Annotated in this window: 50 protein-coding genes and 3 pseudogenes (2 of these 53 running past the window's edge); 29 read left to right on the top strand and 24 right to left on the bottom strand. The window is 45.5% G+C overall.

What is annotated here, in order from left to right:
- The 3 genes from BTW01_RS05705 to hmoB all read right to left on the bottom strand — a co-directional run.
- Positions 1-194: the 5' end (the start) of a M20 family metallopeptidase gene (locus BTW01_RS05705; protein WP_162102061.1), read on the bottom strand. Its footprint begins 997 nt before the window's first position; the window shows 194 of its 1191 coding nt (coding positions 1-194); the start codon lies at positions 192-194; its stop codon lies off the left edge, out of view.
- A 73-nt stretch (positions 195-267) separates the two neighbouring features.
- Positions 268-1659 carry a hypothetical protein gene (locus BTW01_RS05700; RefSeq protein WP_162102060.1) on the bottom strand — a complete coding sequence of 464 codons (1392 nt, stop codon included), beginning with the start codon at positions 1657-1659 and terminating at the stop codon, positions 268-270.
- Between the two features lie 355 nt (positions 1660-2014).
- On the bottom strand, positions 2015-2515 hold the full coding sequence (gene hmoB / locus BTW01_RS05695) for a heme-degrading oxygenase HmoB (RefSeq protein ID WP_162102059.1): 501 nt from the start codon (positions 2513-2515) through the stop codon (positions 2015-2017).
- A 121-nt stretch (positions 2516-2636) separates the two neighbouring features.
- Here hmoB and BTW01_RS05690 point away from each other — a divergent pair, with 121 nt between their 5' ends.
- The 6 genes from BTW01_RS05690 to BTW01_RS05665 all read left to right on the top strand — a co-directional run bounded on the left by BTW01_RS05690 (position 2637) and on the right by BTW01_RS05665 (position 11511).
- Positions 2637-4781: a transglycosylase domain-containing protein gene (locus BTW01_RS05690; RefSeq protein ID WP_162102058.1), complete on the top strand. Its 2145-nt coding sequence runs from the start codon at positions 2637-2639 to the stop codon at positions 4779-4781.
- A 121-nt stretch (positions 4782-4902) separates the two neighbouring features.
- Complete coding sequence (gene hemE / locus BTW01_RS05685; protein ID WP_162102057.1) at positions 4903-5964, top strand: uroporphyrinogen decarboxylase; 1062 nt, start codon at positions 4903-4905, stop codon at positions 5962-5964.
- Positions 5965-6036: 72 nt separating this feature from the next.
- Positions 6037-6969 carry a ferrochelatase gene (gene hemH / locus BTW01_RS05680; protein WP_162102056.1) on the top strand — a complete coding sequence of 311 codons (933 nt, stop codon included), beginning with the start codon at positions 6037-6039 and terminating at the stop codon, positions 6967-6969.
- Positions 6970-6983: 14 nt separating this feature from the next.
- Positions 6984-8396, top strand: coding sequence for a protoporphyrinogen oxidase (gene hemY, locus BTW01_RS05675; protein WP_162102055.1), 1413 nt, complete (start codon positions 6984-6986; stop codon positions 8394-8396).
- Between the two features lie 141 nt (positions 8397-8537).
- Complete coding sequence (locus BTW01_RS05670; protein WP_162102054.1) at positions 8538-9113, top strand: TetR/AcrR family transcriptional regulator; 576 nt, start codon at positions 8538-8540, stop codon at positions 9111-9113.
- A gap of 70 nt (positions 9114-9183) precedes the next feature.
- A complete protein-coding gene (locus BTW01_RS05665) occupies positions 9184-11511 on the top strand; it encodes a YhgE/Pip domain-containing protein (protein WP_162102053.1) in 2328 nt (775 codons plus the stop codon).
- Positions 11512-11552: 41 nt separating this feature from the next.
- On the opposite strand, the gene fabHB is transcribed toward BTW01_RS05665, so the two are convergent.
- The gene (gene fabHB, locus BTW01_RS05660) at positions 11553-12530 is read right to left on the bottom strand and encodes a beta-ketoacyl-ACP synthase III FabHB (protein WP_162102052.1); all 978 of its coding nucleotides are present in this window, start codon (positions 12528-12530) and stop codon (positions 11553-11555) included.
- Between the two features lie 107 nt (positions 12531-12637).
- Here fabHB and BTW01_RS18685 point away from each other — a divergent pair.
- From BTW01_RS18685 to BTW01_RS05640, 4 genes and pseudogenes are all read left to right on the top strand, one after another.
- Positions 12638-13375 (top strand): annotated as a pseudogene (locus tag BTW01_RS18685) (YhfC family intramembrane metalloprotease).
- A 108-nt stretch (positions 13376-13483) separates the two neighbouring features.
- Complete coding sequence (locus BTW01_RS05650; RefSeq protein WP_162102051.1) at positions 13484-13651, top strand: hypothetical protein; 168 nt, start codon at positions 13484-13486, stop codon at positions 13649-13651.
- A 134-nt stretch (positions 13652-13785) separates the two neighbouring features.
- Positions 13786-14826, top strand: coding sequence for a M42 family metallopeptidase (locus BTW01_RS05645; RefSeq protein WP_162102050.1), 1041 nt, complete (start codon positions 13786-13788; stop codon positions 14824-14826).
- Between the two features lie 14 nt (positions 14827-14840).
- Positions 14841-15248 (top strand): ASCH domain-containing protein, encoded by a 408-nt coding sequence (locus BTW01_RS05640; protein ID WP_162102049.1) that lies wholly within the window; start codon positions 14841-14843, stop codon positions 15246-15248.
- Positions 15249-15285: 37 nt separating this feature from the next.
- Here BTW01_RS05640 and gltT read toward each other — a convergent pair whose 3' ends face one another.
- Positions 15286-16575: a glutamate/proton symporter GltT gene (gene gltT, locus BTW01_RS05635; RefSeq protein WP_162102048.1), complete on the bottom strand. Its 1290-nt coding sequence runs from the start codon at positions 16573-16575 to the stop codon at positions 15286-15288.
- 268 nt (positions 16576-16843) lie between these two features.
- Positions 16844-16978 (bottom strand): protein YhfH, encoded by a 135-nt coding sequence (gene yhfH / locus BTW01_RS05630; RefSeq protein WP_274379691.1) that lies wholly within the window; start codon positions 16976-16978, stop codon positions 16844-16846.
- A gap of 158 nt (positions 16979-17136) precedes the next feature.
- On the opposite strand from yhfH, the gene BTW01_RS05625 reads away from it, so the two are divergent.
- The 4 genes from BTW01_RS05625 (at position 17137) to BTW01_RS05610 (ending at position 21246) form a co-directional block, all read left to right on the top strand.
- A complete protein-coding gene (locus tag BTW01_RS05625) occupies positions 17137-17871 on the top strand; it encodes an MBL fold metallo-hydrolase (RefSeq protein ID WP_162102046.1) in 735 nt (244 codons plus the stop codon).
- A gap of 12 nt (positions 17872-17883) precedes the next feature.
- Entirely contained in the window at positions 17884-18879 is a 996-nt protein-coding gene (lplJ, locus tag BTW01_RS05620; RefSeq protein WP_162102045.1) for a lipoate--protein ligase LplJ, read from the top strand.
- A 63-nt stretch (positions 18880-18942) separates the two neighbouring features.
- Positions 18943-19587, top strand: coding sequence for an SDR family oxidoreductase (locus tag BTW01_RS05615; RefSeq protein ID WP_162102044.1), 645 nt, complete (start codon positions 18943-18945; stop codon positions 19585-19587).
- A gap of 117 nt (positions 19588-19704) precedes the next feature.
- A complete protein-coding gene (locus BTW01_RS05610; protein ID WP_162102043.1) occupies positions 19705-21246 on the top strand; it encodes a fatty acid--CoA ligase family protein in 1542 nt (513 codons plus the stop codon).
- A 40-nt stretch (positions 21247-21286) separates the two neighbouring features.
- On the opposite strand, the gene BTW01_RS05605 is transcribed toward BTW01_RS05610, so the two are convergent.
- Entirely contained in the window at positions 21287-21682 is a 396-nt protein-coding gene (locus BTW01_RS05605) for a hypothetical protein (RefSeq protein ID WP_162102042.1), read from the bottom strand.
- 149 nt (positions 21683-21831) lie between these two features.
- Here BTW01_RS05605 and BTW01_RS05600 point away from each other — a divergent pair, with 149 nt between their 5' ends.
- Positions 21832-23097 (top strand): M48 family metallopeptidase, encoded by a 1266-nt coding sequence (locus BTW01_RS05600; protein ID WP_162102041.1) that lies wholly within the window; start codon positions 21832-21834, stop codon positions 23095-23097.
- A gap of 53 nt (positions 23098-23150) precedes the next feature.
- Here BTW01_RS05600 and BTW01_RS05595 read toward each other — a convergent pair whose 3' ends face one another.
- Positions 23151-24287, bottom strand: coding sequence for a S8 family peptidase (locus tag BTW01_RS05595; RefSeq protein ID WP_162102040.1), 1137 nt, complete (start codon positions 24285-24287; stop codon positions 23151-23153).
- A 440-nt stretch (positions 24288-24727) separates the two neighbouring features.
- On the opposite strand from BTW01_RS05595, the pseudogene BTW01_RS05590 reads away from it, so the two are divergent.
- The 4 genes and pseudogenes from BTW01_RS05590 to BTW01_RS05575 all read left to right on the top strand — a co-directional run bounded on the left by BTW01_RS05590 (position 24728) and on the right by BTW01_RS05575 (position 27976).
- Positions 24728-25174, top strand: a pseudogene (locus tag BTW01_RS05590) (N-acetyltransferase family protein).
- Positions 25175-25246: 72 nt separating this feature from the next.
- Positions 25247-26239, top strand: coding sequence for an acryloyl-CoA reductase (locus BTW01_RS05585; protein WP_162102039.1), 993 nt, complete (start codon positions 25247-25249; stop codon positions 26237-26239).
- Between the two features lie 127 nt (positions 26240-26366).
- Positions 26367-26714 carry a hypothetical protein gene (locus BTW01_RS05580; protein ID WP_162102038.1) on the top strand — a complete coding sequence of 116 codons (348 nt, stop codon included), beginning with the start codon at positions 26367-26369 and terminating at the stop codon, positions 26712-26714.
- 290 nt (positions 26715-27004) lie between these two features.
- On the top strand, positions 27005-27976 hold the full coding sequence (locus tag BTW01_RS05575) for an ABC transporter substrate-binding protein (protein ID WP_162102037.1): 972 nt from the start codon (positions 27005-27007) through the stop codon (positions 27974-27976).
- A gap of 28 nt (positions 27977-28004) precedes the next feature.
- Here the strand turns inward: BTW01_RS05575 and phoE are convergent, their stop codons facing one another.
- From phoE to BTW01_RS05545, 7 genes and pseudogenes are all read right to left on the bottom strand, one after another.
- On the bottom strand, positions 28005-28586 hold the full coding sequence (phoE, locus tag BTW01_RS05570) for a phosphatase PhoE (protein ID WP_162102036.1): 582 nt from the start codon (positions 28584-28586) through the stop codon (positions 28005-28007).
- A 70-nt stretch (positions 28587-28656) separates the two neighbouring features.
- Positions 28657-29751 carry an acetyl-CoA C-acyltransferase gene (locus BTW01_RS05565; protein ID WP_162102035.1) on the bottom strand — a complete coding sequence of 365 codons (1095 nt, stop codon included), beginning with the start codon at positions 29749-29751 and terminating at the stop codon, positions 28657-28659.
- Positions 29748-31190: an acyl-CoA synthetase gene (locus tag BTW01_RS05560; RefSeq protein WP_162102034.1), complete on the bottom strand. Its 1443-nt coding sequence runs from the start codon at positions 31188-31190 to the stop codon at positions 29748-29750. The genes BTW01_RS05565 and BTW01_RS05560 overlap by 4 nt, the downstream gene beginning before the upstream one ends.
- 6 nt (positions 31191-31196) lie before the next feature.
- The gene (locus BTW01_RS05555; protein ID WP_162102033.1) at positions 31197-31757 is read right to left on the bottom strand and encodes a biotin transporter BioY; all 561 of its coding nucleotides are present in this window, start codon (positions 31755-31757) and stop codon (positions 31197-31199) included.
- Positions 31758-31890: 133 nt separating this feature from the next.
- Entirely contained in the window at positions 31891-32688 is a 798-nt protein-coding gene (locus BTW01_RS18680; protein ID WP_419724062.1) for a methyl-accepting chemotaxis protein, read from the bottom strand.
- Between the two features lie 9 nt (positions 32689-32697).
- Positions 32698-33072 (bottom strand): annotated as a pseudogene (hemAT, locus tag BTW01_RS18675) (heme-based aerotactic transducer HemAT); the annotation flags it as partial.
- Between the two features lie 253 nt (positions 33073-33325).
- The gene (locus tag BTW01_RS05545; RefSeq protein ID WP_162102031.1) at positions 33326-34855 is read right to left on the bottom strand and encodes an FAD-dependent oxidoreductase; all 1530 of its coding nucleotides are present in this window, start codon (positions 34853-34855) and stop codon (positions 33326-33328) included.
- 111 nt (positions 34856-34966) lie between these two features.
- On the opposite strand from BTW01_RS05545, the gene BTW01_RS05540 reads away from it, so the two are divergent.
- Entirely contained in the window at positions 34967-35824 is an 858-nt protein-coding gene (locus BTW01_RS05540; protein ID WP_162102030.1) for an SDR family oxidoreductase, read from the top strand.
- Between the two features lie 30 nt (positions 35825-35854).
- Here BTW01_RS05540 and BTW01_RS05535 read toward each other — a convergent pair whose 3' ends face one another.
- A complete protein-coding gene (locus tag BTW01_RS05535; RefSeq protein ID WP_162102029.1) occupies positions 35855-36088 on the bottom strand; it encodes an IDEAL domain-containing protein in 234 nt (77 codons plus the stop codon).
- A gap of 290 nt (positions 36089-36378) precedes the next feature.
- Between BTW01_RS05535 and comK the strand changes: the two genes are divergently transcribed.
- Positions 36379-36957 carry a competence transcription factor ComK gene (gene comK, locus BTW01_RS05530; RefSeq protein ID WP_162102028.1) on the top strand — a complete coding sequence of 193 codons (579 nt, stop codon included), beginning with the start codon at positions 36379-36381 and terminating at the stop codon, positions 36955-36957.
- A 45-nt stretch (positions 36958-37002) separates the two neighbouring features.
- On the opposite strand, the gene BTW01_RS05525 is transcribed toward comK, so the two are convergent.
- On the bottom strand, positions 37003-37902 hold the full coding sequence (locus BTW01_RS05525; RefSeq protein ID WP_162102027.1) for an SDR family oxidoreductase: 900 nt from the start codon (positions 37900-37902) through the stop codon (positions 37003-37005).
- A 206-nt stretch (positions 37903-38108) separates the two neighbouring features.
- Between BTW01_RS05525 and BTW01_RS05520 the strand changes: the two genes are divergently transcribed.
- Positions 38109-38378 carry an excalibur calcium-binding domain-containing protein gene (locus tag BTW01_RS05520; RefSeq protein ID WP_162102026.1) on the top strand — a complete coding sequence of 90 codons (270 nt, stop codon included), beginning with the start codon at positions 38109-38111 and terminating at the stop codon, positions 38376-38378.
- A gap of 45 nt (positions 38379-38423) precedes the next feature.
- Here the strand turns inward: BTW01_RS05520 and BTW01_RS05515 are convergent, their stop codons facing one another.
- From BTW01_RS05515 to BTW01_RS05505, 3 genes are all read right to left on the bottom strand, one after another.
- Positions 38424-39893 (bottom strand): sodium:solute symporter family protein, encoded by a 1470-nt coding sequence (locus BTW01_RS05515; protein ID WP_162102025.1) that lies wholly within the window; start codon positions 39891-39893, stop codon positions 38424-38426.
- A complete protein-coding gene (locus BTW01_RS05510; RefSeq protein ID WP_162102024.1) occupies positions 39890-40090 on the bottom strand; it encodes a DUF3311 domain-containing protein in 201 nt (66 codons plus the stop codon). The genes BTW01_RS05515 and BTW01_RS05510 overlap by 4 nt, the downstream gene beginning before the upstream one ends.
- A 210-nt stretch (positions 40091-40300) precedes the next feature.
- The gene (locus tag BTW01_RS05505) at positions 40301-40663 is read right to left on the bottom strand and encodes a hypothetical protein (protein ID WP_162102023.1); all 363 of its coding nucleotides are present in this window, start codon (positions 40661-40663) and stop codon (positions 40301-40303) included.
- 151 nt (positions 40664-40814) lie between these two features.
- Here BTW01_RS05505 and BTW01_RS05500 point away from each other — a divergent pair, with 151 nt between their 5' ends.
- Entirely contained in the window at positions 40815-41438 is a 624-nt protein-coding gene (locus tag BTW01_RS05500) for a TVP38/TMEM64 family protein (protein ID WP_162102022.1), read from the top strand.
- Position 41439: 1 nt separating this feature from the next.
- Positions 41440-41946 (top strand): signal peptidase I, encoded by a 507-nt coding sequence (gene lepB / locus BTW01_RS05495; RefSeq protein WP_162102021.1) that lies wholly within the window; start codon positions 41440-41442, stop codon positions 41944-41946.
- 371 nt (positions 41947-42317) lie between these two features.
- On the opposite strand, the gene BTW01_RS05490 is transcribed toward lepB, so the two are convergent.
- Both BTW01_RS05490 and BTW01_RS05485 read right to left on the bottom strand, forming a co-directional pair.
- On the bottom strand, positions 42318-43469 hold the full coding sequence (locus BTW01_RS05490) for an AbrB family transcriptional regulator (RefSeq protein ID WP_162102020.1): 1152 nt from the start codon (positions 43467-43469) through the stop codon (positions 42318-42320).
- 107 nt (positions 43470-43576) lie between these two features.
- Entirely contained in the window at positions 43577-44779 is a 1203-nt protein-coding gene (locus BTW01_RS05485) for an MDR family MFS transporter (protein WP_162102019.1), read from the bottom strand.
- Positions 44780-44892: 113 nt separating this feature from the next.
- Here BTW01_RS05485 and BTW01_RS05480 point away from each other — a divergent pair, with 113 nt between their 5' ends.
- A complete protein-coding gene (locus BTW01_RS05480; protein WP_162102018.1) occupies positions 44893-46623 on the top strand; it encodes an SgrR family transcriptional regulator in 1731 nt (576 codons plus the stop codon).
- 33 nt (positions 46624-46656) lie between these two features.
- On the opposite strand, the gene BTW01_RS05475 is transcribed toward BTW01_RS05480, so the two are convergent.
- Positions 46657-46986: a four-helix bundle copper-binding protein gene (locus tag BTW01_RS05475; protein WP_162102017.1), complete on the bottom strand. Its 330-nt coding sequence runs from the start codon at positions 46984-46986 to the stop codon at positions 46657-46659.
- A gap of 116 nt (positions 46987-47102) precedes the next feature.
- A complete protein-coding gene (locus tag BTW01_RS05470; protein ID WP_162102016.1) occupies positions 47103-47540 on the bottom strand; it encodes a ferritin family protein in 438 nt (145 codons plus the stop codon).
- A gap of 184 nt (positions 47541-47724) precedes the next feature.
- On the opposite strand from BTW01_RS05470, the gene addB reads away from it, so the two are divergent.
- From addB to sbcC, 4 genes are all read left to right on the top strand, one after another.
- A complete protein-coding gene (addB, locus tag BTW01_RS05465; RefSeq protein WP_162102015.1) occupies positions 47725-51225 on the top strand; it encodes a helicase-exonuclease AddAB subunit AddB in 3501 nt (1166 codons plus the stop codon).
- Positions 51212-54916, top strand: coding sequence for a helicase-exonuclease AddAB subunit AddA (gene addA, locus BTW01_RS05460; RefSeq protein WP_162102014.1), 3705 nt, complete (start codon positions 51212-51214; stop codon positions 54914-54916). Before addB ends, addA begins: the two co-directional genes overlap by 14 nt.
- Before the next feature lie 71 nt (positions 54917-54987).
- Positions 54988-56163 carry an exonuclease subunit SbcD gene (gene sbcD / locus BTW01_RS05455; protein ID WP_162102013.1) on the top strand — a complete coding sequence of 392 codons (1176 nt, stop codon included), beginning with the start codon at positions 54988-54990 and terminating at the stop codon, positions 56161-56163.
- Positions 56160-57671 carry the 5' portion of an exonuclease subunit SbcC gene (gene sbcC / locus BTW01_RS05450; protein WP_162102012.1) on the top strand. It continues 1881 nt past the right edge of the window, so the window shows 1512 of its 3393 coding nt (coding positions 1-1512); it begins with the start codon at positions 56160-56162; the stop codon falls past the right edge of the window. Before sbcD ends, sbcC begins: the two co-directional genes overlap by 4 nt.

Genomic DNA, 57671 nt, shown 5'->3' with positions numbered 1-57671 from the left:
ACTCCTTTGCCGCCGACGTTCGTGCGGATTGGGACTCCTAATGATTCATAATAGGAAGCAATAAATGCGGCAGTTTTTTCCTCTTGAAACGAGAGCTCAGGATACATGTGAAAATGGCGTCTGATCTCGACCATTTCTTCAAAACAGCCGTCGAGCTGTTTGTTTATCTCTTTCTGCAGTGTGGATATGGACAAATTCGCTTCCCCCTTTTTCTATACTATTCCATGATTGTATATAAAAATTCTGAATATTTCAACTTGTGTGTTATCAAAGCATCATCATGGCTGCGAGGGTTGTGACTGAAAGGCCAATCATGACGGGAATGAAGTTTTTTCTGGCAAGCTCAAAAGGATCGACTTTGCACATGGCCGCAGCGGGGATTAGTGCCCAAGGAACCAGTGTGCCGCCGCCCACCCAGATGGCAGATATTTGGCCGAGCGCAGTCAGAATGGCGGGATTAGTATGAAGAGCAGCTGAAAAGAGTTTGGCGATAGAGCCAGCGAGAGAAATGCCTGAGAATCCTGATCCATCGAGACCGGTGATGGCTCCTGCTGCAGTTAAAGCAGCAGCGGCAAGCTCCTTCGACATAGGCATCATGTGGGATAACGCGATGCCGAGATCGTTGACAATTCCGTGGGAATCTTTAGGGAGTGAAGTGCCCAGGATGTTTTCATAGCCTGAGTCGCCCAGATAAAAGAAAGCCGCAATCGGGATGACGGGACCGAAAACCTTAAAACCGAATTGGAATCCGTCAATAAAATAACCGGTGATTTTTTCAAGGCTTTTTTGCTTATATACGAGAAAATGAACGATTAAAAGGATACAGATTGCAGACCCGCCAATTAATGCGGTCGCATCATTTCCTTGAAGGGTAAACAAGATCATGCAGGCGATATCAGCAAGAAAGACAAACGGAATGACAAAAGCCAGTACGAACCGCAGACGTTTTGGCAAGTATAGCGAGGTGTCTAGTTCGCCAGGATGTGCGGGAGTCAAAGAAGCTGGCTGCTCCTGTTTGCTGCGTTCGCGCTGAATCATTAGAAATGCTGCGGTTGTTGTGGCCAATCCCATAATCAGCCCAAGGGGGATGCTGGCCGAAATGACGTCACCAACTGGAATGCCTGCTGCATCAGCTGTCAGCTTTGGCGCTGCCTGAATGACAAAGTCTCCTGAGAGGGCAAAACCGTGTCCAAATAAGTTCATAGCCATGGCAGCGGCAATAGGCGGCAACCCGGCGCGGGCGGCTGTCGGAAGCAAGACGGCGCCGATCAAAGCGACACCCGGTGAAGGCCAAAAGAAGAGAGAAATGGCAAACATCAGTCCGCCAATCAGCCAGTAAGCAGTCACAGGGCCTTTCACAAGGCTTGCAAAGGGAGAAATCATGGCTTCATTTATCCCTGTTTTGGTTAACAAATCACTCATCGAAACGATAAAACAAATAATGAAAATCGTGGGCAACAGTTCGCCGGCCGCGTAGATAAAGCTGTGGAATAAACTGCTGACAGCAGCTGAAAGTGAATGACTCGCCCATAGCGAGATGATGAAAATACCGAATAAGGAAATAAAGGTCGTATCTTTCCGCAGCAGCATAAATAGGATAATCGCCCCGATAAAAAACACATACAGAATATGGACAGACAAAATCCCGGCTTCCATCATTGATCACTCCTCCGCTTCCTACAGATTATTCATAGGCGGGCGGAAGGTGCCGGAACAGAAGAAAGAGTTATAATGAAAGCTGGATATTGAATTGTTTTAACTGCTGCTTTAAGACTTTATTCGCTTTTTATTGTGCTGGAAGAAACCACACCCGCGTCAGCAAGCCAATTTGTTCCGCAGGCGGTGATGTTTTCCGGTGGCTCTAAATATAAATCATGCCGTGAGCGTCAAATTCGAAAAGGGCAGGTTCAATAAGGTTGCTTTCCTTTCTTATTAAATCATCAGCCTTTAAACTCGCAGAAAGGGCATTCATGTTGCTTTCCCCCATTAAAAAAGCTGACGGGCAAGCCGGCAGCTACTCAACAGCGAAATATGTAGTGACATACGAAGGACGGGAGAAGATCGACGTTGTATCCATTCCGGCAGACGTACCGCGTTTTTTGTGGGCCTCTTTGTATGAATCGGACTGCTGCCAATCTTGAAAGGCTCGTTCGGCTTCCCACAAGGTAAGAATAACGTAGGTGTCACTGTCAAGCGGACGGAGCACACGAATCGCTTCAAAACCGGGTTCGTTTTCGACTTTTCCCGCTCTGTTTTTAAATCTGTTTTCAAACAGCGGGCGTCCTTCTTGAGTGACGGCAATATTATTCAAGACTGCAAAGCCGGGATTCTTCATCTCTCCGGTTTGGTCAATTACTTCATAGGTGTGCGGTGCCTGGAAAACCGTATCTCCGCTTGTTTCGTGGATCAAAATCGCATTTTCCTGCCCCTGCATCAAAAGGATCTGTTCCGAGGGGTGTTTCTTTACGATCGTTTTTAAAAAATCGGCTGTTCCATATGTTATATAAACCTTCATATCAGCCACCTCCTGCTTGCTAGTATATCAAAACAATGGTATAAGTTTCTATTGGCGAGTGCTTCAAACATAATTCCAAACAATTTTTCCCATACTACATTTAGAAAGGCGAGGTGAGTTCATGTTTCAGATAAAGAAAAAGAAACTATTGATCCCCATTATGCTTTTAGTGTTAACTGCTTTTCTCGCTTTAATAGGATATATTTCAATTATTTTTCTCGGGCATTATGTCATAGATGAAAAGAAGCTGATTCTTCATGCATCATCTAAAATTGTGGATCAAAACGGAGATGAGATTGCCAGCCTCTATACGGAAAATCGTGAGCCAGTCTCGATTAATGAGGTTCCGAAGCAGGTCAGAGAAGCTTTCATCGCTGTTGAAGATAAAAGGTTCTATGAGCATCATGGCATTGATGCAAAATCGGTCGGCAGGGCAGTGTACCGTGATATTTTGGCAGGCGGAAAGGTGGAAGGCGGGAGCACGATTACCCAGCAGCTTGCTAAAAATATTTTTCTGACACATGACAAAACGTTTTTAAGAAAAACAAAAGAAGTGATTATTGCGATCAATCTTGAACGGGATTACAGCAAGGACAAGCTGCTGGAGATGTATTTGAACCAGCTTTACTTCGGACATGGCGTTTACGGCATACAAGCAGCATCCCACTATTATTTTAGTAAAGAGGTAAAAGATTTAACTGTATCCGAGGGTGCGGTTTTGGCCGCTATGCCGAAGGCGCCTTCTACGTATTCGCCTGTTTTGCATCCTGATAAAAGTAAGGAGCGGCGTGATGCGATTCTCGGCATGATGAATGATCAAGGCTTTATCAGTGCGAAAGAGGCTGTCAGCGCACAGGGGCGGACACTCGGGCTGAACGTAAAGAAACAATCAGAAACACCTTGGTTTGACAGCTACGTTGACCTTGTCATTAAAGAAGCGGAAGACAAGTACTCTGTTTCCGGAGAGCAGCTGCTTCAAGGCGGATATACGATCAAGGTGCCGCTTGATTCAAAGCTGCAAAAGACGGCTTATCAAGTGATGAAGCAGGGAAGCTATTATCCCGGAACAGACCAGAATGCTGAAGGAAGCGCGGTCTTTATCAATAACAAGACAGGCGGCGTGGAAGCGGCGATCGGCGGAAGAGATTACACGGCCAAAGGGTATAATCGTGTCACTGCTGCCCGTCAGCCGGGTTCCACATTTAAGCCGCTGGCAGTATACGGGCCGGCGATGCAAGAAAAAAAATTCAAGCCCTATTCTCTATTAAAGGATGAACAGCAATCCTACGGAGATTATACGCCGAAAAACTATGACAGCCAGTATCAGGGTGAAGTCACCATGTCTGACGCCATTGCGTTCAGCAAAAATGCGCCGGCTGTGTGGACGTTAAATGAGATCGGTGTTGAAACTGGAAAATCTTATTTGAAAGCAAACGGAATTGATATTCCTGATGAAGGGCTTGCGCTTGCTCTAGGCGGCTTGGAAAAAGGCGTTTCGCCGCTCCAGCTTGCCGGCGCATTTCATACGTTCGCCGCGAATGGAACGTATACTGAGCCGTACTTTATTTCAAGCATAAAAGATGAAGACGGAGAAATAATAGCCGATCATAAAGAAGAGGAAAAACGGGTATTCAGCAAGCAAACGTCCTGGAATATGACAAGAATGCTCCAGCAGGTGGTCAAAAAGGGAACGGCGACGTCCGGAACCTATCATGGCGACCTGGCCGGAAAAACCGGTTCTACAACTTATACGGGTGTCTCCGGGGCGACAAAAGACGCTTGGTTTGCAGGCTATACGCCAAAAATAACCGGGGCTGTCTGGATGGGTTATGACAAAACAGATCAAAGCCATTATTTAAAAGGCGGCAGCTCGTATTCGACGAGACTGTTTAAGGATATTTTGACACAGGCTGGCGAAACCGGTTCTGTGTTTGCGAAACCGAAAAATGTCAAAGAACTAGAAAGCCCGATTGAGCTGGAGCCTGTCAAAACGCTGAAAGCAGATTACACATTCAAAGCTGCGGGGCTGTTTACCATCGAATTAAAATGGGACGCTCAAAAGGATGATCGGGCCGTATACAGAATTTATGTAAACAAGGACGGCAAGGAAACGCTTCTTGAGTCAGTTGAAGGAAAGGGAAGTTATGAAATTCCTTATGCCAACTTGTTTTCGGGCGCTTCTTATAAAATTGTGCCTTATAATACACAGACAAAGAAAGAAGGGGAAGGAACCGATTACGTTCAGCCTAAATTGTTTTCCTCTTAATGGAATTCGGCGATTTCTTGAACTTTGAGCCTCACTTCTATACCATTTGCCTAAAACAAGGTATAGTGTAATGAGTCAAGAAACACGAACGTATGGTTGCAGTATGAAAGGTGGAAATCAGATGAGTAAACGAGAAACGTTTAATGAGACGTTTTTAAAAGCGGCACGGGGAGAAAAAGCGGATCACACGCCTGTATGGTATATGAGACAAGCAGGGCGCTCGCAGCCGGAATACCGGAAGCTGAAGGAAAAGTACGGATTGTTTGATATTACACATCAGCCGGAACTTTGTGCGTATGTCACAAGACTGCCGGTTGAGCAATACGGAGTCGATGCTGCAATCCTTTATAAAGATATCATGACTCCGCTCCCGTCAATTGGTGTGGATGTTGAGATCAAAAATGGGATCGGTCCCGTGATTGATCAGCCGATACGGTCTCTGGCGGACATTGAAAAACTTGGCCAGATTGATCCGGAACAGGATGTGCCGTATGTGCTTGAGACAATTAAACTGCTTGTCAATGAGCAGCTCAACGTGCCGCTCATCGGTTTCTCAGGTGCGCCTTTCACACTGGCCAGCTATATGATTGAAGGCGGCCCATCGAAAAACTACAATAAAACAAAAGCCTTTATGTACAGCATGCCGGATGCGTGGAATCTGCTGATGTCCAAGCTTGCCGACATGATCATCGTGTACGTGAAAGCGCAGATTAAAGCGGGCGCAAAAGCGATACAAATCTTTGATTCATGGGTCGGCGCGCTGAATCAGGCAGATTACAGAACATACATCAAACCAGTAATGAACCGAATCTTTTCAGAGCTTGCACAGGAGAATGTGCCGCTGATCATGTTTGGCGTCGGCGCAAGCCACCTTGCAGGCGATTGGCATGACCTCCCGTTAGATGTTGTCGGGCTTGATTGGAGACTTGGAATTGATGAAGCCAGATCAAAAGGCATTGCGAAAACAGTGCAGGGCAACTTGGACCCGTCTATTTTGCTTGCGCCGTGGGAAGTCATTGAGAAAAAAACGACGGAAATACTGGATCAGGGGTTAAAATCGGACAGCTTCATTTTCAATCTTGGGCATGGAGTATTTCCTGACGTCAATCCTGAGGTTTTGAAAAAGCTGACAGCATTTGTCCATAAATATTCACAAAACAAGAAAATGGGTCAATATTCATAAGCATATCTTTTGGTATCTTAAATGATATCCTGTCAAAATGTTTGTATCAGATCATTAAAGAGGGTGTAGACAGTGAGTAGAAAGAAAATGGGGCTTCTCGTTATGGCGTATGGCACGCCTTATAAAGAAGAAGATATCGAACGGTATTATACACATATCAGAAGAGGCAGAAAGCCTGAACCTGAAATGCTTCAAGATTTGAAAGACAGATACGAAGCAATTGGCGGGATTTCACCGCTTGCCAAAATCACAGAGGAGCAAGCGCATAAGCTTGAACAGCACTTAAATGAGGTTCAGGATGAGATCACGTTTAAAGCGTACATCGGACTGAAGCATATCGAGCCATTTATTGAAGATGCTGTGGCAGAAATGCATAAGGACGGCATTACAGAAGCTGTAAGCCTCGTGCTGGCGCCTCATTTCTCCACATTCAGCGTACAGTCTTACAACAAACGAGCCAAAGAAGAGGCAGAAAAACTTGGCGGCATAACGATCACATCTGTTGAAAGCTGGTACGATGAACCGAAATTCGTGAAATACTGGGTTGACCGAGTGAAGGACACATATGTGTCAATGCCTGAAGATGAAAGAGAAAACGCAATGCTCATCATATCCGCACACAGTCTGCCGGAAAAAATCAAAGAATTTGGGGACCCATATCCGGACCAGCTTCATGAATCGGCGAAATTAATTGCTGAAGGCGCAGGCATCTCCGAATATGCTGTCGGCTGGCAAAGTGAAGGGAACACGCCTGATCCTTGGCTGGGACCTGATGTACAGGATTTAACACGTGATTTGTTTGAACAAAAAGGCTATCAGGCATTTGTATATGTCCCTGTCGGTTTTGTCGCAGATCATTTAGAAGTGCTTTATGATAATGATTATGAATGCAAAGTGGTTACTGACGATATTGGCGCAAGCTACTACCGTCCGGAAATGCCGAATGCACAGCCGGAATTTATTGATGCGTTAGCAACAGTTGTATTAAAAAAATTAGGACGTTAAAGAAGGTGATGAACATGAGTGACGGCAAAAAACATGTAGTCATCATCGGCGGCGGCATTACTGGTTTAGCCGCCGCTTTCTATATGGAAAAAGAAATCAAAGAAAAAAATCTGCCGCTTGAGCTGACACTGATTGAAGCAAGTCCGAGAGTCGGCGGGAAAATCCAAACTGTCAAAAAGGACGGCTATGTCATTGAAAGAGGTCCTGACTCTTTTCTGGAAAGAAAGACAAGCGCTCCGCAGCTTGTAAAAGATGCAGGCCTTGAGCATTTGCTTGTCAACAATGCGACAGGGCAATCCTATGTGCTTGTCAACGGCACTTTGCATCCAATGCCGAAGGGCGCCGTGATGGGGATACCGACTAAAATTGCGCCGTTCGTTTCCACCGGTCTCTTTTCTCTGTCTGGGAAGGCAAGAGCTGCTATGGATTTCTTCCTGCCTGCAAGCAAGTCAAAGGATGACCAGTCATTGGGGGGATTTTTCCGCAGACGTGTCGGTGATGAAGTGGTTGAGAATTTAATCGAGCCGCTTCTATCAGGCATTTACGCAGGCGACATTGACAAGCTCAGCCTTATGTCGACTTTCCCGCAATTTTATCAGACGGAGCAAAAGCACAGAAGCTTGATTCTCGGTATGAAAAAAACAAGGCCTCAAAGCTCCGGACAGCAGCTGACGGCTAAAAAACAAGGGCAGTTTCAAACCCTGTCAACCGGTTTGCAGACGCTTGTAGAAGAGATCGAGAAGCAATTAGAGCTGACGAAGGTATATAAAGGCACAAAAGTGACCAAGATCAGCCGGGGCGGCACTGGCTACTCACTCGAACTGGATAACGGTGTCGCGCTGGATGCTGAATCAGTGATTGTGACGGCTCCGCATAAAGCGGCTGCAGGAATGCTTTCTGATCTTCCAGCCATGTCTCATTTGAAGAACATGCACTCCACATCCGTGGCAACTGTCGCCTTGGGCTTCCCGGAAGGCGCTGTCCAAATGGAACATGAGGGCACAGGCTTTGTGATTTCAAGAAACAGTGATTTCGCGATTACAGCCTGTACGTGGACGAACAAAAAATGGCCGCACGCAGCGCCAGAAGGCAAAACGCTGCTTCGCGCCTATGTCGGAAAAGCCGGAGACGAATCCATCGTCGACCTCTCAGATAACGACATTATCAACATTGTCTTAGAAGACTTAAAGAAAATCATGAATATTGACGGGGAGCCGGAAATGACATGTGTCACCCGCTGGCATGAAAGCATGCCGCAGTATCATGTCGGTCATAAGCAGCGCATTAAAGAGCTGCGTGAAGCATTGGCTTCTGCATATCCAGGTGTTTACATGACAGGCGCTTCTTTCGATGGTGTCGGAATTCCCGACTGCATCGATCAAGGAAAAACTGCCGTGTCTGACGCGCTTACCTATTTATTCAGCTAAAACCTCCGCTATGGCGGAGGTTTTTTGCTGTGCAATGGCAATTTTGTGAATAAATGATTGATTTGAACAGTTGGATGTGGTACATTTGCATATGTACTTAATGACTAAAATGTTCAAATGGTCAGTTTTGAGGTGGATACAATGTCGATAGATCGAAAAAAGCTCATTTTAAAGGCAGCCACCAAGTCTTTTACGCAATTCGGGTATAAAGCGACAACAATGGATCTTGTGGCAAAGCTTGCGAACGTAGGGAAGGGAACCATTTATACGTTTTTCAAAAATAAAGAAGAGCTCTTTGACGAGATTTTCACTACTTTATTAAAGGAAATGGAGCAAAAAGCGGACGAAGCAATGGAGCCGAACCTTCCGTTCCATGAAAATGTCCACAGGGCGCTGTTTGCCATTCTGGAGTTCAGGAAAACGCATCAGCTGACGATTAAAATTTTCCAAGAAAACGCTGAGATTGGTACAATGGCTGTTCAAGAAGTGATCCAAAAAATGGAGCAAGGCATTTTGTCTTACATAAAAAATAAGATTGAAGGCGGGATTAAAAGCGGTGCAATCAAACCGTGTGACCCTGAGTTGACAGCTTTCGTGATGCTGAAGCTTTATATTGCGCTTATTTTTGATTGGGAAAAAGAGCATCCCCCGCTCAATAAAGAGACAATTGCGGAATTGCTTGAATTGTATGTTGTCAAAGGATTGTCAGCCCATTAGATAATCCTTTCTCTTTGTAAGAAAATGACTATTTTTCATGATGAGTCAGTTTTAGAATGGAGGCATCAGGATGAACACAATACGAAGTCAGTGGAAAGACATCGTAACGAGTAAAAAATTATTAATTCCCATCATTGCCATTTTGTTTGTTCCGCTTATTTACAGCGGGGTGTTCTTAAAGGCTTATTGGGATCCATACGGCACAGTCGATCAGTTGCCTGTCGTTGTCGTTAACCAAGACAAAGGAGCAACGTATGAAGGAGAAAAACTTCAAATCGGTGATGATCTGGTCAAAGAATTAAAAGATAATAATAACTTTGATTGGCATTTTTCTAATGATCTCGATCAGTCGCTAAAGGACTTATTAAATCAAAAATACTATTTAGTTGTCGAGATTCCTAAGGATTTTTCTAAGAATGCCAGCACTGTAATGGACAAAAATCCGAAAAAGCTGGATCTGAAATATCATACGAATGCGGGTTCGAACTATGTAGGGGCAACAATCGGTGAAAAAGCGATTGATAAACTGAAAGCCTCAGTTTCTAAGGAAGTAACCAAGCAATATTCGAAAGTTATTTTTGATAACTTTAAAGATATCGCAAAAGGGTTGAGCGACGCGAGCAGCGGAGCGAAAAAAATTGATGACGGCGCAAAGGATGCGAAAAACGGAAGCGCCCAGCTAAAAGAAAATCTGGATAAGCTGAAAGAAAGCACCGCCACCATCAGTGACAAAACGGCGCAGCTTGCAGACGGAGCGGCGCAGGTGACAAGCGGCATCCAATCGCTTGACAGCTCGCTCGGAAAATTCCAGCACAGCAGCAGCCAAATTTATGATAATTCAAGTAAGCTTGCTGCAGGTTCAGGACAGCTGACAGGCAAGCTGAATGAGCTTCTCGCCGGCCTGCAAAAAACGCAGCAAGGCTTGCCTAAAATTACAAACGGGCTGGAACAGCTCAACAGTAAAGCGCAAGTGGGAGCCGAGAAAGCAGCAAAAGCGGAAAAGCGCATTAATGAGCTCGATTTAACGAAGCTTGAAACTGCTGTGAACAACTTGGACACGTCAGAAACTGCGATGAAGAAATTTCAAAAGCAGCTGACTGACCTTGAAAACAGCTTGAAAGACCGAGATCAGGCATTTAAAAATCTCATCAACTCGAGTGATTTCTTAACAGCAGAGCAAAAAAGCCAGCTGATCGCTTCTGCTGAAAAGCAGCTTCCGCAAGTTGATGTGCCTGATTTTGATCAAATAGTAAGCCAGCTTCCTACAGCTGATCAGCTGCCTGACATTTCAGAGATCAAAAGCTCTCTGGAAGATGTGAAAGCGCAGGTTGCACAGGCAAAGGCACTGCCAGCAGCTACATCGCAGCTTTACAACGGCGCAAAATCGGTTCAAGATGCGATTGACAAATTAACGGCTGGAGCCGAAAAGATATACAATGGTTCACAAAACCTGACAGAAAACCAAAATAAACTGACAGCCGGAATTGGTGAATATAATAAGCAGTTTGCCAAAGCAAAAGCAGGCTCAGAGCAATTGGTGACAGGAAGCAGCCAAGTATCCGGCGGTTTGCTGAAACTGTTAGACGGTTCTAAGCAGGTCCAAAGCGGATCATCAAAACTGGCAGATGGATCTGGATCACTTGATACAGGTTTAGGTAAGCTGTTGGACGGCACAGGAGAGCTGTCTAATAAGCTGAAGGATGCGGCTGATCAAACAGGAGATATCAATGCTGATGATCAAACGTATGGCATGTTCTCTGATCCTGTGAAAACGGATGATGACGCCATTCATTCTGTTCCTAACTATGGAACAGGGCTCACACCTTATATTCTGTCAATGGGCTTGTATGTCGGCGGCATCATGCTGACGGTGGTCTTCCCGCTGAAGGAAGCATCAGGGCGTCCGAGAAACGGTTTTGAATGGTTCTTCAGTAAATTCAATGTGATGATGCTTGTCGGAATCATTCAATCACTGATTGTGGCGACGGTTCTGCTTCTGGGACTTGGTCTCGAGGTTGAGAGCGCGTGGAGATTTTACGTGTTTACGATCATTACGAGTCTCGCTTTCCTGGCGCTGATTCAATTTTTGGCGACAACGATGGGCAATCCGGGCCGATTTATTGCAGTCATTATTTTAGTGCTGCAGCTGGGAGCGAGCGGAGGAACCTTCCCGCTTGAATTGCTTCCAAATTTCTATCAAGTGATTCACGGCGCATTGCCGATGACCTACAGCATTAACGGATTCAGAGCGGTCATTTCAAACGGTGATTTTGGCTACATGTGGCAAATGGCCGGTGTACTCATCGGTATTGCCCTTGTCATGATCTTGCTCACGATCACTTATTTTACGATTTTAAGCCGGAAGGAAGAAACTTCAGAAGAACAGCCGGCTTCATAATAAAAAAGAACTTGTTTCCTTGGAAACAAGTTCTTTTTTTATTACATACCCCATTTGATAAGCAATCCTGTATAGGTTAATCCGCCGCCAAATCCAAATAGCATCACGGTTTGATCTTTTTTTAGTTTCCCGGCTTTTACTGCGAGATCAAGAGCCAAAACAATTGAAACAGAAGATGTATTTCCATAAGATTCGACACTGGTGAGCGTTTTTTCAATCGGAAACGGCGTTTTTTCACAAATCGACTCAATCATACGCAAATTGGCGCTATGAGGGACAAACCAATCGAGCTCGCCGCTTGTCAGTCCTGCCTGCTGGAGAAGACGTTCGAATTCGCGGGGGACGGTTCTCGCTGCCCATTTATACACCTCGCGTCCGTTTTGAACCATTTTTCCGGTATTAGCTAGAGGCACTCCGTTTAGTTCATTCCGCAGTCCGGCACGATACAAAATATCTCCGCCATTTCCGTTTGTTCCTTGGACAGATGCGAGAAATCCAGGTGTCACTTCATCTCGCTCTACTAACAACGCCCCCGCAGCGTCGCCAAACAGAACGCATGTCGTTCGGTCCGTGTAATCTGTTACCTTTGACAATGTCTCTCCGGCGATGACGAGAATTTTTTGATGAAGGCCAGATGTGATCAAGCCGTTGGCCAAATGAAGGCCATATGTCAGCCCGGCGCACGTCGCATTAATATCCAGCGCGCCGGTGCTTTCCCAGCCGAAGTATTCCTGCACACGGCATGCCGTACTAGGAAAGGCGTAATCGGCTGTTGTTGTGGCAACGAGGATCATATCGACATCATCAAGTGTCCCGTCGTAACGATTCCTGAGATCCTTCACCGCTTCGATGCATAAATCAGAGGTGAACTGCTGTTCATCCGCAATCCGGCGCTCTCTCATCCCTGTACGCTGAACAATCCATTCATCTGAAGTATCAACGATCTTTTCTAAATCCGCATTGGTTAAGCGTCTGCTCGGCGCATAGGTGCCAATTGCTGTAATTGTTGCTTTTGACATATGTATCACTCCTTATGATCAGATTATAACACTAGATATTAGTATCTGGTACTAAAAAGTTTTTTTCATAGAAAGGAACCGATGAAAAGGGAAAAGGAGACTGGAAAATGGTCAGTCAAGGAGCAGTCGTCTATATGGCAGTATCAGGGGCTATTGTGTTTTTATTGCTGATCGGGCTGATGGTATGGTTTCAGCGAAAGTACAGCACCTCATTTAAGGTCTTTTTATGGGCGCTCTCACGTATTTTGTCGTCTTTGTCCAGCTTTTGGAGAGCTTTATGTACCGCATGGGAATGAACTGACGAAAGCCATGCAGACATCCATTGTGGTATGGCATTTACGGCTGTTTGATGGCCGGGATTTTTGAGGAGTGCGGCAGGTATATCGTGATGAGATTTTTTTGAAGCGCCATTATGCTTGATTGGATCGCTTAGCGTTTGGAACGGGTCATGGCGGGCTTTAGGTTATCATGATGGCAGGCTTGTCCTCTAACTCGCTTATTGTATATGCATTTTTAATATGGAACGTTTGAACAGCTTTTGTTGAATGATGCCATTTTTGCCGATGCGGCAGAAGCTGCTACATACTCCTTCATTTGAATGGCTGCTGGGCGGAATAGAAAGAAGCAGTGCAATTGCCGTCAAAATCGGGCTGTTACTGCTTGTGCATTATGCGGTTCAAAACTGCCGGCCGCAGTTTTTGCTGTATGCTATTCTTCTGCATGCACTCTTTAATGTACCGGCAGTTTTATATCAAAAAAGAATAATAGAATCTGCTGCTGTCAAAAGTAAATCGCAGCCGTATCAGTCTATCTGGATTGTCAAAGCAAAAAGACTGTTACAATAAAAGGTCCAAGCAGCAGTGAAGCCCGCTTGGAAAAATGGGAATGGAAATATTCATGAAGCATGGGTCATCAGAATATTTCAGTCGTTACCAACGACAGCAAGAGTGTCTGTGTTTTTTACAAGAGAAACAATGGTGTTTCTTTTTCTTCTTTTTCTCGCAAGGGTCATGGTGTTTTTTCTTTTTCTCGCAATGGTCGTGGAAATCTTTATCGAACCACTCGTCAAAGAACCAAAAATCATCAAACCAATCGTGACAATGATGTTTCCGTTCATGTGAATGACGATAGCACATAGATATTCCTCCTCCTCCCATGCTCTCTACAGCATATGAGAGATTGATAGGAAAAGATTGGACGAGTTCCTCGGGAAAGGAGTATATTTTAAATAGAAAAATAAAAGGAGGAATGCCCTGTGACGTCTGTACGCAAAACGATGGAGCTCATCAAGGAACTTGTATCGATCCCCAGCCCGACAGGAAATACATATGAGGTGATCAATTATATTGAAAGCCTTTTAAAAGAATGGGAAGTAGAAACGGTTCGGAACCACAAGGGCGGTTTAATTGCAACCCTTCCCGGACGCGACACGTCCCGGCACCGCATGCTGACGGCGCACGTTGACACCCTCGGCGCTATGGTAAAAGAAATCAAAGCTGACGGCCGGCTGAAAATTGATTTGATCGGCGGGTTCCGCTACAACTCGATTGAGGGGGAGTATTGCCAAATTGAAACAGCCTCGGGAAAAACGTATACAGGCACCATTTTAATGCATCAAACATCAGTGCACGTATATAAAGACGCAGGAAAAGCTGAGCGAAATCAGGAGAATATGGAGATTCGCCTTGATGAACCTGTTCACTGCCGAAAAGATACGGAAGAGCTTGGCATTGGCGTTGGCGATTTTGTGTCGTTTGATCCCCGCGTTGAGATCACCTCAAGCGGATTTATTAAATCTCGCCATTTAGATGATAAAGCCAGTGTCGCCTTATTGCTTCGTTTAATTCATCGAATTCAAACAGAAGGTATTGAACTGCCGTATACAACCCATTTTCTCATTTCGAATAATGAAGAAATCGGCTATGGCGGGAATTCCAATATTCCTGCTGAAACGGTCGAATATTTGGCGGTCGATATGGGGGCTATCGGTGACGGACAGGCGACAGATGAATATTCAGTATCAATCTGTGTGAAGGATGCGAGCGGGCCGTATCATTATCAGCTGAGAAAGCATTTAGCTGATTTAGCTGAGAAGCATCATATCGACTATAAGCTTGATATTTATCCATACTACGGGTCAGATGCGTCAGCAGCGATCAAAGCGGGACATGATATTGTGCATGGACTCATTGGGCCGGGAATTGATGCTTCCCATGCATTTGAACGGACCCATCAATCGTCTCTTCGCCATACGGCCAAGCTTCTGTACTATTATGTACAGTCAGCGATGGTATAAGGGGAGAAGACGAAATGAAAATTTATGAGCTGAAAAGCACATTCGGCTGGGCAGGTGATGAGGGCTTGGGCGAACAGCTGATTCAGCAAATCCTCGCCGGCGAAAAAACAGCCACGTGCGCCCCGAAATCATTATATTCTAAAGATGAATTGAACGATGTGTATCAAACAGCCGGGCAGCTTGTTACCGTTTATGATAAGCATGACAAACCGAGATGCAATATAAAAGTGATAGATGTGTTTGAAACGACCTTTGGAGCGCCTGATATGAGGCTAGTCAAAGGAGAGGGCAATGGCGAGCGAATTGAGGAATTTCAGGGAGACCATCGGACGGCATGGGCGGAATTGATCAAAAACGGTGAACTGGACCTGAATCATGATACTGTTTTGATTACAGAGCTGTTTGAGCTTGTTCAAGATTAAAAAAAGCCTGCGGGGCAAGAACCCCGCAGGCTTTTCATTAACCGGAAATGGTTGCGTTTCGGTCTGCTTTAGCTTGAGACATGACCGTTTCAGCTTTTGCTGAATTAAACATGCCTTCCCATCTAGACATCACAACGGCAGCAAGCGCGTTACCAGTCAGGTTGACAACGGTACGTGCCATGTCCATGATACGGTCTACGCCGGCAATAAAGGCAAGTCCTTCAGCCGGAACACCGATGGTGCCAAGTGTCGCAAGCAAGACAACAAAAGAAGTACCAGGCACGGCAGCCATTCCTTTAGATGTTACCATTAAGACGAGTACAAGCGTAATTTGGTGCCAAATTGTCAAATCAATGCCATAAACCTGTGCCAAAAACAGCGCGGCAATAGATTGATAGAGGACAGACCCATCTAAGTTAAACGTGTATCCGATCGGAATCACAAATGAAACAATACCTTTCGGACAGCCGATTTTCTCCATTTTTTCCATGATGCGCGGAAGAACCGTTTCAGAGCTGGACGTACTGAACGCCAGTAAGATTTCGTCCTTCATATAAGCAAGGAATTTGAAGATGCTGATGCCGGCAAGTTTTGCAACAATTCCAAATACGACAATTAAGAAGAAAGCAAGTGCGACATACACCAATCCGACGAGCTTTCCGAGAGAGAGAAGGGAGCTGAGTCCGAATTTAGATACAGTCACTCCGATAAGCGCGAAAACACCGAATGGCGCAACTTTCATCACAAGGTTTACAACGTGGAACATGGCATGGGATACACCTTCGAAAAAGGCTAAAACAGGCTTGCCTCTTTCACCGATTGCGGAAATACCCAATGCAAATAGCACTGTAAAGCAGATGATAGCAAGAAGGTCCCCTTCAACCAAAGACTGGAAGAAGTTTGTCGGCACAATATGCAAAAATGTATCCGCCACTGATTTATTACTTTGCTCTTTTTCAGTTTCAACATATTGACTGATGTCCGATTTTTGAGCTTCGTGTATATTAACTCCTGTACCCGGATGGAAGATGTTTGCAAGGGCTAGTCCGAGAATGATAGCAAAAGTTGTAATGATCTCGAAGTACAGAATTGTTCTAAAGCCTAATTTACCGACTTGCTTTCCATTTCCTGCACCGGCTACACCGATGATTAAGCTAGAGACAACAATAGGAATCACTATCATTTTGATTAAGCGTAAAAAGAGATCCCCGATTGGCTGCAATATAGTAGGCAATGTTGGGTTGCCATACCAAATAACGCCAACAATGACACCTAGAATAAGTCCAACGAATATTTGTGTGGCTAATCCAAACTTAATTCTTTTCATAGATTACCTCCCGAAAAACAAAGTATCAACATACATCATGAATAGACATATATTTAATCTCACTATTAGATCAAATTATAATAGATAAGAAATGAGTTCGTCTATAGCAAATTATATTTAGAAAATAAGGAATTTTCTAAAATAAAATAAAAATCACCATAATTATCTAAAAACAGGTGATCTTTGTCCTAACATGGTTGTTATTTCAAAATAAAAATTGTTTGAAAATAAAGAAAATCCCGCATGTGATGCGCGGGATTTTGCTCTTTTACAAATCGTTTACTTTTATACAGTCATTGCAGATATTGCCGTAACAATCATGCTGCTCTTCTATCTTTTTTCCGCATTCCGCGCACTTTTTCGAAGGTAGGTTTCTAAAAAATTCTGTGATTTTTCCCAGCATAACCAATCCCTCTTTCTTAATTTGAAGTGACTTTATTGTAATATAACAGGTTGTAAAAATCAATATCTGTTTTGATACAATGTGTAAAACATGCTTTTTTTTAGAAAAATGGGTATATTGAAGGAGGATCAATTTTCTTGAAAAGATAGGAGGACATTATGAAATTTACAGTTATCGGATGCTATGGCGGTTTTCCGGCCGCAAATGAAGCGACGTCAGGTTATTTATTTCAGTCAGGTGATTACTCTCTGCTTGTTGATTGCGGCAGTGCCGTATTATCTAAGCTGTTCGGATATGTGCCGGCGGAAAAGCTTGATGCGGTCATTCTGTCTCATTATCATCATGACCATATCGCTGACATAGGGCCGCTGCAATTTGCCAAACAAGTCGGTTCGTTTCTGGGCAAAGGAGAGCATACGCTTCCGATTTACGGACATGATGCTGATATAGAACAGTTTCAAAAGCTTACATATAAAACACATACGAAGGGAATCGCCTATCAGCCGGAGCAGCCGCTGGTTGTTGGTCCGTTTACGATCACTTTTTTAAAAACGATTCATCCGGTCACGTGTTATGCCATGCGGATTACTGACGGCAGCCATACTGTCGTATATACCGCTGATTCCAGCTACCAGGATTCTTTTATTCCGTTTTCGGAAAATGCCGATTTATTGATCTCAGAATGCAATTTTTATGCTGGTCAGGACGGAACAAGCGCTGGCCATATGAACAGCCTGGAAGCCGGACGGATAGCAAAAGAAGCAGGAGCGGGAGAATTGCTGCTGACGCATTTGCCGCATTTCGGCGCGCATGACAAGCTTCGCGAAGAAGCGAAAACCGTTTTTAACGGTGAAGTGAATATTGCGAAATCAGGTTTTGTGTGGGAAGGATAAAGGAGGAGCATCATGTTATTTATCGACAATCAAAACATCAACGATCCGCGGATTAATCTTGCTATTGAGGAGTACTGTGTAAAGCATTTAGACCCTAAACAGCCATACCTGCTCTTTTATGTGAATCAGCCTTCTATTATCATTGGAAAAAACCAAAATACAATAGAAGAAATCAATACAAAATATGTAGAGGATAACGGAATTATCGTCGTCCGCCGTTTATCAGGCGGAGGCGCTGTGTATCATGATCTGGGGAACTTAAACTTCAGCTTTATCACAAAAGATGACGGGGACAGCTTTCATAACTTCAAAAAGTTCACTGAGCCGGTCATTCAGGCGTTGCGCCAGATTGGAGTTGAAGCGGAATTAAGCGGGAGAAACGACATTGTAGCGGGCGGCCGGAAAATATCCGGAAACGCTCAGTTTGCGACAAAAGGACGCATCTTCAGCCACGGCACTCTCATGTTTGATTCAGCCATTGATCATGTTGTGTCAGCATTAAAGGTGAAAAAGGATAAAATTGAATCAAAAGGCATCAAGTCGATTAGAAGCCGCGTAGCAAACATCAGTGAGTTTCTCGATGATAAAATGACGACTGAAGAATTCCGAAGCCATTTGCTTCGCCATATTTTCAACACAAATGATATTGGGAACGTGCCGGAGTATAAGCTGACGGAAAAAGATTGGGAGGTCATTCATCAAATTTCGAAAGAGCGCTATCAGAATTGGGATTGGAACTACGGCCGTTCACCGAAATTTAATCTCAATCACTCGAAACGTTACCCGATCGGGTCGATTGATTTGCGTCTGGAAGTCAAGAAAGGCAAAATTGAGGATTGTAAAATCTTTGGGGACTTCTTCGGTGTTGGGGATGTATCCGAAATGGAAAACCTGCTGGTCGGAAAACAATATGAACGCAGCGTCATCGCTGATGTGCTGGAAGGTGTGAATCTCAAGCATTACTTTGGGAATATTACGAAAGAAGATTTCCTTGATCTGATATATTAAGCAAAACACATTGTTTGAAAGAGCGGCTGTGTTTTTGAAATAATGAAGACAGGAGGGATTCTTATGAAAGTGTTTTTAATCGGAGCGAACGGAAAAATCGGTCAAAGACTCGTATCTTTATTCCAAGATAACCCTGATCATTCTGTCAGAGCGATGGTCAGAAAAGAAGAGCAGAAAGCGTCTCTCGAAGCTGCCGGTGCAGAAGCTGTGCTTGCGAATCTGGAGGGCAGCCCGGAAGAAATCGCCGCCGCGGCAAAAGGCTGTGATGCGATCATTTTTACAGCGGGTTCCGGCGGCAGCACAGGCGATGATAAAACGCTTCTTGTAGATTTGGATGGAGCGGCAAAAGCGATTGAAGCTGCGGATATCGCGGGAATCAAACGATTTATTATGGTCAGCGCCCTGCAAGCCCACAACCGTGAAAATTGGAATGAATCACTTAAACCTTATTATGTGGCCAAGCATTATGCTGATAAAATTCTGGAAGCAAGCGGTTTAACGTATACGATTATCCGCCCGGGAGGCCTTCGCGATGAGCCTGGAACAGGGGCTGTTTCAGCAGCAGCTGATCTTGAGCGGGGATATATCTCCCGTGAAGATGTTGCGAAAACGGTTATTGCTTCTTTAGATGAAGCCAATACGGAAAATCGGGCCTTTGATCTGACAGAGGGAGATACGCCGATTGCTGAAGCGTTAAAGAAACTATAACAGTACTGACACTCAGGGCTTTTTGCTCTTGAGTGTTTTTTTCTGTTTCTCTATAATGAAGGGGCAAGCTTTTCTTCAATAATGAATGACTATTCATTCACTTTAAGGGGTGGGAGAATGAATCTCGTTTCGCGATTGGAAGAGACAGCATCTGAGAAGCCCGATAGCATCGCATGCAGGTTTAAGGATCACATCATGACGTATCAGGAGCTGAATGAAAGAATTCAGCGCTTTGCACAAGGCCTTCAGGAAGCCGGTATGGAGAAAGGGGACCATCTCGCTTTGCTGCTTGGCAATTCGCCGGATTTTATGATCGCGTTTTTTGGCGCGTTAAAGGCTGGAATCGTGGCTGTGCCTATCAATCCGCTGTACACACCGACAGAAATCGGTTATATGCTGACAAATGGTGATGTAAAAGCAATCGTTGGCGTTGATCAGCTTTTACCGCTTTATGAAAGCATGCATGAATCACTGCCAAAGGTTGAGCTCGTCATTTTATGCCAGACGGGAGATGCCGAGCCGGAAGCTTCCGATCCAGAGGTCAAAATGAAAATGACAACGTTTGCAAAAATGTTGCGCTCGACATATGCCTCTAAACAAAGCCCAAAGCTTGTCCTTGATGATACCGCAGTTATTTTATACACGTCAGGAACAACCGGAAAACCGAAAGGCGCCATGCTGACCCATCAAAATTTGTACAGCAATGCCAACGATGTCGCCGGTTATTTGGGGATGGATGAGAAGGACAATGTGGTCTGTGCTCTTCCGATGTTTCACGTGTTTTGTTTAACCGTCTGTATGAATGCCCCGCTGATGAGCGGCGCAACTGTCTTGGTTGAGCCTCAGTTTAGTCCGACATCTGTTTTTCAGCTTGTGAAAGAGAGGCAGGCGACCATTTTTGCCGGTGTACCTACAATGTATAATTACTTGTTTCAGCATGAAAACGGAAAGGAAGATGACTTTTCTTCCATCCGGCTGTGCATCTCGGGAGGTGCAGCGATGCCAGTCACGCTGCTGACCGCATTTGAAGAAAAATTCGGAGTGACCATTTTAGAAGGCTACGGACTTTCGGAAGCTTCACCTGTCACGTGCTTTAACCCGTTTGACAGAGGCAGAAAGCCGGGTTCCGTCGGGACAAGTATCCTGCATGTCGAAAACAAAGTCGTAGATCCGCTCGGACACGAGCTGCCCGCTCACCAAGTAGGTGAATTAATTGTGAAAGGCCCTAATGTGATGAAAGGCTATTATAAAATGCCAATGGAAACAAAGAACGCCTTAAAAGACGGGTGGCTGTATACGGGAGATTTGGCGAGACGGGATGAGGACGGCTATTTTTACATTGTTGACCGAAAAAAGGACATGATCATTGTAGGAGGATACAACGTCTATCCGCGTGAGGTGGAGGAGGTGCTCTACAGTCACCCCGATGTTAAGGAGGCGGTTGTCATTGGTGTGCCAGACGCTCAAAGCGGGGAAGCGGTAAATGGATATGTGGTGCCGAAACATTCTGGGGTAACAGAAGCAGATATCATTACGCATTGTGAAAAACATCTTGCAAAATACAAACGACCTGCTGTCATTACGTTTCTTGACGAGATTCCGAAAAATGCGACAGGAAAAATGCTCAGACGGGCACTGAAAGATATTTTGCCTCATTAATAGGAAAAAAGCGAAGCGGTGGGCTTCGCTTTTTTCAGTTTTAATCCTTTGCTTCTTTTTTCATAATGTCTCGCATCGCCTTCGTATCGTGTTTGTTTAATTTGTAGTATGTCCCGTCCTTCAAATAAACGGCTTCTTGGCTGCCGTCAATCCAAAGCCTGAATGAGTCGTACCGGTCTTTATGAAACTTGATTGTCCCTTCGTAATCAGGGGGTGACATTTTTTCTGGCTTCAGCTGTTTTCCCTGATTCATAATGTCCAGCATATCTTTGACGTGCTGTCTTTTTTCGATCTCGATTTTTTCCTGACTGCTTGAAGACAGCGTGATTAAATCCGCGTCCACCGATTGATACACATCGCCTGACCGACTGTAAAGATAGAAAAATGCAATAAACACAAGACCGATAACCACGATGGCTGCCACTATTTTTTTCATTTGCATCACTCCAAACATTGTTAGTTTTCCCAGCAATCAGGTTTTCCATGCTTAAATGGACGGAAAAGTGCGAACCTACAGCTTGGTTCTAAGAACTTGCATTTATGATTACAATAGAAGTAACGGGTTGATGTGAGGAGTGAGACGTTATGCGCAAGTGGATTGCGGCAGCAGGGCTTGCTTACGTGCTGTACGGGCTGTTTTTTTATTGGTATTTTTTCCTTTCTGGTGATTCTGCAGTACCGGAGGCTGTGAAAGGAACACAGGCTGACCCGGCTTCTTTCATGAAGCCGTCTGAATTGGCAGTGGCTGAGCGGTATTCGAATGTAAAGAATTTTTTATTTTTTATCGGGCTTCCGCTTGATTGGTTTTTGTTCTTTGTATTGCTTGTCAGCGGCACGTCAAAGAAAATCAAGAAGTGGATGGAAGCGGCCGTGCCTTTTCGGTTTTTGCAGATCGTTTGTTTTGTGTTTGTGCTGTCGCTGATCACAACGTTGGTGACGCTGCCTTTAGAATGGATAGGCTATCAAGTGTCGCTTAACTACAACATTTCCACACAGACAGCGGCCAGCTGGGCTAAGGATCAGGCCATAGATTTTTGGATCAGCTTTCCGATCTTTACGCTTTGCGTTCTCTTGTTTTATTGGCTGATCAAAAGGCGTGAAAAAAAATGGTGGTTATACGCTTGGCTGTTAACAGTGCCGTTTTCGCTGTTTCTGTTTTTTATTCAGCCTGTTATTATTGATCCTTTATACAATGATTTTTATCCGCTGAAAAATAAAGAGCTTGAAAGCAAAATTTTAGATTTGGCGGAAGAAGCCAATATTCCCGCTGATCATGTATATGAAGTGAACATGTCTGAAAAAACAAATGCGCTTAATGCCTATGTCACTGGGATCGGGGCTAACAAACGGATTGTATTGTGGGATACAACGCTAAACAAGCTTGATGATTCAGAAATTCTCTTTATTATGGGCCACGAAATGGGTCATTATGTCATGAAGCACGTCTATATCGGACTGGTCGGTTATTTGCTCGTGTCGCTCGCCGGGTTTTATGTCATTGATAAGCTTTATAAGCGGACGGTTCGCCTTACCCGCAGCATGTTTCATTTGGAGGGAAGTCGGGACCTTGCAGCATTGCCGCTGTTATTGCTTTTGGTGTCTCTTTTGAGCTTTGCGGTCATGCCTTTTTCTAATGCGGTTTCGCGTTATGAGGAAAATCAGGCAGACCAGTATGGGATTAGGCTGACGGAAAACAGAGAAGCCGCTGTTAAAACGTTTCAGGATTTAGCTGTGACGGGTCTCAGCCAGGTTGATCCTCCGATGCTTGTAAAGATTTTCAGGGGCAGCCACCCTTCGATCATGGAACGGATTCAACACGCGGAAAAAGAAGAGAATGAGGCGGAGCAATAGGATGATGGCAAGTAAAAAGAAGCAGGTATGGAGGAACCTGCTTCTTTTTTATATTATCGTGCAGCTGCTTCTACATTGATTAAGCCTTTTCCATAGTAGAAAGAGTTTCCAAGAGGTGTTGCGGTACTCTCTAAACGATTACGGACTTGCGTGTTTGTCCAAGTCGGGTGCTTAGAAAGAATTAACGCAGCTGCGCCGGCAACGTGAGGCGATGCCATTGATGTTCCGTTGTTGGAGCCGTATGCGCCTCTAGGAAGTGTGCTTTGGATGGCTACGCCTGGAGCCATCACATCCAGCTCAGGACCCACGCTTGAGAATGACGCTCTTTGGCTGCTGCTGTTTACCGCACCTACCGCAATAGCAGACGGATATTTTGCAGGATAGCCGACTGTGCTTGAGCTTCCGGACGAGCCTGAGTTTCCGGCTGCGGCAACAACTACAATACCGCTGGAAACGGCTTTATCAACAACTGTTTGCAGCGCTGCAGAACCTGAAGGTCCGCCAAGGCTCATGTTAATCACGTTCACTTTGTTTGAAATCGCCCACTCAATACCATTAATAATCCAGCTATATTGGCCGCTTCCTGCTGAATCAAGAACTTTTACTGCATATAAAGAGGCGTTTGGCGCTACGCCCAGTACACCAATTGAGTTATTAAGAGCGGCGATCGTACCGGCTACATGCGTGCCGTGAGAACTGCCGTCTTGGTATGGGCTTGGTTCAGAAGGGACGAAGCTTGCTCCTCCTTTGACGTTTAAGTCAGGATGAGAAGAGTCAATTCCGCTGTCAATAACGGCCACTTTTACGTTAGTGCCTGTGTAGCCTTGAGAGTGAAGAGCCGGCGCTTTAATTTGAGAAATGCCGTAAGGAACAGTTTGCGCATATTCATGTGCGATATGATCTTCTTCCACATATGCAACACTGGAATCTTGTTTTATTTCTTTTACAGCTTTCTGATCCAATGTTGCTGAGGCTGCGTTAACATATTTAAACTGCTTTTGAACTTTTCCGCCTTTCTCAGAAATAATATCCTTTTTCTTGGCGGTGCTCATTGTCTGTTTAAATCCGACAATGTACTTCTTTTCTGTACTGTTTTTACCGGAAGCCTGCGCAGACATGTTGCTGAACGCCATCGTAAAAACTAATGTTAACGCAAACAACAAACTGATCCACAATTTTTTGCTTTTCACTCTTTACCCTCTCCTTTTAGAAAATTCAGATTAGACTCATTTTGGAGACTATTCTGTTAATTTATTGTAATAGATGAACCCATATTTTAGTAGACCCATTTTTTTGAAATGATTTTATCTCTATTTAGGTATATCATCTCTCGTTATTTCCGTAGAGGCTCGAAATAACTAGTTTTAGACAGGAAAAAGCGAAAATAGACATGAGCAAATGTTCATTACGTTGGAATCTGATTTATTTTCAGGTTAAATGCTCCTGAGTCCCGAAAATCCCTGTCGAAAAAAATAATGCGAATGGCCTGCACTTGTTTTTGTAATGGTATTGAATACTATTGTGATATTTTTTCTGTGTAATTTGATAAAAGTATTTTAAAAAATAAACTTTATAGAAATTCCCACAAAAAATAAAATGAAACGATGTTAGAGAAGGAGGAAGAAATAAAATGAAGATTCGCCAAGCAAAGACATCAGATACAGCAGCCATCGCGCCGCTGTTTGACCAGTATCGGGGATTTTATAAGCAGGCGTCCGATCTGGGGGAGGCAGAGGCTTTTTTGAAAGCGCGTCTGGAATATGACGAGTCTATTATTTTAATCGCGGAAGAAAGTGGGGAATTCATAGGTTTTACCCAGCTCTACCTAACGTTTTCTTCTGTGTCAATGAAAAGAATCTACATATGAAATGACTTATTTGCGGCACTTCAGGCGCGAACAAAGGGAGCCGGCGGGCGGCTACTGTCTGCCGTAAAGGATTTTGCTGCAGAAAATGGGGCAAACTTTTATCGCTTAAAACTTAACACCACAATCGGACGGCAAGAAGTTTATATGGGCAAAACGGTTACGAAGAGGAAACTGCATTTGTTCACTCATCTCAATGTGCCGGCTAAGTGAAAAACGAGAGCTTGATGATTTGGTTTTTTGGACGTTCTTCGGTTACGATAGAAATAAAAAGGAGTGTGCCGAATGTCAACGTTATTTCAAGCTTTGCTGGCAGAGAAACAAGCCGATGATGTTTCAGTTCATGTGAAAACCATGTCAACAGAGGAGTTGCCAAAAGACGGTGTCTTGATTAAAATTGCTTATTCCGGCATTAATTATAAAGATGGCTTGGCTGGAAAAGCAGGCGGCAATATTGTCAAAGAGTATCCGCTTATATTGGGCATTGACGCTGCGGGTACGGTTGTCTCTTCCAATGATCCGCGCTTTGCAGAAGGTGATGAGGTGATCGCGACAAGCTATGAGCTCGGTGTCTCCCGCCATGGCGGATTAAGTGAATATGCTTCAGTGCCTGGTGATTGGCTGGTGCCTCTGCCAGCGAATCTTACTTTAAAAGAAGCGATGGTGTACGGAACGGCCGGATTTACTGCGGCACTATCGGTGCACCGGCTCGAACAAAATGGCCTTTCTCCTGAAAAAGGGAGTGTGCTTGTCACAGGAGCAACCGGCGGTGTCGGCGGAATTGCGGTATCGATGCTGAACAAGCGGGGCTATGAGGTGGCGGCAAGCACTGGAAACCGGGAGGCGGCTGGTTATTTGAAGCGTCTCGGCGCAAGCGAAGTGATCAGCAGGGAAGAGGTCTATGACGGAACGCTTAAGGCACTGTCCAAGCAGCAATGGCAGGGAGCGGTCGATCCTGTTGGCGGAAAACCGCTGGCCTCGCTTTTAAGCAAAATCCAATATGGCGGAGCTGTTGCGGTAAGCGGTTTAACGGGCGGGGGAGAGGTTCCTGCAACGGTGTACCCATTTATTCTTCGCGGGATCAGCCTGCTCGGAATCGATTCAGTGTACTGTCCAATGGATGTCAGAGCGGCAGTTTGGGACCGCATGTCTTCTGACCTTAAGCCTGATCAGCTGCTGACTATCGTAGACAGAGAAGCTTCATTGGACGAAGCGCCGGATGCGCTAAAAGATATTTTGCATAATCGTCTTCAAGGAAGAGTGATTGTGAAGCTTTAACAGAACCAGCTTGCAGAGAAAGGAAGGTTTTTCTGCAAGCTTTTTTGTGTGTATAATGTGAAGCTATGATATAGACATAAATAGACGTTTCTTAGCTCCTTTCTAAATTTTTAAGTGGAGGAATGTTATGTATGGGGTGATTATTCAGCTCATTTTAGGATTATCGGTTCTTGCAGCTGGCTTTTTAACTCTAAAAAGAGAGTTGTCGATTGAACATGTTTCTATATCTTCATCTGATGAAGCCAAATTAGAAATGAAAAACATCTTTAATGATCATGGCTGGTTTTATCTATCCGGAATAGCCCTTTTCATGCAGTTTGTTTTTCAAGGATTCCCATTCACATTTGAGTACTTTTTTCATGCGTTTATCATTAGCTCTGGGATCCAATCTTTATTTTATCTTTTCAATAAAAAAGAGCTGGGCTATAAAGTCTGTGCGGTTATTGTTGTTAGCTTTTTAGTCATTTATTTATAATAAACAAGAAAAAGAGAGTGATGATTCGTTTTTTCGATTCAACATAAACAACAAACCGACAAAGGCAACGATGGCAACCTGCATCAGGCGTATTATCATTCAAAAAGCAGACGGAGTCGATCGGCTACACAAGCATTTAGAAGGAAATCTATAGAGGGAAACAGTTTTTCCTATCAGCTGAACTTTCTCTTCTCGATTTAAAAATAAATAGTGATAATGATTCTCATTGCGTGGTATACTATCTCTTGGATATGTTATTCTTAGAAACTGCATACAGGAGACTTGACTATATGAAAAAATCGCTGATTATTGTTACAGTTTTGCTTCTTTCTGTTTTAACAGCGGCCTGCTCATCTTCAAGCGGCAATCAAAACAGCAAAGGAAATAAAGTTGAAATCACACATGATTTAGGGAAGACAAATGTACCTGAGAATCCGAAGCGGGTTGTTGTACTTGAGCTTGGTTTTATCGATACGCTGCTTGATCTCGGTATTACGCCTGTCGGGGTTGCCGATGACAATAAAGCGAAGCAGCTGATCAACAAGGATGTGCTGAAGAAAATAAACGGCTACACATCTGTCGGCACTCGTTCACAGCCAAGCATGGAAAAAATCGCTTCGTTAGAGCCTGATTTCATTATTGCTGACACGACCCGGCATAAGAAAATATACGACCAGCTGAAAAAAATTGCGCCGACGATTGCGCTTGATAACTTAAACGCTGATTATCAGGATACCATTGACGCTTCCCTTACGATTGCAAAAGCAGTCGGCAAGGAGAAGGTAATGGAGAAAAAGCTGACAGCGCATGAAGAAAAGCTTAGTGAGACTAAGCGGAAAATCAATGTTAACAGCCAGTCTGTCCTTTTGATTGGAAATACAAATGATACGATTATGGCCAGAGATGAAAATTTCTTCACATCAAGACTTTTAACATTGGCCGGCTATCGATATGCGATCAGCACATCGGAAAACAGTGAATCAAGCAATGGCGGCGATTCAGTGAACATGAAGATGACGCTGGAGCAGCTGCTGAAAACAGACCCGGACGTGCTCATTCTGATGACAGGGAAAACAGATGACATCGATGCGGACGGCAAACGCCCGATTGAAAAGAATGTGCTTTGGAAGAAACTGAAGGCAGTGAAAAACGGACATGTGTACCACGTGGATCGCGCGGTGTGGTCGCTGCGCCGCAGTGTGGATGGGGCGAATGCCATTTTGGATGAGCTTCAGAAGGAGATGCCGGCTGCTCAAAAATAAGAAACAGACAGGCGAATGCCTGTCTGTTTTATTTAATAAAACCAGATAAGTGGTTGTTTATATTATAGTCTTTAATCCGCCATTTCTCTTCTGCAAATTCTATGTTGCTGAGGCAGGCGTTGACAAGGCGTGTGCCTTGAAGATCTGGGTCACCGCCGGAAATTTCCGTCAGCAGTGCGTGAATCGCTGCGCCGTGCGCGACGATCAGCACCTTTTGATTTGGATACGCCTGGTTTACTTTTACCAAACCGCCCATCAGCCTGTCAGTGAGCTCCTCCAGCGTTTCCATATTCGGATAGATTTTATCCGGATAGCGCTTTGTCCGTTCTTCCAGCAGCATACCCTCCGCATCGCCGTAATCACGTTCCTTAAAATCATCCATTTCGACAATTGGAAGATGCAGAAATTCGTTAATGATTTCTGCGGTTCTTTTTGCTCTTTTCAGCGGACTCGTGACAATCACATCCCACGTGAAATCCTTTACGTATTCTCCAGTTTCTCTTGCTTGGCGTTCACCTGTCGCGTTTAGCGGGATATCGGTTTTGCCTTGGCATTTTTGCTGCAGATTCCAATCAGTTTCTCCATGTCTTACTAAGCAAACGGCTGTCATAAAATCCCCTTCCTGACTTTGATCATACCGCTATTATACTAAACCAAAGCAACGCATCCTATGAAAAAGCCTACGCCAGAATCTCAAATAATAAAGCCAGTCCGATTCCGCCGCCGCTTCCGATGGCCGCAACCGCATATTGACAGTCTGTCCGTCTTTGCACTTCATAGAACAATCTGGTTACAAGAGCTGCACCTGATGCGCCGTACGGATGGCCGAGAGCTAACGCACCACCGCACACATTGATTTTTGAAAAGGGGATGCCGAGTTCTTGCGAGCAGACACAAATTTTGACAGCAAAGGCTTCATTGATTTCATATAAATCGATATCGTCAGGTGTTAGATTGTGTGTGATGAAGAGATTACGAATCGCATCAATTGGTGCAGCGGACGGATATTGTGGGTGAATCCCGCTGACAGCACTGCCGATAAACCGGAGCACAGGCTGAAGTCCTAGCGCTGCCGCTTTTTCTTCTTCCATGACAAGGAGTGCGGCAGCTCCGTCTGAGATACCGCTGCTGTTCGCCGCAGTAACTGTTCCGGAGCTGGTGTCGAAAACCGGTTTTGCGCGGGAAATCAATGCTTCTATCGGCCGTTTTTTCAGAAATGCTTCGTCCGTTTCTAATTCTCCGAGAGGAACAATTTCTTCACTGTAAAATTCTCTATCATGCGCGTTTCGGCTGCGTTCATGGCTGAGAAGCGCATATTCATCCTGCATGCTTCTGCTGATGGAATAGCGTGCTGCCGTATATTCCGCTGCGAGGCCCATGTCGGGATCGCCGATAAAATCAGGAGAAAAGCGGGCCCGTTCTGAAAAAGGCGATTGGCTGCTGCTTTCTGAGCCGCCCGCGATATACATCGTACCGGCTCCCGCTTGAATGAGAGTGCAGGCATAGCGCACAGCTTCAAGGCCGGAGCCGCACTGTCTGTCAATCGTCATACCTGAAACCGATAAAGGCAGTCCGGCTTGGAGAGCTGACAGCCTGGCGAGATTGCCGCCTCTGCCGGTCGCGTTTCCGAGAATCACCTCGTCAATTTGATCCTCTAGCTTTTGGCTGAGACAGCTGATGAGAGGAGCCGCCAAATCCTCTGGGAGAAATGGCTTCAGCAGTCCGTTTTGTTTTCCGAAAATCGTGCGTTTTGCATCAACAATCACTGCGTTCAAGTTATTGCATCCTCCTTTAGCCACTTCTTCACGCTGGAACGGGCGATTTTTCCGCTGATCGTTTCTGGCAGGCAGTCTGTGAACACCCATTTTTTCGGGATTTTATAGGATGCCAGCCTTTGTTTGCACCAGGCTTTCAGCTTTCTGGCATCCGTGTTTCCATGAATGACAGCCACAGCAATTTCTCCCCAATATTCGTCTGGGATTCCAACGACAGCAGCGTTTTCAACCTCTGGACATGAGAGAAGCATACGTTCAACCTCTTCTGGGAAAATATTCAGCCCTCCATATACGATCATGCCGTTTTCTCTTCCTGATATGTATAGAAAACCATCCTCATCAACACAGCCCATATCATTAACTGTCAGCCAGCCGGATTCATCAGGTGCGCTGCCGTTGACATAGCCGGAAAACCGCATCGGGCTTTTGACAAATATTTTTCCGATTTCTCCTGGCTGACAGCATTCCCCCGCAGCATTGCGAATTTCAATCTGGACATTGTGAAACGGGCGGCCGGCTGAATCCGGCTTCTGTTTGCTGTCTTCAGGCGAGGAATATGTCACAAAGCTAAGCTCTGAAGTGCCGTAAAAATCGTATAGCTTGAGGTGAGGCCATGCAGCGGTAAGCTTTTTCTTAGATTCTGCCGGCCAGTCTGCACCAGATGAAATGATTTTAAGTGAGCTGTCCGGAAAGGCGTTAATCCGAGAGAGGGCATCTGTCATCGTTGGAACAGTATAGAGAACGCTGATGGATTCACGGCTTAGCCACTCCTTCGTTTGAACAGGAGAGAATTTTTTCAGCAAGCAAACTGTTCCTCCGAGAAACAAAGTGCTGATAGCCCCGTATAGGAAGTGAGAAGAGATTAACGTTCCGGGAATCAGAACTTTATCCTGTGATGAAATTGAAAAGGATGCTTCCGTACACGCAAAGCTCTCCATCCATGAGCGGTGAGATCGAGTGAAGGCCTTCGGTTTTCCTGTCGAGCCTGACGTAAACCCCATATAAAAGGGCTGTTCTGGATGAATGACAGGTGCAGGATCAGCCGATGCCTCAGAAATGTCCGCCATACAGTGATCCAGCAACATAACAGGTGTCTGGCTATCGGCTAGTTTGTTTTTGAAAAAGGCTGAAGTAATCAAAAGATCCGCATCGCTTATGGACAGCCGTTCCTTGCATTCCGCCGCGCTCCAGCGTGTATCGATTGGGATTGCTGTGCATCCTGCCGCTGCAGCTCCGGCAAACAGCTGTAAAAACGCCGGGCTGTTCGGGAGCAGGATCGCTACACGGTTCGGAATGTTTGGCAGCGACCGCAGCAAATTTGCGGTTTGAGAGACAAGACGAGCCCAATCCCAGTACGTGATTTGCTCTGCTTCAGTTTGGATCGCCATACGGCAGGGCGATGCTTCGGCAATAGATGAATAGGGGTGCGTAATGCTCATGATATGTCAGCCTCCTTTTGTAAACATCGTATCAGAGAGAGACAAGGCTTGAGTGACCTTTATCGCCAGAAACGCAGATAAAGCCGCTTTGATCAGATCACCAGGCACAAACACAAGGCTTGTGAAGGCGGCCTGTGATAAATCAATATGCAGCATAAAAGCCTGTACAGGGATACCGAGCAGATAAATGAAGATAATGCCAAATGCGATATGAGTGAAAAAAAGACGCCATACAGTGATCTGGCGCAGTCTGCATACAGCTAAACTGATCAGCCCCGAAGCGAAAGGGTAAGCGATTAAGAAGCCTGCGCTTGGTCCGAAAAAAACGCCAAATCCGCCTCGCCCGCCAGGCAAAAGCGGCGCTCCAAAGGCGACCAGCAGCAAAAAGACAAGCTGGCTTAAGAAAGCTGATTTAGGTTTAAGGATGCTGCCTGCCAGCATCACACCAAGCGTTTGCAAGGTAATCGGCACCGGTGTAAAGGATAAGAAGAGAGGGGGCATAAAACCCAGCACAGCCATCAACGCGGTAAAAATGGCAATATGCATCATGTCTATTAGTCTCAGCATGTAAAATCCTCCAAACAGTAATAAAATATGGTTATACAATAAAGGCAGGCCGCTATTATGTCAACTTATTTTTCGTTTTGGTTAACATTATAGGCGTGAAAAAACCGGCTGCATGGCAGACCGGTTTTGATGTTTATTCTTCTGTCAGAATGACGAGTGAATCAACAGAAGCGGCCACGTGAGAAACGGCGCGGCTGACCTCCTGAAGCCCTCCAAGAAAGGCCTGTAAATCGACATCAATTTTGCCTGATTGCTCCTTGCTGGTTTTCATGCTGTAGACAATTTCATCGAATAAGCGGTTAATTTGCGTCATTTTTTCTTTGCTTTCACTAACTAGCCCATTCACATCTTTGATATGTTTTGACACGATGTTGATTTGTGTGTTCGTATTGTTTACAAGCTCAGACACAGTAGAGACGGTTTTTTTCGTGTCCTCAGAAAGCTTTCGCACTTCGTTTGCCACTACGGCGAAGCCTTTGCCGTGTTCGCCGGCACGGGCAGATTCGATAGAAGCATTGAGTGAGAGGAGGTTTGTTTGTTCAGCAATGCCTGTGACGATGCCGAAGATTTTTTCAATTTGCTGTGCGATTTCATCCAGCTTAATCATTTCTTTTTCGATGTGGACAAGGCTTGTATCAATTTTGTCCAGCTGTTTTTGCTGATTTTCAAGCTCTTTTTTTCCGCCGATCGACTTTTCTTCAACAGTGCCGGATGTCACTGTGCCAGCTTTGGAGGCTTCAGAAATGTCCTCAGATTTATCTACAAGCTCTTGAACAGACCTGCTCGTTTCAGAAAACAGATTGGCAATCGACCCAGAGGTTTCTTGAATCTTCTGATGAAGCAGGTTTTTCTTTTCCTCTTGCTCATCACGTGTGTGGTTGTATTCGCTTTGAAATGATTCAAGGACAAGCTGCTGTTCTAAGTTTAAGATTTTAGTTGTCGCCTTGATCGCTTTCAGCAGCTCTTGCTGATTTGTAATCGACGCTTCGTAAATGTTAATCATTGACAAAAGAAGCTCTTGAAATGCGCCCATATACCATTTTGGCAGAAGTCCGATTTTTAAATGAATAGAGGCGATCCGATTTCGCTTTTCAATGAATTCATCATCGATAACACCGGAAAACATTTCCTGAATATGCCGTTTTAACGTTTGTTTTAAACGGTCAACTGAACTGTGGTTATTGATGATATCCATCAATGAGCTTTCGTGGTCAAGGTTTTTATAAAACGCATCTACGATGTGTACAATGTTTTCTTGAATTAATGGCTGAAGCTGCTCTAGAACGTAAAGCTCGGCATCTCCTAATCTGACCATTTTGAGCTGTTTTTTAATATCTGCATGTTTGTTTGTGAGCTGAATACGGTTTTTTTGTTGTCCATTTGAATTAGAAAAATAAGCTGTTTCTTGTCTTCGATCTTTTTTAAATAACAATCCAGTGATCCCCCTTGGGAAAAATAGTGTTTAGTTTTTGGCTTTTTAAGCCTTTTTCTTTTTTATCGGCCAAGAGGAACACGAATGAAGATGCTGAAGAAAAATATTTACAAAATTGTTCATTAAAATGAACAGTTTACTCGAGATCTATTTGTTTTAATGGTTTGACGGCAGGTCCCTCCACAACCTCGCCGGTTGGCTTAAAGCGTGACCCGTGGCATGGGCAATCCCATGTATGCTCGCTGTCGTTCCACTCAACCTCGCAGCCTAAATGGGTGCAAGTCGTATCGACGAGGTGGAGGCAGCCTGTATTATCCCGAAAAGCTCCTGCACGCCTGCCGTTTATGGTGACGGCTTTCCCTTCTCCTCGCGCAATCTCGTCAAATTGAACATCAGGTTTTTCAAGCTTTCCTTTAATCAAATGTTTGGCGACATCGGCATTGTAGGAAATCACTTTCTGCACACCAGGATGTAGATGAAAGCGCGACGGCGTGAAAATGCTCTCGTATGGATTGTCTTTTTTCTCCACAAGGTCTGACAATAGAGTGGCTGCGATCCCTGATGACGTCATGCCCCATTTTTTGAATCCGGTCGCGACAAAAATATTGTCTTCATTTTCCGACATCGGCCCGATAAACGGAATGTTGTCAATTGTCACGAGATCCTGAGTGGACCAATAATAGGGAATGCTCTCGATGCCGATCATGCTTTCCGCTATTTGTCTCAGTGATTCGTAATGGGTCGACATGTCGTTTCCTTGGCCGGTTTTATGGCTTTCTCCGCTGAAGAGAATCAGTTTTTCTCCGTTGACAATGGTATAGCGGAGCGCCACTGACGGCTTATCAATGCTCAAATACATGCCCTCTGGGTAGGCGATCTTCGGCTTGATGGCGAGGACATAGGATCTGTCAGCGTACATTCTCGCCGCATATAATCCGCCTCCATCATAAAAAGGGAAGTGGGAACAGCATATGATAAAGCGGCTTTTAATAGCGTGCCGGCTTTTTGTAATGACTTGAGGCCTTTCGCCTTTTTTGATATCAAGCGCAACTGTGTCTTCAAATATCCGTCCGCCCTTTTGGACAATCTGCTCAAGAAGCGCCTTTAAGTATTGCAGCGGATGAAATTGAGCCTGATTTTTCATGACAAGCGCCAGCTTAGAATCAACAGGAAGCGGAATATCCTTGATAAGGCCTCTTTCAATGCCAAGCTTTGTGTAGGCCTCATGCTCAGTACGGATTTTTTGCACAGCGTTTTCTTCTGCTGTGTAAAGATATGCGTCTTGCTCGATCCATTCACAATCAATTTGATGTTCATTCACAATATCTTTTATGTAATCAATTGCATGTTGGTTTGCTTCATAATACAGCCTCGCGTGATTCAATCCGAAATTGCGGATAAACTCATCGTAAATCATGTCATGCTGCGCGGTAATTTTAGCGGTTGTGTGGGCTGTGGTGCCGTTGAGGATCTGATTTGCTTCAATCAATACGACACGAAAGCCTCTCTTTGTGAGTTCATACGCTGTTGTGATTCCGGTAATTCCGCCCCCGATAATGGTGACATCACATTCGGTATCCTCTTCAAGGACAGGAAAAGAAGGCAGGTCAGTTGATGTTTTCCAGTAGGTTTCAGGTGCTTCCTTTGCAAAATATGGATTAGCCAAGCTATGATACCTCCAATCAGATTTATTCTTAATTTTTCCATATTCTATCTTTTCATACATAGGAAGCAGGCATTGTTCATAACCTAATAAGGTTGAAAAGGAGTGATTTCAGTGGCGAATCAAAAAAAGAAAACATTGCCGCCTCAGCACCAAAACCAACAGCCGGGCTTAGAGTATCTCATGGATCCCCGTCCGGTTTTTGATAAGCCGAAAAAAGCGAAAAAATTAGAGGGCAAAACCGCAATTATTACTGGAGGAGACAGCGGAATCGGACGCGCTGTATCGGTGTTATTCGCAAAAGAAGGGGCTAATGTGGTCATTGTGTATTTGAATGAGCATCAGGATGCCGAGGAAACAAAGCAGTATGTAGAAAAAGAAGGGGTGAAATGCCTGCTGATTGCAGGAGATGTCGGAGATGAAGCGTTTTGCAATGATGTAGTCATGCGGGCAAGCCAAGCGTTTCCATCCATTGATATACTGGTTAATAATGCAGGTGAGCAGCATGTCCAGCCAAGTATTGAAAAAATCACGAGCCACCAGCTGGTCAGAACCTTTCAAACAAATATTTTCTCCATGTTTTACTTAACAAAGGCAGTGCTGCCTCATTTGAAAAAGGGAAGCTCTATAATCAATACCGCCTCAATTACTGCCTATAAAGGCAATAAAAAGCTGATTGATTATTCGGCGACAAAAGGAGCGATTGTTACATTTACAAGGTCCCTTTCCCAGTCGCTCGTTCAGCAGGGCATACGGGTCAATGCTGTAGCGCCGGGTCCCATTTGGACGCCGTTGATCCCCGCAACCTTTTCCGCTAAGGATGTGGAAGTGTTTGGTTCAGATGCGCCGATGGAACGACCGGGACAGCCGGTGGAAGTAGCGCCAAGCTATCTATATCTTGCCAGCGACGATTCCACATATGTTACAGGACAGACCATTCACGTCAATGGCGGAACGATTGTGAATGGGTAATAAATAAAAAGCCAATCCTCAAGGATTGGCTTATTCGCTCTTTTTAAGTGTTGCATATTCTTTAGAGTGCGTGATAAACGCATCTTTATCTTTTTTATCTAAGGCTTTGTTGATTTGGTCCGCCAGTATGGCAAGTCTCCGCTTATACAAGGATTCATCGAGCACCATTTGAATGTAGACATCCGTCATTGTGACTTCAAATTCTTTTGTTTTTTGCGTGTTTCGGGATTTCATGAGCTCAGTGTACGTTTTTTTCTCTTTCATAAAAAATCCCCCCAATGCCTTTTTTATAGTATATGGATAACAGTGAAAAAAATCAATAAATTTTTATAATTTTTAGACAACTAATACTTGGTAATTACCGACATATGTTGCAAGATGTCATCTTCCTGAAGATTATATGAAGTAAAATCGGTTTATTACTAGTGATTTAGTACTAAAAAATATCATTAAAAGATAATTTTAGCTTATTTGGTAAAAAAACCTGTCGTTTTATAAAAACAGATGATAGATTATTAGTATGAATTTTGCAGAAATAGGATGGAGGTTATAATATGAGTCAAAAAACAGACGCACCTTTAGAATCGTATGAAGTAAACGGCGCAACAATTGCCGTATTGCCAGAAGAAATCGACGGAAAAGTCTGTTCCAAAATTATTGAAAAAGACTGCGTGTTTTACGTCAGCATGAAGCCGCTGCAAATTGTCGACAGAAGCTGCCGGTTTTTCGGATCAAGTTATGCGGGAAGAAAAGCGGGAACTTATGAAGTGACAAAATTTTCCCACAAGCCGCCGATCATGGTGGACCCTTCGAACCAAATCTTTTTATTCCCCACACTTTCTTCGACAAGACCCCAATGCGGCTGGATTTCCCATGTACATGTGAAAGAGTTCAAACCGACTGAATTCGACGATACAGAAGTGACGTTTTCGAACGGCAAAACGATGGAGCTGCCAATCTCCTGTAATTCATTCGAAAACCAGGTTTACCGGACAGCGTGGCTCAGAACCAAATTCCAAGACAGAATCGCACAGCGTGTGCCGAAACGGCAGGAATTTATGCTGTACCCGAAGGAAGAGCGGACGAAGATGATTTATGATTTTATTTTGCGAGAGCTCGGGGAGCGATATTGAAAAACAGAAAGGAGCTGTCCAAACAAGACAGCTCCTTCTCCTGTCTTACGCCGTTGGAATTCCTCCGGTGATGCCATATATCTGAGATGTCACATAGCTTGAATTCTCTGAAGCTAAAAACACATAAACATCTGCCAATTCTGCCGGCTGTCCAGCTCGATTTAGCGGTGATGGAGGTGTGCTTTGACCGAATGTCGGAATGTTTTCCGTCGGCTGGCCTCCGGAAATTTGCAACGGTGTCCAAATTGGCCCAGGCGCTACTGAATTCACCCTAATGCCTTTGGAAGCCAGCTGTTTTCCCAGTCCGACGGTAAAGCCGATAATGGCGTTTTTTGTCGCAGCGTAATCTAAAAGCATCGGGCTTGGATTATAGCCTTCAACTGAGGTTGTGGTAATGATTGACGCGCCCTCCGGCAAATAAGGAAGGGCTGCTTTTACAACCCAGTAAAGGGAAAAGACGTTCACTTCAAATGTTTTATAGATTTGATCAGTAGGCAGGTCTTCGATGTTTTCGACTGCTTGCTGTTTGCCAGCCACCAGTGCCAATACATCCAGACCGCCGAGATTCTGCTGCGCCTGTTTGACTAAATCCTGACAAAAGGATTCGTCACTCAAGTCTCCGGGAATCAGCACTGCTTTTTGGCCTTCTGCTTCAATCAGTTCTTTTACTTCTTCAGCATCAGGCTGTTCCGCAGGCAAGTAGTTAATGGCTACATCGGCGCCTTCCCGTGCATAAGCAATCGCGGCAGCGCGGCCGATACCGGAATCGCCGCCGGTGACAAGCGCTTTTCGTCCAGTCAGCTTGCCAGATCCTTTGTAGCTTTTTTCCCCGCAATCCGGCACCGGCTTCATGTTCTGCTGCAGGCCGGGCGGTTCTTGATATTGTTCAGGAAATTCGTCATGAAAAAATGCTGTTAATGGATTGCTAAGATTAGAATCTGACATTATCAATGCTCCTTTTTTTATTGGTGTATATTCGTATGTGTACCCCTGAGCATATAGAGAAAAACATGTCTTGGCAGTTTGAACGCTGAATGACAAGAAAAAACAACTCTCCTTCCATATTTATCTTGTCTAATATGACGATATGAATTACGATGAAATCCATCTGTAAAAAAACGAAATATTGGATATGAAGGGAGTATATCATCATGAAAAAAATGGCGGCGGTTTTGCTGTCACTCGGTCTTGTCTTCGGTTTTTCATACGGAGCTGACCATGTGGCGGAAGCCAAAACAAAGGTGAAGGTCTATAAGAACTGCAAGGAGTTAAACAAAGTATACAAAGGCGGGGTGGCACGCACGTCGAAGGCGAAAAACAAAGGCGGAAAAACGAAGCACAAGCCATATGTCTCTAATGCGCTTTATGACGCCAATAAAAAGCTCGATCGCGATAAAGATTTCATCGCCTGCGAACGTTAACCAAAAAAAGCAATCTGATGCCAGCCAGATTGCTTTTTTTATAATTTACGCCGCTTGATCAGCCGCAGCGCTTTTCGCTTTTCTTGTCAAAAAGCTTACTGCTGTCATGACCGCAATATTCAAAAGCAGGGCGACTATGCCGATATTTACATCTTTTGCGGCTTGCGGCAACGCCGGAAATAAGGTGCCGATCGTCGTTTCCGTTAATGTAATATAAGAAACTGCTCCGACACCTGCAATGATGCCGCAGAAGGCTCCTTGCTTCGTCACCATATTATGCTTAAACAGGCTGAACAAAAGGGCCGGAAATAGTTGTGTGACAAGGCTGTAGCCCATCAATAGCAGTGTAACGATGGTATTCCCGCCTTTGAAGGTAAAGTACACCGAAATCAGGGCGATCACTGGCACTAAACATTTAGCAAGCATCGATATTTGTCGTTCTGTCGTGTGCGGCACGAACACTTTGTACACATTTTTTGCAAACAGCGTGGAGGCGGACATCAAAATCATAGACCCAGGCACAAGCGCCGTCAGCAGTCCAGCCGCGCCGATAATCCCGACAAACCAAGGGTCAAACGTTTGCAGAGATAGTCTCAAAAGCGAAAGATCACCGTCTGCGCCGTTTAAGCCAGGAACTTGCAGGATGGCCGCAAAGCCGACGAATAGGACGAAGAGCAGGACTAGTTGGTATAGAGGCATAATAATAGCGTTTTTGCGAAAGACTTTTGGGTTTTCGGCTGAATACGAAGCCGCAAATGTATGAGGCCACATGTAAAACCCAAGTGCTGTCAAGAGCACTGTTGAACTGAACCATGCCGTGCTTTGCCCTGTTTCGGGAAGCGTAAGAAAGCCCGGCTTTGCCGCTTCGATCTGCTGAAACATATTTTGAAATCCGCCGTAGTAATGGATTGGCAAATACACACCTAAAAACAGAACAACAACCAAAATCATAATATCTTTCACCACCGATATCCAGGCAGATCCGCGAATGCCGGAGGTCATAACATAAACGGTGATGGAAATAGCGCCGATCCAGATCGCGGCAGTCGGGGGAATTTTGCCGTACGATGTTTCCGATACAATCAACCCGAGACCTTTCAGCTGCAGCACAAGATATGGAATGAGTGCGGCGATGCCGACTAGCGAAACGAAAACACCAAGCAGCGGACTGTTATATTTTTTTGTGAAAAAATCAGACTGTGACATCAGCTTATGCTGTTTTGCGTATGTCCACACTGCTGGAAGAAGCCAATAAGAAATAATATAGGCCAGACAGCCGTAGGCGATGATGTAAAAGGCCGGTCCACCTTTCCCGTAGGCCCAGCCGCTTCCGCCGAGAAATGTAAAAGTGGTATAAATTTCGCCAGCCATCAATAGGAAGACGAACACGGTTCCGAAGCCGCGGCCGCCAACCGTCCATTGCTCAAGGTCCATGTCTTTTCCTTTTTGGGCGCGAATGCCGAGAAAAATGCTCATAAGCAGAACGCCAAAAATGATGATGAGAGCTGTGTTCATTCTGCTTCCTCCTTTTTGTTTTCAGTATCGAGGACATACACAACCGCCATCAATACAGAGGTCAAAAGAGCCCATATCACGATATAGGCAAGAATAAATGGCATACCAAACACATAGGGGGTTACTTGATTTGCAAAAGGGATGCCGAGTAAGAGTCCGATAAAGGGCAAAGCGGCGAGAACGTGAATCAGTTTCATAGAATCCTCCTTTTAATTTAGGGTGGGGTATGCAGCGCATTGAAAAAGCATGCCGCGGCGGCACATGTCATATTTTGAGGTGAAAGACTGTGGTAAGAATTATAAATAAATTTATTTTGTTTGTATAGTGTGAATTGTCTGAAATTTATTTCTGGAATTGCCCGAAGAGGGTGCGGGCAGTATGGGAGAGTGCAGAATGATCCAAAAGACTCATGGTTTGTCTGGCGCAAATAAATAGAGCGTTAATAATTCGTTGACCTGCTCCCGTATACGCGGATTAAAATAGCGATGCTTTTCTTCATAACCATTGATCACAAATACATAAAGCGTAAAGGCTTCATCACGCTCCGCCTCGTGGATCGAAATGTTTCTTTTTCTCAGTTCTTTTCTGACTTCCATCAAATCCTTTTGTGCTAATTTTAGCGATTCGCTGATAAGCTGTTTATAAGGATGTTTCAATTTTAATGTGCTTTGTTCAAGCCCTGCGAGATCACGATTTAAAATCGTAATGGTCATGGGCAAAAAGAGAGCCTGTTCAATTAAATCGTATAGGTCCTCCTGCAAATTCGGCATGCTGACTCCTTCTTTCTTAAGGGAACATTTGTTCTAATATATTCTATATCGGCTCATGATATGTTTCAAGACAGAAAATTTCACCAAAACTTTTTAGTTTTCTGCTGATAATGTGTAGAATAAGGATAGACAAACTCGGTGAGGAGTATAAATGTTGGAGCATTTTTTATCCTATTTCACACAAGAACATGTAACTGAATTATTTCAGAGCTATAGGTCTTTCGGTCCGTTTATTGCTATGCTGCTGCCTTTAATTGAAGCATTTCTCCCGTTTTTGCCGCTGATCGTGTTTGTGGTGGCAAATACGAACTCGTTTGGCCTGTGGGAAGGATTCCTCCTATCTTGGGCAGGATCAACTGCTGGATCTATCCTCGTGTTTTTGATTGTCCGTCAATACGGACAGCGAAAATTACTTGGTTTTATCCGCAGTCACCCTTCGGTTAGAAAGCTGATGTTATGGGTAGAGAGACATGGCTTTGGTCCTGTGTTTCTTCTGCTTTGTTTTCCGTTTACACCGTCCGCTGCGGTGAATGTTGTTGCCGGTTTGTCAAGGATCGGAACGCGGTCTTTTATTTTGGCGACAGCCTCGGGAAAGCTTGTCATGATTTTTATGATCAGCTTTATCGGATATGATCTTCACGCGCTGATTACACAGCCGATTCGAACAGTTATTGCCATATTGGTGATCGCTGTCTTATGGTATGTCGGTAAAAAGGCCGAACGGCATCTGCATATGAGAGCCAGTCAGCGTGAGCATGATGGAGGGAGGCAGTAACATGAAAAAACGGTTTTGGTTTCTTGCCGGTATAGTGTCCGTCGTTCTCGCCATTCAAGTGAAAAATGCCGTCTTCATTGATTACAAGGTGGAAGGCATCAGTATGAATCCGACCTTTCAGGAAGGAAACGAGCTGTTGGTCAATAAATTTTCACATCGATTTAAAACCATCCATCGTTTTGATATTGTCCTTTTCAAAGGTCCTGATCAAAAAGTGCTGATTAAACGGGTAATCGGCTTGCCTGGTGAAACGATCAAATATAAAGATGATCAACTGTATGTGAATGGAAAGCAGGTTGCTGAACCATTCTTGAAGCATTTGAAATCTGTTTCTGCCGGGAGCCATGTAACGGGTGATTTTGCCTTGAAAGATGTGACAGGAACAAACAAGGTGCCGAAAGGGCAATATTTTGTCGTGGGAGATAATCGCATATACAGCCTAGACAGCCGGCACTTTGGTCCGATAAGAGAAAAAAAGATTGTCGGTGTAATTTCTGATGCTGAATGAAAAAGACGCTAATGGATGAGGCGTCTTTTTTTTGGTTGATTAGAAAAATTTCGCGGCAAGGCTATTTCGCGATCTTGTGACGAAATGGAAGAGAGTCTTCACGGGATTTTTACATAAAAAAACACGCAATGGGATGCGTGTTTTTTACTTTTTTTCTTTCTTTTTCAGGATGATAAGGTAAATCAAATTCCCGCCGACTAAAATTGTAAGTGGCAGTCCGGGAGAGCCGGATGTCACGAGATTATAAATCAGCCAGATTCCTAAGCATATTCCATAATATAAGTGCATGATCTTCTCAGGATTGTCGCGCAGCAAAAGAGTCACTCCTTCCCATCTGCTATAAGTGTATCATGGAAGGATTTTGTTTCCCATTATGCGTTGCTGCTGATTGAGTTCTCTTTGCCTTTTTTTTCACCGTGAAGGTGGTGAAGCAGACGATAAAACGGCGGCAGCAGGGCAATGACAAGAATAACGCGAATGACCTGAACCGCAACGACAAAGGTGGAATCGGCATGCAAGGTAACAGATGTCGTTGCCATTTCCGCAATTCCGCCGGGTGCAAAGGCCAGAACAGAAGTGATGAGCGAGATTCCTGTCAGCTTGGAAACGATCACGGCGCTTGCAAACATAGCTGCAATTAAACCGACGGACGAGACAAATCCGACAATGATAATGCGGGTGACGCCGGAAAACATACTTTTGTACATTTTAGAGCCGATCGTTGCCCCGAGAAATACTTGTGACACATGGTTAGCTTGTGACGGCCACCAAGCTGTCATGTCGTGCCCTGTCACCGCAGTTCCGCCAACATGTACAATTGCTGCACCGAGCATGCTGCCGAGCAGCCATGGCGCAGGAAATTTTAAATATTTCGCAGCTTTACAAGCACCCCACGCAGCGAGAATCAGAACAGCGGTCCATAAAACGGGAGCAAGCCTAAAATCTGTTGTTGCTGAGGAAAGCGTTTTTGCTGCGGCACTTGCCGATTGATCTTGTTTCGTATAGATCATAATGACCAAAAATGGAATAGAAAGCACCACAAGCAGTACCCGCATCATTTGAACAAGGCTGACAATGGCGGTATTGGCGCCGACCTCCTGCGCGATGCTCGGCATAGCGGACAGTCCGCCGGGAGCCGTGCCGACAAAGCTTGTCATCATATCCGTTTTGCTGAAACGCCAAAGAACATATCCTGAAAGCATAGCCAGAAAGATAGATAATAACAGCATCACGCTTACTGAAAACCAATGGTCTTTGAAGACAGAAAGGACGGATAAGTTCAGCTTTTGGCCTAATTCAATGCCGAGAATCATCTGCCCGAGGGCGAGCCATCGGCGGTTGATCCCTTTTTGGTCCGGCGCCATCATCAGCCATGCCGGCCGTATCATGGCGAGGCAGCAAGCAACAATCAGCGTTCCTATCATCCATCCAATCGATATTCCGGTTAATGAAAGAATAAACCCCCCAGCTGCACTGATTGCGATAAACCATAGATCTTTGAGGAGATTTTCGTCTTTCTTCAATGTAAAACCCTTCTTCCTTTTCACGTAACATTCCAATTGTTCACGTACTGAATATATGATTACTATAGTATATTTTTAGTGATAAAGAAATTACAAATTATTTTCTATTACCCATTCACTTTTCTTATGACTCTGTGTTCGAGCTTCTCGATTGTGCAGATCAGATAAAAACCGGTTGCCAGCAAACAGACGGAAAGGGAGTAAAAAATTACTTCTCCTCCAAAAGATGTTAGGATCAGCCCGCCTGTTAGAGGGCCGATTGAGCGGGAAATATCCCAATGCAGACCATATACTGCATAAAACCGGCCGAGCAGATGAGGCGGCGCCAATGTCGAAATAAAGGTCTGAATGTGGGTTAATCCGATGCTTTCGCCCACAGTCATCACTGCTGCCGTCACTAACAGCATTGTCAGGGAGGCAGCGCATGCAAAGCCTGCAGCCGCAAGAGAATAGCAGATATATGTGATGCAAAGAATCATTTTTATTGAAAGCTTCTCAGTCATTTTGACAAGAGGAACTTGGAGGACAAAGCTGAATAAAGCTTTTACCGCTGAGTAAATAGTCAGCATGGACAGATAATCAGAAAATATGTTTTTGCTGAACAGCCTGTAGGTTGTTTCTGTTTGTGCGTATAACATGCTGATAGGGAGAGAAAGCACTAACAGAAGCAGTACAGGTCTGTATATCGTAAAGCCCGCGGAAAACTGCGATGCGCCAGCTGTTGCGCCCGGCTTTGTTTCCTGCAGTTTTAGTGCGGCAATCAGAAAGTAGATGAACAATGCCGCGGCATCTAAAGCGAATATCCATACGGGGTTATACTTGTACAGTAGCATCCCGGCTAGCGGCCCTGCCGTCAGGCCTGCTGAATAGATTGCATTGATGACCGCAAACACTTCTGAGCGTCTGCTTTCCGGCGTGCTTTCTGCAATTTGGGCGCGGGAAGCTGGAATGTACAGTGATCTTCCGATGCCATTCAAGACGTAGAGAAAGGCGAAGACAGCCGCATGTTCAGCAAATACAAACCCAGTCATGGCCGCTGATTGCAGAAGCAATGCGGTCAGAATCGCCGTGCGCCGCCCAAGCTGGTCTGTCACCCGTCCTGCAACGAGCGTCAGGAAAATATCAGCAAATGGCTGAAGGCTGATAATCAGCATTGGAATCATGACACTGCCGTTTAATTGTTCATGCAGATACAGCACCATAAAAGGGCCTATCATTGCACCTGTCAGGCTTGTCAGCATTTCGCCGAAAAAGCGGAGCCAAACGGGAGCGGTATATCTCGATTTTATAGATTGAAAGCTGGTCAGCATGTGATCGCCGCCTTTCGCTGTTTGGTATAGTAGTAGTGTATAGAAGGGGCGGCGGCCCAAAAAGTGAAGAAAAAAAGAGAAAAAGTTTCCCCTTTTGTCGGGAGGTGCGGGGATTGAAGCTGATTGAGCATTATGTGGCGCTTGTAAAAACAGGACTCGCTGCAGCGTATGGGCAAATGAACGAAATGACGCTCGCTGAAATAGCTGACGGTTTATGTTGTACAGAAAGAAATGCGAAGCTCATCTTGAATAATATGGAAAATAAAAAATGGATCAGCCGGGAAAGCGGGGCGGGGCGCGGCCGTAAATCAAAAATTGCGTTTCTTCGCCGGCCGGAGGATCTGCTTCTTCAAACAGCCAAGGCATATACAATGGCCGGGAAGCTTGAAAAGGCAAAGGATCTGCTTCAGCAGTATCAGTCTGCGTTTCCGGGGCTTCAAAACGAATATAGTATGTGGCTTTCTGAGGCATTCGGTTTTGTGACGGAGACCGGCGGAGACGGTGAAAAGGATGTGCTAAGACTGTTCATCACCCCTGAAGCTGTCAGCAGCTTGGACCCGTGCCGCATTTTTTTGCGATCTGAAGGACATTTCGTGAAGCAGATATTTGATACACTGCTCACGTTTGATTCGGATATGCAGGAGCCGAAGCCTCATTTGATCCATGGATGGGAAGAGGACGGAAAAAAACGATGGCGTTTTTTTCTTCGAAAGGGAGTGTCCTTTCATAATGGGCAGCCGCTGACAGCGCGTGATGTGGCGTTTACGTTTCAGCGCTTTTTGACACAGGCTGACAATCCATATAAATGGCTATTACACGGAGTAACGCAAATCTTAGAAAATGGGCCTTATGGTGTGGAACTCATACTGGATAAGCCGAATGCACTTTTGCCGTATGCTCTTTGTGATGAACGGCTGTCGATTCTATCAGCAGAACAAGGCGGCGGGGTCAATGGAACAGGACCTTTTCGCGTCAATCGGCATTGCGATCAGATGCTTGTGCTGAAAGCCAATGAGCGCTACTTCAAAGGACGGCCTTTTTTGGATCGCGTTGAGTTTGTCTTTTCTGAACAAGCCAGAGAGATGAACGGTTTTACCATTCAAGAAAAACTAGCATGTTCTGATCGGCAAACGGTTTTTGAGGAGCGGCATGTTCAGTATCTGTCACTCAATTTGAAAAAGAAAGGACCTCTTCAGGACCGAAGCTTTCGAAAAGCGCTCCGCCTGCTGATTTCCTCTGAACGGCTCGTTCGTGAAGCGGGAGGTCATCGTAAAATCCCGGTTACATCTTTTTTGCATCCAAGTTCTTTTGAGTGGGAAGACGTGTCTCCCTCTGAATTACTGAAGCAGAGCGGATACGAGGGAGAAACGCTCGTGCTCTATACCTTTTCGGAAACGGATCATCGTGAGGATGCTGAGTGGATTCAAAATGTTTGCACCCAACATGGCATCAGGCTTACACTTCAATTCTGTGATGCTGCTGCTCTGCGGCGGCAAGAAATCGTGCAGATGGCAGATATCATACATGACAGTGCGACGTTTTATCAAGACAGTGAATTTGGTTTTCTGCATTTGCTGCTGTCGGAAAATAGTTTTTTGTGTCAGCATCTATCTGAAAAGCAGGAACAAATATGCTCAAACATGACAGAACAGATATTTTCAATACCTGACCGCTCGTCGAGAATCCAAACGCTGCAGGATATAGACCGCCAGCTTATACAGGCATTCAATGCGATTCCGCTGTATCAAAGTGTGCTGCACGTGACATCAAGTGAGAATGTGAAAGGCCTGATGCTTGATGAAGAGGGATGGATTGATTTGTACGCCGTATGGCTGTCCAAATAAAAAAGAGGGTGCGTTTTGAACCCTCTTTGTGCGTTAAGACGCTGCCATGCTGCGGCATTGTTCGGCACATCTAAAGCAGGACATCGCACATGCTTGGCAATGATCGTGCTCATGTTTTTCACATTCTGTGCCGCACGCTTCACAAATATCGGCGCAAAGTGCGCAAATTTCTTTCACAAACGGGCTGTCCGTTTGCATGGCTTTGACTGCCAGCGCGCAAATATCCGCGCATTCTCTGTCAAGCCGTATGCAACCGCTGAGATTGTGCTGCGCGCTTTCTTCCAGGCATTTTGTAAAGCAATAATTGCAAGCCTGCATACAATCGATGCTAGCCTCAATACAAGCTTCGAAATGTTGCTCCATAGTTAATTTCCCCCTGTATAGCAGTGTATGGTTTTATGTTTCCCGGCTGTATTTGAAGAAAACAGGTGAGTGTGTTTTTAGGAAGGGGAATGTGTATATACCCTGTTCAGGTATATCTAGCGTTCCATCAGAAAGTATAGAAACCAAACAGCGTGATTTTGTTCATCCCGGGCAGCGCGTGTGAAAATGCCTTTCGCTTTTACATTTGAGGTTTCCTCGGCCGCACGCAAATAAAAGTCGACTGTTTCTTGTTCATCCTTAAAAGCGGCGTCCAGTCCGCTCATGAAAGTGTTCGGGCACTCCTCCGTTTGTTTCGGTGTGAAGTGTCTGCCGGTAACGGCTCCGTACAATGAAGAAAAATCGCGGAGGTGGCGCATTTCGTCCCGCCTGATTTCTTCAATCTGTTTTCTGGCGTCATCGCGGCGGGCGAGTTCGGCAAGCTTGCGGTAGCATTGAATTGCGCTGAATTCTCCGTTAATGGCTTTTTCCAAGTTCCGAATCAAAACAGGGTCTTCCCGGTATAGCGCTGGATAGGGGTAGTAACTGTAATGCAAGGCGGTTCAACTCCATTCTTGAGGAATTGGGCTTCTGTAAAAGTATATGCAGGGCAAAGAGACATGTGCTGAGAAACTCAGTTTTTCCAATGTGAAAGGCCGTTTTTTACCAATAGATGAGATTGGTCATTTTCGTCAACATTCGATAAAATATAGAAAGATAAAAAGAGAGGGGTCTTCTAATTTGGGAGCAGAGTTTTTAGTAGGCAGGTCCGGGAGTGGAAAAACGAAGCTGATCATCGACAGCATTCAGGATGAGCTGCGCCGGGCTCCATTCGGGAAACCGATCATTTTTCTAGTCCCGGATCAAATGACGTTTTTAATGGAATACGAGCTTGCTAAAACGCCTGATATGGGCGGAATGATACGTGCTCAAGTGTTCAGCTTTTCACGGTTGGCCTGGCGAATCCTCCAGCATACGGGAGGAATGAGCAGGCCGTTTCTGACGAGCACAGGTGTACAGATGCTCCTGCGGAAACTCATTGAGGAGCATAAACAGGAGTTCAAAGTCTATCAAAAAGCAAGTGATAAAAGCGGATTTACCGCACAGGTTGAACGGATGCTGACAGAATTTAAGCGATATTGTCTGGAACCGGAAGATATTCGCCGAATGGCGGAAAGCGGAACGGCGTCCGAGTATCGCGGGGAACGTATTTTATCTGAAAAACTTCATGATTTATCTATTCTGTATCAGCAGATGGAAAAAAGCCTTGCGGATCAATATCTTCACTCGGAGGATTATTTGACATTGCTGGCAGAGCATATCCCGCTGTCAGAGGATGTAAAAGGCGCGCATATCTATGTGGACGGCTTTTATCAGTTTACGCCGCAGGAATTCAGGGTGTTGGAGCAGCTGATGGTTCATGCAGAGCATATCACGTTTTCGCTCACAGCGGACAAGCCGTCTTACGAACGGGAGCCGCATGAACTGGAATTATTCAGAATGACGGGAAAAACCTATTACCGCCTGCACGAAAAGGCGAAGGAATTGAACCTGGACATTACGTATAAAGAGCTTAGCGGGAGCAAACGGCATACACGCACACCGGAGTTAGCGCATCTAGAGGCGCAGTACGAAGCGCGTCCCGCCGTCCCATATGCAGAAAAACAAGAGGCTTTTACTATCATGCAGGCCGCAAACAGACGAGCAGAGCTTGAAGGCATTGCCCGGGAAATTCACGCTCTTATCAGAGAGCAGGGCTATCGCTATAAGGATGTAGCGATTCTCGCACGCCAGCCGGAAGACTACAAAGATATGGTGAAGGAAGTTTTCGCTGATTACGAGATTCCTTATTTCATTGACGGAAAAGCATCTATGCTGAACCATCCGTTAATCGAATTTATCCGCTCGAGCCTTGATGTTCTGAAAGGGAACTGGCGTTATGAAGCAGTGTTTCGCTGTGTGAAAACCGAACTGTTATTCCCGCTTAACGAGCCGAAGACTAAGGTGAGAGAACAGGTCGATCAGCTTGAAAATTACTGTATCGCCTACGGAATCAAAGGCGATCGCTGGACAAAAGGCGACCGTTTCCATTACAGACGTTTTGTATCGTTAGATGATGATTTTGCGCAAACCGATCAGGAAATCGAAATGGAAAACATGCTGAATGACACACGTGACTGGATTGTTCCGCCGCTTTTTCAGCTGCAAAAACGAATGAAAAAAGCAAAGACGGTTCAGGAGAAGGCGGAGGCGCTCTACCGCTATTTAGAAGAAACGGATGTTCCGCTGAAGCTGGATCAGGAAAGACAGCGTGCCGAAGAAGAGGGCAGAATGATCGAAGCGCAGCAGCATCAGCAGGCGTGGGATGCAGTCATTCAGCTGCTTGAGGAGTTTGTTGAAATGATGGGGGATGATGAGATTTCTCTTGAGTTGTTTCAGCAAATGATGGAAGCCGGCGCGGAGTCGCTTACATTTTCTCTCATTCCGCCTGCGCTTGATCAGGTGTTTGTCGGCAATATGGATTTATCCAGAATGTATGATACCTCCTGCACCTTTGTGCTGGGGGCAAACGACGGCGTTCTGCCAGCGAGACCTGATGAAAACGGAGTTCTGTCGGACGATGACCGGGAATGGCTGAAAACGGTTGGGGTTGAGCTATCCTCAGGCGGGCGGGAGCGTCTGCTTGATGAGCATTTTCTCATCTATATGGCGTTTTCCAGTCCGTCTGACCGGCTTTACGTATCGTATCCGATTGCCGATGCAGAAGGAAAAACGCTTTTGCCGTCGATTGTCATTAAGCGGCTGGAAGAACTGTTTCCGCAACATAAGGAACGTCTGTTGACAAACGAACCTGAACAGGTCAGCGATGAGGAACAGCTTATGTATGTTGTCAATAAAAGCGTGGCACAGTCCTTTACTGCGAGCCAGCTCAGATTATGGACTCGGGAATACGACATCAGCGACGTCTGGTGGAGCACGTACAATGTGCTGATGAGCGAACCGGACAGGCTGCAATCGAAAAACCTGTTTTCAAGCCTGTTTTTCCGTAATGAAGTGAAGCAGCTTGAACGAGGCGTGTCGAGACAGCTCTATGGTGAACGCATTCAGGGCAGTGTATCGAGAATGGAAACCTTTAACGCTTGTCCGTTCTCCCATTTTGCGTCACATGGGCTGCATTTGAAGGAACGGCAATTTTTCAAGCTCGAAGCACCAGACATCGGCCAGCTGTTTCATTCCAGCTTAAAGCTGATTTCAGACCGGCTGCGTGAGCAAAAAATGGATTGGCGTGATTTAACGAAAGAGCAGTGTGAGCTGTTTTCCTATGATGCGGTCGAGCGGCTGGCGCCGAAACTGCAAAAGGAAATTCTGCTTAGCTCAAACCGGCATTTTTATGTAAAAGAAAAACTGCAAAAGATTGTGACACGAGTGTCCGGCATTTTAAGCGAGCATGCGAAAGCGAGCGGATTCGTGCCGGTCGGTCTTGAACTGGGCTTCGGAGGAAAAGGGCCGCTTCCGCCGCTTACCTTTAAGCTGAAAAACGGCTGCACGATGGAGCTCGTCGGACGAATTGACCGCGTCGATAAAGCGGAAAGCTCAAAAGGCCTGCTTCTAAGAATTGTCGATTATAAATCAAGCGACAAAGGTCTTGATTTAGCGGAAGTATATTACGGACTTGCGCTGCAAATGCTGACATACCTTGATTTATCAATTACACATTCCGCCGACTGGCTCGGAATGAGAGCAACGCCGGCCGGAGTGCTGTATTTCCATATTCATGACCCGATGATTCAATCTCATCTCCCGCTTGGGCTTGATGAGATTGAACAGGAGATTTTTAAGAAATTTAAAATGAAGGGCTTGCTCCTTGGCGATCAGGAAGCGATTCGTCTCATGGATACGACCCTTCAAGAGGGACGGTCGAATATCATCAACGCGGGCTTGAAAAAAGATGGCTCTCTCAGATCGGATTCTGCTGCAGTCGGCGAAAAGGAATTTGAACTGCTGACGAAGCATGTGCGCCGCACCTTTGAAGAAGCAGGTGAACAAATCACCGACGGACGCGTATCGATTGAGCCGTATAAAATGAAGAACAAGACGCCGTGCACGTACTGTGCGTTCAAATCAGTATGCCAATTTGATGAATCATTAGAAGAAAACGAGTATCGCTCGTTAAAGGCTGAAAAGGACAAGACGATACTTGAGTGGATGAAAAAGGAGGCGGATGGCAATGAACATTCCTAAACCGGCAGACAGCACGTGGACAGATGACCAATGGAATGCCATTGTTTCAACCGGCCAGGATATTCTTGTGGCGGCTGCTGCGGGCTCCGGGAAAACCGCTGTGCTCGTTGAACGAATGATCCGGAAAATCACCGCGGAGGAAAACCCGATTGACGTAGACCGGCTTCTTGTTGTGACATTTACAAACGCTTCAGCGGCAGAAATGAAACACCGGATCGCAGATGCTTTGGAAAAAGAGCTTGTAAAACGCCCCGGTTCGCTGCATATCAGACGCCAGCTGTCTCTTTTAAACCGAGCCAGCATTTCGACACTTCATTCCTTTTGCCTGCAAGTGCTGAAGAAATATTACTATTTGATCGACCTGGATCCGGGTTTTCGGATTGCTGATCAAACAGAAGGCGAGCTGCTAGGGGATGAGGTGCTTGACGAGCTGTTTGAAGACGAATACGCAAAGGGCGAAAAGGCGTTTTTTGAGCTTGTTGACCGTTACACGACAGACCGGCACGATCTGGATCTGCAATTTCTCGTCAAACAGGTGTACGAGTATTCCCGCTCCCACCCAAACCCAGAGGCATGGCTGGAAAGCTTTGTCCATCTGTATGATGTAGCGGAAAAAAGCGCCATCGAAGAGCTTCCGTTTTATCAATATGTTAAAGAGGATATCGCGATGGTGCTTAACGGGGCGAAGGAAAAGCTTCTGCGCGCGTATGAGCTGACGAAAGCGCCGGGCGGCCCGGCGCCGCGGGCCGACAACTTTCTTGATGATCTTGCGCAGATTGATGAACTGATTCAGCATCAGGAGGATTTTAATGAACTTTATAAGCGGGTTCCCGCCATTTCTTTTAAGCGTGCGAAAGCAGTAAAAGGGGACGAGTTTGATCCTGCATTGCTTGATGAAGTGACAGATTTGAGAAACGATGCAAAAAAACTCTTGGAAAAACTCAAAACTGACTACTTCACAAGAAGTCCTGAGCAGCATTTGAACAGCTTAGCCGGCATGAAGCCTGTTATTGAAACGCTCATACAGCTTGTCATTAGTTTTGGAAAGCGATTCGAAGCCGCGAAGCAGGAAAAATCAATCATCGATTTTTCTGATTTGGAGCATTACTGTTTGGCGATTTTGACAGCTGAAAATGACAAAGGTGAACAGGAGCCGAGCGAAGCGGCAAGATTTTATCAGGAGCAGTTTCATGAGGTGCTTGTTGATGAATACCAGGATACCAACCTCGTGCAGGAATCGATCCTGCAGCTCGTCACAAGCGGGCCGGAAGAGACGGGCAACCTGTTTATGGTAGGAGATGTCAAACAGTCGATTTATCGATTCAGATTGGCGGAGCCGCTCCTTTTCCTCTCCAAATACAAGCGGTTTACAGAAAGCGGAGAAGGAACGGGACGGAAAATTGACTTGAATAAAAATTTCCGAAGCAGGACTGATATTTTAGACAGCACAAACTTTTTATTTAAACAGCTGATGGGCGGCAAAATCGGTGAGGTTGATTATGACGAGCAGGCTGAGCTGAAGCTTGGTGCAGATTATCCGGACAATGCTGAGACGGAAACAGAGCTGCTGCTGATTGACAACTCTGAACAGACGGATGCAGGCGAGGAAGTAGAAGAGCTTGAAACAGTGCAGTTCGAAGCGAAAGCGATCGCTAAGGAAATTCGCAAACTGGTTTCATCGCCATTTAAGGTATATGACGGAAAAACGAAAACACATCGCAATATCCAATACCGGGATATCGTGATTTTGCTTCGTTCCATGCCGTGGGCGCCGCAAATCATGGAAGAGCTGAGAGCTCAAGGCATACCGGTTTACGCCAATTTAACGTCAGGGTATTTTGAAGCGGTCGAAGTCGCCGTCGCGCTTTCTGTGCTGAAGGTGATCGATAACCCGTATCAGGATATTCCGCTTGCCTCCGTGCTGCGCTCCCCGATCGTCGGGGCTGATGAAAATGAGCTGTCCTTGATCAGGCTTGAAAACACAAAAGCGCCGTATTATGAAGCAATGAAAGACTATTTGGCTGCAGGCGACCGAAACGATGAGCTTTATCAAAAGCTGCACACATTCTACAGACATCTGCAAAAATGGCGTGCGTTTTCGAAAAACCACTCCGTATCTGAGCTGATTTGGGAAGTGTACCGCGACACGAAATACATGGATTATGTCGGCGGGATGCCGGGCGGAAAACAGCGTCAGGCCAATTTGCGGGTTCTCTATGACCGGGCGCGCCAATATGAATCGACAGCATTTCGCGGCCTGTTCCGTTTTCTGCGGTTTATCGAACGGATGCAGGAGCGGGGCGATGATCTTGGAACGGCGCGAGCGCTCAGCGAGCAGGAGGATGTAGTCCGTTTAATGACCATCCACAGCAGTAAAGGGCTCGAATTTCCTGTCGTGTTTGCAGCGGGTTTGGGCCGCAATTTCAACATGATGGATTTAAACAAATCGTACCTGCTGGACAAGGAGCTCGGATTTGGCACGAAATTTATTCATCCGCAATGGCGCATCAGCTACCCAACGCTTCCGCTCATTGCAATGAAGAAAAAAATGCGCAGGGAGCTGCTGTCAGAGGAATTGCGTGTTCTGTATGTTGCATTAACGAGAGCGAAAGAAAAACTGTTTCTGCTTGGTTCGTGTAAGGATCATCAGAAACAGCTCGCAAAATGGCAGGCGTCCGCGTCCCAAACGAATTGGCTTCTTCCTGAATTTGACCGCTATCAGGCAAAAACGTATTTAGATTTCATCGGCCCGGCTCTTGCCAGGCACAGAGATATGGCGGCTTTGGCGGAAAACGATGCCGCAGCGCATGCGGACATCTCAGGTCACCCGGCGCGTTTTGCCGTCCGCATGATTCATTCCTATGATTTGCTGGATGATGATCTGGAAGAAAGAATGGAAGAAAAAAGCGAGCGCTTAGAAGCGATCCGCAATGGTGAACCGGTTCCCGGCGCGTTTGCTTTTGATGAAAAAGCCCGCGAGCAGCTGAACTGGACCTACCCGCATCACGAGGTAACGCAAATTCGCACAAAGCAATCGGTTTCTGAGATCAAGAGAAAAAGAGAGTATGAGGATGAATACAGCGGCCAAGCTCCCGTTAAACCTGCTGAAGGAAGCATGTTGTACAGGCGTCCTGCTTTTATGATGAAAAAAGGCCTGACAGCGGCGGAGAAAGGGACGGCTATGCATACGGTGATGCAGCATATCGCGCTGACACACATCCCAACGATAGAAGAAGCAGAGCAAATGGTGCAAAAGCTTTATGAAAATGAACTGCTCACTGAAGAACAAAAAGCCGCTATTGATATTGGAGAAATCGTTCAATTCTTCCATACGGCAATTGGCGGACAGCTGATCGGTGCGAAGTGGAAGAACCGTGAAGTGCCATTCAGTTTAGCGCTTCCGGCAAAAGAGATCTATCCTGATGCACAGGAGGCGAATGAACCGCTTTTGGTGCAGGGAATCATTGATTGCCTTTATGAAACGGAAGATGGTTTATATCTCTTGGACTACAAATCTGACCGGATTGATGGCAAATTCCAGCACGGATTTGAAGGAGCGGCACCAATCTTAAAGAAACGATATGAAACGCAAATACAGCTGTACACGAGGGCTGTTGAGCGAATTGCAAATACAAAGGTAAAGGGATGTGCGCTTTATTTCTTTGACGGAGGGCACATTCTCACATTATAGCGAGATCCGTATGCTCCGGGGATTCAAGCGGAGCGGATCTCGTTTTCTATACAAAAGAGAGGTGAAAGCATTTGCGTATTTTACATACGGCTGACTGGCATCTAGGAAAAACGCTGGAAGGAAGAAGCAGGCTGAGTGAACAGGCCGATGTGCTTGATGAATTGAATACGATTGTAAAGGAAGAGCAGATCGATGCCATTGTTATGGCGGGGGACGCATTTGACACCGTGAACCCGCCGGCTTTAGCCGAACAACTGTTTTATGAAAGCCTGTCTGCGCTCAGTGACAGAGGAAAGCGTCCGATTGTTGTCATTGCCGGCAACCATGATAATCCTGACCGCTTATCCGCCGCTTCACCGCTGACACATGAAAACGGCATTTATTTAATCGGCTATCCGACAACAGAGCCGCTTCACATTGAAGTGTCTTCAGCAGGGGAGCTTTTAGCGGTCGGAGCACTGGCGTATCCATCTGAAGCGCGATTAAATGAAGTGCTATCCGATACATTTGATGAAAAGCTGCTCCGCGATCATTATGACGTAAAAATCAGGCAGGCGTTTGAGCATATGACAAGCCGGTTCCGTAAAGAGGCCGTGAAGGTTGCCGCCAGCCATATTTATGTCGCAGGCGGAAACCAAACGGATTCAGAGCGGCCGATTGAAGTCGGCGGCGCTTATACGGTGGCTGCTGAAAGCCTGCCAGCGGATGCAGCATATGTGGCACTCGGCCATTTGCATCGCCCGCAAACGATCAAGCGGGCGCGGACGCTTGCGCGTTATTCAGGTTCGCCGCTCGCCTACAGTTTTTCTGAGGCAGGCTATGCCAAGTCAGTGACAATTGTGGACGCGAAGCCGGGAGAAGAGGCTTCTTGGAATGAAGTATTATTATCGAGCGGCAAACCCCTTGTGAAGTGGAAAGCCGTAAATGGCGTAAGCGAGGTGTACAGCTGGCTTGATGAAGGCAGGGATCAGAACGCTTGGATTGATCTGGAAATTCATATGACGGACCAGCTCTCACTTGAAGACATTCACAGACTGCGGAAGGCGCACCCGGGCTTTATCCATATCAGGCCGGTTTTCGAAGAACAAAAGAAAGACCGGGAACGGATCGAGGTTAAACATGTGTCGATTGAGGACCGCTTTAAGAAATTTTATGAAAAACAAACAGGCGGCGCAGTGCCGGATGAAGAAATGGTGAAGCTGTTTTTAGAGCTTGCATCAGGTGCAGAAGAGGAGGATGCGACATGAAGCCGATCGCCTTAAGCATTAAGGGGCTCCATAGCTTTAGAGAGGAGCAGACGATAGATTTTGACGGCCTTTCCGGCGCAGGGGTTTTTGGTATCTTCGGCCCGACAGGAAGCGGTAAATCCTCTATCCTCGATGCAATGACGCTTGCTTTATACGGAAAGGTGGAGCGGGCGGCAAACAATACACACGGGATCTTAAACCATGCGGAAGATACGCTGTCTGTTTCCTTTACCTTTGCGCTTCAGGCGAATCATCAAACCTCTTACAAAGTTGAGCGCGTGTTTAAGAGAACAGATGACATGAAGGTAAAGACAGCACTTTGCCGCTTCATCGAAATCAAGGATGAACAAACGGTGCTGGCGGATAAAGCCGGCGAAGTGAACAAAAGAGTGGAAGAGCTTTTAGGACTGACGATCGACGACTTTACGAGAGCTGTGGTCCTGCCGCAAGGGAAATTTGCCGAATTTCTGTCTTTAAAAGGGGCGGAGCGCAGGCATATGCTTCAGCGCTTATTTCATTTAGAGCAGTATGGAGACCGGCTTGTGAAAAAGCTGAGACGGCAGGCGCAGGAAGCCAATGCTAGGAAAAATGAAATGCTGGCTGAGCAGTCCGGTCTCGGCGAGGCGAGTTCAGAAGCGGTTGAGCAGGCGGAACAGGCTCTTAAACAAGCGGAAGCCCGGCTGGAAGCCATGAGGAAGAATCGTGATCAAGCAAAAGAGCGGTTTGCTGAGCATCAGGAGATTTGGAATGTGCAAAAGGAAAAAGCCGCTTATGAAGAAGAGAAAAATCGTCTGGAAGAAAAACAGCCGCACATAGACAGCATGCAAAAGCGTTTGCAGGAAGCCGAAACAGCTGCCGCTCTGAAGCCCTATGCCGACCGGTATGCAGAAACGATCCAGCATGAGGATAAAGCTGAAAAGGAACAAACGCTTGCCCAAAAGAATGTAGCAGAGCTGACTGCTTTCTTTCATCAAAAACAAGAAGAATATGAAGCGTGGCGCCGGCATAAAAGCGAGAAAGAGCCTGCGCTTTTAACGGAACAAGAACAGCTTTCCCGCTTGCAGGAGATCGAAATCAAACGGAGTGAAGCCAAACAAGAGGAAGAGCACAAAAAGGCTGAACTCCGACAGATAGAAAAGGCTCTTCAATCTGTCATGAATGAATTGGAGACGGTAACAGATCGTCTGACACGGGGACAAAACAGACAGACGGAATTGAAGCAACAGCTTAAATCTCTGCAGGTGACCTCTGATGAGCGAAAAAGCTGCCAGAAGGCCGCAGAAATGGCTCTGCGCATCAGACAGACTGAGGAGCAAATCACAAAAGAGAAAAAACGAAGTGACGCATTGAACCTCATCCTGCAGAAGATGAATGAGGAGAAGCGTACACTTGTTCAAAAGAAAGAAGCAGAAGAAAACAACATCATTCAGGCATATGAGGCGGTACAAACGGTGTATCATATGGTGTGCGAGACGGAGCGTTCATTCAACCAAATGATTGAGCAGGCC

Source organism: Bacillus sp. SKDU12, from assembly GCF_010093085.1.
Taxonomy (GTDB): domain Bacteria; phylum Bacillota; class Bacilli; order Bacillales; family Bacillaceae; genus Bacillus; species Bacillus mexicanus.
This window is presented reverse-complemented; position numbering and strand designations above follow the sequence as displayed.

Excerpts from the sequence above, each read along its gene's own strand:
- BTW01_RS05505 (WP_162102023.1), bottom strand. The coding sequence starts at position 40,663 with ATGCCGAATTTGCAGGAGGACCTATACGATTTAATTGAACAGGCTCTC.
- fabHB (WP_162102052.1), bottom strand. The coding sequence starts at position 12,530 with ATGTCAAAAGCAACAATTACAGCAATTGGCACCTATGCGCCGAGCAGA.
- gltT (WP_162102048.1), bottom strand. The coding sequence starts at position 16,575 with ATGAAAAGAATTAAGTTTGGATTAGCCACACAAATATTCGTTGGACTT.
- lplJ (WP_162102045.1), top strand. The coding sequence starts at position 17,884 with ATGTTATTTATCGACAATCAAAACATCAACGATCCGCGGATTAATCTT.
- BTW01_RS05575 (WP_162102037.1), top strand. The coding sequence starts at position 27,005 with ATGAAAAAATCGCTGATTATTGTTACAGTTTTGCTTCTTTCTGTTTTA.
- BTW01_RS05520 (WP_162102026.1), top strand. The coding sequence starts at position 38,109 with ATGAAAAAAATGGCGGCGGTTTTGCTGTCACTCGGTCTTGTCTTCGGT.
- BTW01_RS05515 (WP_162102025.1), bottom strand. The coding sequence starts at position 39,893 with ATGAACACAGCTCTCATCATCATTTTTGGCGTTCTGCTTATGAGCATT.
- hmoB (WP_162102059.1), bottom strand. The coding sequence starts at position 2,515 with ATGAAGGTTTATATAACATATGGAACAGCCGATTTTTTAAAAACGATC.
- BTW01_RS05605 (WP_162102042.1), bottom strand. The coding sequence starts at position 21,682 with ATGAAAAAAATAGTGGCAGCCATCGTGGTTATCGGTCTTGTGTTTATT.
- BTW01_RS05535 (WP_162102029.1), bottom strand. The coding sequence starts at position 36,088 with ATGAAAGAGAAAAAAACGTACACTGAGCTCATGAAATCCCGAAACACG.
- BTW01_RS05525 (WP_162102027.1), bottom strand. The coding sequence starts at position 37,902 with ATGTCAGATTCTAATCTTAGCAATCCATTAACAGCATTTTTTCATGAC.
- BTW01_RS05615 (WP_162102044.1), top strand. The coding sequence starts at position 18,943 with ATGAAAGTGTTTTTAATCGGAGCGAACGGAAAAATCGGTCAAAGACTC.
- lepB (WP_162102021.1), top strand. The coding sequence starts at position 41,440 with ATGAAAAAACGGTTTTGGTTTCTTGCCGGTATAGTGTCCGTCGTTCTC.
- BTW01_RS05665 (WP_162102053.1), top strand. The coding sequence starts at position 9,184 with ATGAACACAATACGAAGTCAGTGGAAAGACATCGTAACGAGTAAAAAA.
- BTW01_RS05640 (WP_162102049.1), top strand. The coding sequence starts at position 14,841 with ATGAAAATTTATGAGCTGAAAAGCACATTCGGCTGGGCAGGTGATGAG.
- BTW01_RS05485 (WP_162102019.1), bottom strand. The coding sequence starts at position 44,779 with ATGCTGACCAGCTTTCAATCTATAAAATCGAGATATACCGCTCCCGTT.
- BTW01_RS05555 (WP_162102033.1), bottom strand. The coding sequence starts at position 31,757 with ATGCTGAGACTAATAGACATGATGCATATTGCCATTTTTACCGCGTTG.
- BTW01_RS05560 (WP_162102034.1), bottom strand. The coding sequence starts at position 31,190 with ATGAGCATTACGCACCCCTATTCATCTATTGCCGAAGCATCGCCCTGC.
- BTW01_RS05600 (WP_162102041.1), top strand. The coding sequence starts at position 21,832 with ATGCGCAAGTGGATTGCGGCAGCAGGGCTTGCTTACGTGCTGTACGGG.
- addA (WP_162102014.1), top strand. The coding sequence starts at position 51,212 with ATGAACATTCCTAAACCGGCAGACAGCACGTGGACAGATGACCAATGG.
- phoE (WP_162102036.1), bottom strand. The coding sequence starts at position 28,586 with ATGACAGCCGTTTGCTTAGTAAGACATGGAGAAACTGATTGGAATCTG.
- BTW01_RS05610 (WP_162102043.1), top strand. The coding sequence starts at position 19,705 with ATGAATCTCGTTTCGCGATTGGAAGAGACAGCATCTGAGAAGCCCGAT.
- comK (WP_162102028.1), top strand. The coding sequence starts at position 36,379 with ATGAGTCAAAAAACAGACGCACCTTTAGAATCGTATGAAGTAAACGGC.
- BTW01_RS05510 (WP_162102024.1), bottom strand. The coding sequence starts at position 40,090 with ATGAAACTGATTCACGTTCTCGCCGCTTTGCCCTTTATCGGACTCTTA.
- BTW01_RS05690 (WP_162102058.1), top strand. The coding sequence starts at position 2,637 with ATGTTTCAGATAAAGAAAAAGAAACTATTGATCCCCATTATGCTTTTA.
- BTW01_RS05580 (WP_162102038.1), top strand. The coding sequence starts at position 26,367 with ATGTATGGGGTGATTATTCAGCTCATTTTAGGATTATCGGTTCTTGCA.
- BTW01_RS05475 (WP_162102017.1), bottom strand. The coding sequence starts at position 46,986 with ATGGAGCAACATTTCGAAGCTTGTATTGAGGCTAGCATCGATTGTATG.
- BTW01_RS05585 (WP_162102039.1), top strand. The coding sequence starts at position 25,247 with ATGTCAACGTTATTTCAAGCTTTGCTGGCAGAGAAACAAGCCGATGAT.
- hemE (WP_162102057.1), top strand. The coding sequence starts at position 4,903 with ATGAGTAAACGAGAAACGTTTAATGAGACGTTTTTAAAAGCGGCACGG.
- BTW01_RS05500 (WP_162102022.1), top strand. The coding sequence starts at position 40,815 with ATGTTGGAGCATTTTTTATCCTATTTCACACAAGAACATGTAACTGAA.
- BTW01_RS05625 (WP_162102046.1), top strand. The coding sequence starts at position 17,137 with ATGAAATTTACAGTTATCGGATGCTATGGCGGTTTTCCGGCCGCAAAT.
- hemY (WP_162102055.1), top strand. The coding sequence starts at position 6,984 with ATGAGTGACGGCAAAAAACATGTAGTCATCATCGGCGGCGGCATTACT.
- BTW01_RS05670 (WP_162102054.1), top strand. The coding sequence starts at position 8,538 with ATGTCGATAGATCGAAAAAAGCTCATTTTAAAGGCAGCCACCAAGTCT.
- yhfH (WP_274379691.1), bottom strand. The coding sequence starts at position 16,978 with ATGCTGGGAAAAATCACAGAATTTTTTAGAAACCTACCTTCGAAAAAG.
- BTW01_RS05700 (WP_162102060.1), bottom strand. The coding sequence starts at position 1,659 with ATGATGGAAGCCGGGATTTTGTCTGTCCATATTCTGTATGTGTTTTTT.